Consider the following 56456-nt stretch of genomic DNA (forward strand, 5'->3'; position numbering starts at 1 on the left):
TTCCTTTGGAGGCGCCCGTAATCAGGGCCACTTTTCCGTCGAGCAGTTTTGTCATGCAGCGAAGGTAGCAATTACTACCTTCGCCTTCATCTCTATGCTCGAAACCGACATCTGCATCCTCGGCGCTGGTCCGGGTGGGGCCACGGCCGCCCTGCACCTCGCCAACGCCGGCCAGCCCTGCCTGCTGCTCGACCGTGCCACCTTCCCGCGCGACAAAATCTGCGGCGACGCGCTCAGTGGCAAGGTTATCAACGAGCTGCGCCGGATTGATGCGGCCCTACCCGCGCGGCTGGCGGCCTCGGCCGTGCAAGTGCCCTGCTGGGGCATTAGCTTTTTTGCGCCCAACGGCCGGCCCGTGGAAGTGCCCTTTCGGGCGCACTACAACCCCGCTGCCGAGCCCGCGCCCGGCCACGTAGCCAAGCGCCTCGATTTCGACAACCTACTGATCGAGCAAGTGCGCCAGCGTCCGGAAATCGACTTCCGCGAGGGCGTGGAGGTGGCCCGACACGAGCGCCTACCCGATGGTCGCTGGCAGCTCTTCGCGGCCGATGGCACCGTGGTGGCTACCCCGCGGCTGCTGCTGATTGCCAACGGCGCGCAGTCGGCGCAGGCCCGGCAGATTGGTGGGCACGTGCTGGAACCGGCGCACCACTCGGCGGGGCTGCGTACTTACTACCAGGGCGTAAACGGAATGCACCCGCACGGCTTCATCGAGCTACATTTCTTGAAAGAATTCCTACCTGGCTACCTCTGGATTTTCCCCCTACCCAATGGGCAAGCCAACGTGGGGGTAGGGATGCGCACCGATAAGGTTTCGGCCAAAAAAATCAATCTGCGCGCCCGCCTCGACGAAATCCTTACCACTCACCCCAGCTTCAAAGACCGCTTTGCCCAGGCCCAGCGACTAGGACCCGTGCGCGGCATGGGCCTGCCGCTGGGTTCCAAACGGCGCTCCTTATCGGGAGCCGGCTACTTGCTACTTGGTGATGCGGGCTCCCTCATCGACCCCTTCACGGGTGAGGGTATCAGCCACGCCATGGTGTCGGGCCGCCACGCCGCCGACTGGGCCGCCCGTGCCGTGCAGGCGCAGAATTTCAGCGCCGACTTTTTGAAAGGCTACGATGCCGCCGTGTACAACCGCCTCTGGCAGGAGCTACGCCTGAGCCGCGCCATGCAGCGCCTGCTGGCCTACCCCTGGCTGTTCAATTTTGTAGCCAACCGCGCCGTGCGCAACCCTACCCTGGCCCAAACCCTCACCAACATGTTCCTCGACCTGGACCTACGCGAACAGCTTCGCCGGCCGGGGTTTTATCTGAAGATGATGCTGGGTAAGTAGAGAAGCATCTTTGCGTCTCGGCGTTGAACGACTGACGGAAGCATTATCTAAAAACAACCTCAGCACCGACGAGACGCAAAAGATTGTGTCTCTACCTCATACCTACGCCCTGTCGCAAGCATACACAACAAATGATGCGAAATAATGACTCCTATCTTGTGCGACTGTTCAGCTGCTTAGGACAAACGAAATAACAGAGCAGCGACGCAATTAGTGGTAGTCAAGTAGTAAATATAAGGCTGATTATGAGATTCTTATTGTCGATACCCGGCTATACGCGCACCATTCCGATGGGCCGTTTCGTGGAAAAGGCCTTGCAGGAGCTGGGGCACGAAGTGGTGGTGTTCAACTACGAGCGCAACAGCCAGCTGGAGCGAGCCCGCGAAAAAATGGGCTTTAAACGGTTTCTGAAGTATAAAAATCGGCAGCTGCTGGAGTTGGTAGAAGCCACCAAGCCTGACGTTTTCTTTACGCTCTACGGCAAAAACCATGACGCTGATACCGTGCGCGAGCTGAAGCGGCGCGGCCTGCCCACCATCTGCTGGTGGCTCGACGACCCCATCTCCTTGGCGCACAAATACATTGAGCCAAGTCTCTACGACTTTTTCTTCTCCAACAGCCGTGGTACGGCGGCCGTCTACCGCCACTACGAGGTGAAGGAGCCGCACTACCTGCCCGTGGGCATCGACCCCGCCATTCATCGGCCCGTAGAGGGCGCCGAGCAGCTCTACGACATCGTATTTGCCGGCGACTGGCACCCTACCCGCGAGCGGGTACTGCTGGAGCTGACCCGTCACCACCGGCTCACCATCATTGGTCCCTGGAAGCGTCGGATTCCGGAAGACTCGCCTCTGCGGCCGTTTTTTTTGCAGGTTGGCTACTTCACGCCCACCGAAATGGCCCTGCTGTTCAACCAAGCTCGCATTGTGCTCAACGTGCACCAGTGGTACCAGCGCTGGTCTTACGGCATTAATCCGCGCTTGTTTGAGGCCAGCGGCTGCCGGGCTTTCCAAATCAGCGATGCGAAGGAGGAAATCCCGGCCCTATACACGCCCAACGAGGAAATCGTGTTGTACGAAGATGCACGGCAACTGTCGGAGCTGTGCACCCACTACCTGGCTCGCCCTGAGGAGCGCGCTCGTATTGCTGAGCAAGCCTACGCCCGCACCCTGCGCGAACACACCTACCAGCATCGCATGCAGGAGCTGCTGCGCGTGTGCGGGCTGGACGGCTAGCGGCGGGCAGTGGGCTTCAGCGCGGCCGCTTTTTCCAGGTCGGCGCGGGCGGCAGTGGGCTGATTGACGGAGGAATAGCTGGTGCCGCGGGCTTCGTAGGCAGCGGCATAGGTAGAGTCAAGGGCAATGGCCTGGGTGAAATCATTGATGGCGGCCTTGAAGTTAAGCTTCTTCAGTTGCGCCTGTCCGCGCTGGTAATAGGCTTCTTTGTCCTGAGAGTTGTATTTCAGGGCTTTCGAGAAGTCGGAAATAGCGGCGGAGTACTGTTGCAGACCGGCATGTGCTAGCCCCCGGCCGCGGTAGGCATTGGCATCGGTAGATTTCAGGCGCAGCGCGGCCGCGTAGTCGGGGAGGGCTTCTGCGTAGTGGCCGAGCTGGGTGTGGGCCTTGGCGCGGGTGAGCAGCAAGTCGAAGTTGCGCGGGTGCTGCTTCAGGCCCGCATCGGCTGTGCGAATGGCCTGACGGTAGTCGGCTGGGGTAGTGGGCAGGGTAGGGGCGTTCGGCACCGGAGCCGTAGCCGCCGCCGAAAGGCTGGCATCGGGGGCGGTAGCAGCGGCACCCAACGTATCCAAGTTAGGGGTGGCCGCCTCTTCCATGGCTACGGCCCGGCGGGCCGCGTCCGATTGGGTGTAGGCCGGGCTATCAGGTTCAGTGGTGCGGGCGCACTGCGTGGTGAGCAGCAGCGTGGCCCCGCAAATCAAAAAGGTAGGTAGGATTGTTCGCATGAGAAGCAAGAGGCAAAAGACCCGGCGGCAACCGCCAGGCTATGGCGCCTTTGTACGGACGAGCGCGGCAACCGGCTGCTCTTCACCGAAAAAAATGGCCAGCGCAGCCCTTGCGAGTGGCGCTGGCAGGGCGGTTGGGGCGAGTGCGCCCGGCTGCCTATCTTTGTCCTGGCCGGCGGCACCGTTGCCGGGTAGTCTTTTCCTTTCTAGTTTATTTAGCAACACAACAGTATGGCATTGCAATACGACCTGGTCGTTATCGGCAGCGGCCCCGGGGGCTACGTAGCCGCCATTCGGGCCTCGCAGCTCGGACTGAAAGTAGGCGTGGTAGAGCGCGAGTCGCTGGGCGGCATCTGCCTCAACTGGGGCTGTATCCCCACCAAAGCCCTGCTGAAAAGCGCCCAGGTATTTGAATACCTCAACCACGCCGCCGACTACGGCCTGAGCGCCACTGGCGTAGGCCAAGATTTCACAGCCGTGGTGAAGCGCAGCCGCGGTGTGGCCGACGGCATGAGCAAGGGCATCAACTTCTTGTTCAAGAAGAATAAAATTGAAACCATCATGGGCACTGGCAAGCTGCTGGCGCCCGGCAAGATTGAGGTAACCAAGGCCGACGGCGGCAAGGAAACGGTAGAGGCCAAGAGCATCATCCTGGCTACCGGCGCCCGTTCGCGCCAGCTACCTAACCTGCCCATCGACGACAAAAAAATCATTGGCTACCGCAAGGCCATGTCGCTGGAGCAGCTGCCCAAGAAGTTGGTAGTAGTAGGCTCGGGCGCTATCGGCGTCGAGTTTGCCTACTTCTACCGCACCATGGGCTCGGAGGTAACCATTGTGGAGTACCTACCCCGCATTGTGCCAGTAGAGGACGAGGAAGTGTCGAAGCAGATGGAGCGTTCCTTCTCCAAAATCGGCATTAAGGTGCTCACCGAGGCCGAAGTGACCAAGGTAGATACCAGCGGCCAGGGCTGCAAAGTGACCGTGAAAACGGCTAAAGGCGAGCAGCAACTCGACTGCGACGTGGTGCTGTCGGCGGTAGGTATTGCTACCAACATCGAGAACATTGGTCTGGAAGAGCTGGGCATCAAGACCGACCGCGGCCGTGTTATCGTAGACGACTACTATAAAACCAACGTAGACGGCATCTACGCCATTGGCGACATTGTGCCTGGTCCGGCGCTGGCGCACGTGGCCTCGGCCGAGGGTATTATCTGCGTAGAGAAGATTGCCGGGCACCACCCCGAGCCGCTCAACTACCAGAACATTCCCGGCTGCACCTACGCTCAGCCCGAAATTGCCTCCGTGGGCCTCACCGAAGCCGAAGCCCGCAAGCGCGGCCTCGACATCAAGGTAGGCAAGTTCCCCTTCTCGGCCTCCGGCAAAGCCTCGGCCGCCGGCGCCAAGGATGGCTTCGTGAAGGTGATTTTCGACGCCAAATACGGCGAGTGGCTGGGCGCGCACATGGTGGGCGCCAACGTGACCGAGATGATTGCCGAAGTGGTAGTGGCTCGCAAGCTCGAAACCACCGGCCACGAAATCATTAAGTCGGTGCACCCGCACCCCACCATGAGCGAGGCGGTGATGGAAGCTGCCGCCGCCGCCTACGACGAGGTAATTCACCTATAAAACCTGCGCCGCTGCGCACCTGAACCAGAGCCCCGGCCGCCACTGCGCGTGCCGGGGCTTTGTATTGTTTCCTACCCTCCTAGGGCTTCGGCAAGCACTGGGAGGGGCAGCAATTCAGCCGTAAGATGTGTCGGCTGCAGAGCTACTCAGACCTATAATGGTGTACCTTGGGGTACTTTTCGTTTGATAGATTTCGTATGCCTTCCTCCCCAGATTCACCAACCCTACCTATTTCTGAGCCGGAAAGTTTGCTAGATGTTCTATTGAATGTTTCGCTGACGGGAGTTATCCTTTTTCGGCCCATAATAGCAGCCGACGGCGAAACAATACTGGACCTGGCCTATGTGCACCTGAACCCGGCCGCCCAGCAGCTGCTCCAGCAACCGGCCCAACCAGCCGAAACGTTTCTGACGCTGTACCCCAATGCGCAGCCTGTGGGCGTGTTTGCTTTTTACTGCGCGGCTTTTCGCTCGGGTAGGGTAGAGCGCCACCAGGTGCTATACCAGCACGATGGGCTCGATGGCTACTTTCACCTGGTGGCCCAGCGCCACGGCGAGCTGCTGGTCGTTAGCTTTACGGACACCAACGAGCACCCGCGCACGGCTGTGGAAGAGGCGTTGCGCATTAGCCAGGCGCACGAGCAGGAAGCCTACGCAGCGTTGGAAAAGGAGCGTAATCTGTTGCAGGCGGTACTAACCCAGTCGCCAGTGGCTATTGGCTTGTTTCAGGGCGACGACTGCACGGTGGTAGCGGCCAACGACCAGTTGTGCGCTATGTGGGGCTACGCTCCGGCAGAAGTGGTAGGCCGACCCTTGCTAGAGGGCGTGCCCGAGCTGCGGGGGCAGGGCTTCACGGAGCTGATGCGGGAGGTAGCCGCCACGCGTACCCCTTTTGTGGGTACGGAGGAGCCTGCTGATCTGCTACACCATGGGCGGGTAGAAAAGCATTACTTTAATTTCGTCTATCAGCCCATATACGGTCCCGATGCCAGGGTGCTGGGGGTTATTGATATTGCCATCAATGTAACCGAGCAGGTGCTGGCCCGCCAGCATGTGCAGGCGCTGAATGAAGAACTACGCGCCAGCAACGAAGAATACTTGGCCACCAACATGGCCTTGGATCAGGCACAGCAGGAGTTACAATTTCTCAACGAAGAATTAGAAGCGCGGGTAAACCAGCGCACGCAGGAAGCACAGGCAGCACTGCGTGAAACTGAATATCAGCGCGAGCGGCTGCAAGTACAGCAACGTCTTTTGCAACAGATTCTGGGGCAGGTACCGGCGGCCATTGCTACGCTCAATGGCCCTGAGCACCGCTACTCCTTTTTCAACGACCAATACCAGCAGCTTTCCGCCCACCGAACTCAGCTGGGGCATACCGTGGCCGAAACATTTCCCGAGGTACTAACGCAGGGTTTCATAGAGCTGCTTGATGAGGTGTATGCCACTGGCAGACCATTCATCGGCACCGAAATGCCAGCCTTACTGCTGAACGCTACCACCAGCCAGGAAGAGCAGTGCTACGTTGATTTTATCTATCAACCGCTTTTCGACAGCAAGCAGCAAATTCAGGGAATACTGGCCTTCGTGCTGGACGTAACTGAGCGGGTACTGGCCCATCGGCAAGTGGATGCGCTGCAAGCTGAGATGCTGGCGGTGGCGCAGCGGCAAGCCCGGGAGCGAGAAAACCTGTACCAGGTTTTTGAGCAAACGCCGGCCGTTATCTGCCTGTTGCGCGGGGCCGAGCACCGGTTTGAGTATTTCAATCCGGCCTACCAAAAGCTGTTTCCGGGCCGCAGTATGCGCGGCCGCACGGTGGCTGAAACCCAGCCAGAAGCGGTGGCCCAGGGCTTTGTGGAGCTGCTGGACCAGGTATACCAAACCGGCGAAACCTTCTTTGGGCACGCCGTGCCTTTGACGATTGAAGACGTAGAAACGCAGGAGCTACAGACCATCTACCTCAACTTCACCTACCAGGCCTACCGCGAGGAGGATCAGGTGGTGGGTATTTCCGTCTTTGCCTACGATGTGACCAACCAGGTGCTGGCCCGCCAGCAGCGCGACGCGCAGCAGGCCGAGCTACAACGCATTTTCGAGCAGGCACCAGTAGCCATTGCCATTCTGCGCGGCTCGGAGCTGCGGGTAGAGCTGGCCAATACGGCAGTGGGGGCCATCTGGGGTCGCTTGCCAGCGCAGGTGGTAGGCCAGCTCTACTTCGAGGCCATGCCCGAAACAGCAGGGCAGGGCTTCGAGGAAATTCTGGCCGAAGTACTGCGGACGGGCGAGCCATACTTCATCACGGAAGCGCCCGTGCAGCTGGCCCGCCAGCAGCTTGATGGTCAGCCGCTGACAAGCTACGTCAATTTTGTTTTTCAACCGCTCTACAACGCGCAGCGGCAAGCTACCGGGCTGGTGGCCGTGGGTATAGAGGTGACCGAGCAGGTGCTGGCCCGCCAGCAGGTGCTGGCGCTGAACAGCGAGCTGCAGACAGCCAACAAAACGCTGGGCCAGACCAACCAGCGGCTTGCCCGCATCAACACCGACCTCGATACGTTTGTGTACACCGCCTCACACGATTTGAAGGCGCCCATTGCCAACCTCGAAGGGCTCCTGCTGGCCCTGCGCGAGCAGTTGCCCCCCGAGGCCCTACAGGCCAGTCTGGTACAGCGCCTGCTAGATATGATGGACGATGCCGTTCGGCGCTTCCAGCAAACCCTGGCGCACCTCACCGATGTATCGCAACTGCAGCCCAATGAGGCCACGGCCGAGCTGGTAGAGCTGCCTGCCTTAGTGGAGGCGGTGCGCCTGGATCTGGCCCCTGCGCTGGCCGCTGCCAATGCCACGCTCACCGTAGACGTGGCCGGTTGCCCTGCAATACATTTCTCGTCTAAGAACCTGCGCAGTATCTTCTACAACCTGCTCAGCAACGCCATCAAATACCACGCGCCCGACCGGCCCGCCACCGTGCACCTAACGTGCCACCGCGCGGCAGATAAAGTAATAATGCGAGTGGAGGACAATGGGTTGGGCCTAACGGAAGCGCAGCAGGGGCAATTGTTTCGGATGTTCCGGCGTCTGCACACGCACGTACCGGGCTCGGGCGTGGGCTTGTACATGGTTAAGAAAATTGTGGAAAACGCCGGCGGCACCATCACCGTGAAGAGCCAGCCCAACGTAGGTACTACCTTTACTATCTCTCTGCCCGACTGACAGTCGGCGTATCGTGCCTTATGGGGTACTTTTTTACTTGCTGATGGAAAAACTGGCCAGCGTGTTGCTCGTGGATGATGACTCAACCAATAACTTTTTGAACGAGTTGCTGATTAAGCGTTTGGGCGTAACCGACCACCTGCAGGTGGCCGAAAGTGGTGCGGAGGCGCTAAACTTATTAAAGGAAACCAAGCCCACCGATGGCCCGGCGCTGATTCTGCTCGACGTGAGTATGCCGGGTATGAACGGTATTGAGTTTCTGGAAAACTACGTGCAGCTGCCTGCGGCGCAGCGTCATGCCACCGTCGTGATTATGCTCACGACCACCATGGACGCCAGTGACCTGAGCCGCCTCAACGACTTGCCAATTGCGGGCCTGGTCAGTAAGCCACTCACGCAGGAAAAATTGGCTACCATTCTGCAGTTGCATTTTCGGCGCACATTGCCAGAGCAGTAAGCCACCACACTGTAACCCAGAACACGGTATTTTCTAGAAGCTATGAACGAGTTGCCTTCCTACCCCCGCTTATTTACATTTTTCTTCGCCGGCGTTGCCTTCGTGCTGTTGGGTGCGTTGCTGAAGATACAGCATGCGCAAGCTGCCAGCTGGCTGATGTTGGTGGGGTTGTCTGTGCAGGCCGTGGCCGGGACGTTGCTGGTGTATCGGTTTGCCAAGAGTAGGCAGCCGGAGGAGTAGGAAGTGTGGGTTACTGAGCCTGTTTTAGCGGGTAAATATCTATAAATAAGTGAATAGTGAGGGTAGTAGGTAGATGCTATAGTTAACTCAGATATTACTCAGCGGTAGGCGTAAGCGGCACAGGCGTAGCTTTCGGCTTCTTGCTGACCAGGAACACGCCCGCGAAAATCAGGGAAGCCTGCAGGGCTTTTTCCACCGTGAAGGTGTCTTTGCCCAGGGCCACGGCAATGAGCACGGCCAGGACCGGTTGCAGGTAGAGGTACACACCGGTGAGGGTAGGGGAGGCATACTTCAGCGCCCAGTTGTTGAGCAGGTAGGCCACAATGGTGAGGAACACCACCATATATAGTATCTCGGCCCAGATAACCAGCGGCAGATGCGCAAAGTCGATGGCCAGGGCCTGCCGCCAGCCAAAGGGTAGGGCCGCCACAGCCCCCACCAGAAAAATGCGCGCCAGCACTGTGAAGGGATTGTACTTGCGCATCAGCGGCATCACGATAACCAAGTATACGCCGAAGGCTGAAGCATTGCACAAGATCAGAATATTGCCCAGCACCGGGTTGGCGGCGTGGGCTACGGTAGGTGCTTCGCGGCCCAGCACAATCAGCGCGGCCCCTACGCCGGCCACCAGAATGCCCACAATGCGCGTAGGTCGTATTTTCTCGCCCAGCAGCACCGCCGAGGCCAGCACCACCACAATCGGCGACACGGTTTGCACCAAAGAGGCGTTGATGGGCGTGGTCAGGTTCAATCCGCCGAAAAACAACAATTGGTTGGCCCCAATACCAATCAGGCCGCTCAAGATGGCGCGCACGTTGTCGGCGCGGCCCATGATGCGGTCCTGGCTGACGATGCGGCTGAGCACCCCAAAAAACAGTGCTGCACCCAGCGTGCGCAGCACCACCAGCCCATACGGCCCGGCATACACGGGCATCACGTCTTTCGACAGGCTATAGTTAGCCGCATAAATCAGAGCAACTAGAAACAGAGCGGCGTGCAGCAGGATGGGGTTTTTCATGGCCGGCAAAGGTACGGAGCCTGCGTACCTTTGCACCATGTCTACTGGTTCTCTCTTCGACTCCGAAACGCCTTCCCGTCCTACCCCCGCCAGCCCCGATGCCCCTCTGCCGGAGCGCCGCCGCCCACGCACCCTGGCCGAGTATGCCGGGCAGCAGCACCTCATCGGGCCGGAGGGCGTGCTGCGGCGCTACCTCAATGCCGGCCGCCTACCCTCTCTGATCTTATGGGGGCCGCCCGGCGTGGGCAAAACCACCCTGGCCCACCTGCTGGCTCAGGAGCTGGGTAGGCCGTTTGCGGCGCTGTCGGCCATCAATGCGGGGGTGAAGGACGTGCGCGACGTGATTGAGCGTGCCAAGCGCCAGCCGGGTACCCTGTTGTTTATCGACGAGATTCACCGCTTTAGCAAGGCCCAGCAGGATGCGCTGCTGGGCGCGGTGGAGCACGGCACCATCACGCTGATTGGCGCCACCACCGAGAACCCATCGTTTGAGGTGATTCCGGCCTTGCTGAGCCGGGCGCAAGTGTATACGCTGGAGGCACTCGATAAAGACGTGCTCATCGACCTCATCAACAAAGCCCTGGCCGAAGATGAAGTGTTGAAGCGCAAGAAAGTACGAGTAGACGAATACAATGCCCTGCTTACCATCTCGGGCGGCGATGCGCGCAAGCTGCTCAACCTGCTCGAAATTGTGGTGCAAGCCGCCTCGCCCGCACCCATTACCGGCGAAATCGTCATCACCGATGCCGTGGTGCAGCAGCTAGCCCAGCAGCACCTCGCGCGCTACGACAAAGGTGGTGAGATGCATTATGACGTGATTTCGGCTTTCATCAAGAGTATCCGCGGCTCTGATCCTAACGCGGCGCTCTACTACCTGGCCGTGATGCTGGAAGGTGGCGAGGACGTGAAGTTCATTGCCCGCCGCCTGCTCATCCTGGCTTCCGAAGACGTAGGCAATGCTAATCCCAATGCCCTTCTGCTGGCCCAGAGCTGCTTCCAGGCCGTGACGGTCATCGGCCTACCCGAATCGGATATTATTCTGGGCCAGACGGTGGTATACCTCGCTACCTCTCCCAAGAGCAACACCTCCTACAAAGCTATTCGAGAGGCGCGGGCGCTGGTGCGGCAGCAGGGCGTGCAGCCGGTGCCCATTCCGCTACGCAACGCGCCCACCAAGCTTATGAAGCAGCTCGGCTACGGCCAGGAGTACCAGTATGCGCACGACTACCCCGGCAACTTCGTGCAGCAGGAGTTCCTACCCGAGCAACTCAGCGGCACCACCTTCTACCACCCCGGCGACAACCCCGCCGAGCACAAAATCCGCGAACGGCTCCGCCAGCAGTGGGGCGAGAAATATGGATATTGATCAAAGTAGAAAAAAAGTGTTTGTCATCCTGAGCGTAGCGAAGGAACTTTTCACGTAAGCTCGACAAGCGTTACAACGACTCGTGCCAACGTGAGAAGCTCCTTCGCAAGCTCAGGATGACAGTCGTCTTAATTTACTACTCACCATTTTTCTTACGCCGATAATCTCCCTGCCCGTTCCAGCAGTCGATCCACTGGATGGTCAAAACGCAGCGTGAAATGCTGCTTGGGCTGATTGGGCCGGAAAAACACGAGGCCTACGTAAAACAAATCAATGGTGAGCGACACGGCGGGGTGCTGTTGCACGGCCGCCCAGGCGCGCTCCATTTCCGCCGACCAATGAATATCGTCGAGCACAAACAGGCTGTCGTCAGTGCGGTGAGCCAGGCACTGCTCAAAGTAGCGCAGGGTAGGCTCGTAGCGGTGGTTCCCATCGAAAAAAGCCACATCAATGGGCGCTTGTAGCCGACGAAGGGTAGGGACGAGGGTGGAGTCGAGGTTGCCCAGCACTAGTTCAACGTTGGACAGCTGCATTGCTGCAAACGTCTCGTGGGCCACGCGGGCGGTTTCGGGGCAGCCCTCAAACGTGACGACGCGAGCTCGCGAATCGGCCGCGGCTAGGTAGGCAGTAGTCAGTCCCAGCGACGTGCCCAGTTCTAGTACCGTACGCGGCTGCCGCCAGTTCACCAACCGAAACAGCAACTGTGCCAACGCGGGCGGTTTGGCAGCCGTGCGGGCCACGTCGCGCAGGCGCCGCTGCCGCCCGGCACCCGTGTGCGAGCCGGCTCCAAAATCCGTGACCGTGATGCTAGTGTCGCTATCGAGCAAATACTGCCGGCGCTCCTCAATGGCTGCAAAGGCTTGGTATGCGCCCGTGTGCTGAATGACGTCGTTATACAACCCAAAAACAAACGGGGAATGCAGCCCATGTGCATTCCCCGAGCGGGTCAAAAATCGTAAGTAGCTGAGTGCCTGTTGAAGCAAAAGAAATTATGTATTGCTTAGTTGTTAGAAGGGGGGTGTCAGGATTTCATTGTTTCCTGACAGCTTCCTTCTAACAACTAAAAAGTTAATTCAGGCGGAATGGCACGATGAGAGTGAATTCGGGGATATCGACGGTAAACTCGCGGCCGTCGGCGAGACGCTCCATCTGGTAGGTGCCGCGCATCTTGCCCAGGCCCGTCTTCAGATTACAGCCCGATACGTACTGGTGCGCTTCACCGGGTTCCAACACGGGTTGCTGACCTACCACGCCGTCGCCCTCCACTTCGCGCACTACCCCATTGGCATCGTAGATGTGCCAGTGACGGCGCAACAGCTTCACTGTATACTCGCTGTTGTTGCGAATATCAATTTTATAGGCAAATACGTAGTGTTCCTGGCTCGGGCTCGAGTAATCGGGTAGGTAGTTGGTCGTAACACTCACCGTTACTCCCTGCGTAGTGGTAGTATTCATGGCTGCTGCTGTGCTGTGTAGAATAGGACTAACGCTAGTCTGCAAGATTTGGTTTATCTACGCAGTTGGCATCATCCAGGGCTTACCCACTTCGCAAAATAAACTATTTCCGCATGAATGTAAAGATAGATGAGAGCTGGCGCAAGGTGTTGCACGAAGAATTCGAGAAACCGTACTTCCAGCACCTGACCACCTTCTTGCGCGGCGAATATGCCACTACGGCCGTCTACCCACCCGGTCCACAGATTTTTCATGCGTTTCAGGCCTGCCCGTTTGATCGGCTGAAGGTGGTGATTCTGGGCCAGGACCCCTACCACGGCAAGGGGCAGGCACACGGCCTGTCGTTTTCGGTGGCGCACGGCGTCCGCACGCCCCCTTCGCTGCAAAACATCTTCAAGGAGCTGTACGATGACATTCCCGGCACCGCTCCCGCGCCTGACGGCAACCTCGACCGCTGGGCCGAGCAGGGTGTACTGCTGCTGAACGCGACCCTCACCGTGCGGGCCAGTACGCCCGGCTCTCACCAAAAGAAAGGCTGGGAGCAGTTCACAGATGCCGTTATTCAGAAAATATCGGAGCAAAAAGAGCACGTGGTGTTCATTCTGTGGGGTGCCTACGCACAGAAAAAAGGTGAAATCATAGACACGAAAAAGCACCTCGTGCTGAAAGCCGCACATCCCTCGCCTTACGCCGCCGATCGGGGCTTCTTCGGCTCCCGCCCGTTCAGCAAAACTAACGCTTACCTCGAGCAACACGGTGAACAGCCAATAAACTGGTGAGTCTGGACCACGGATTCGCTCGGATTTATTGGATGACGCGGATTTCGTAAGCAGTTTTTACAAAGTCCGCAACGAAAAAGAGCTTGCCATTTGGCAAGCTCTTTTGGTTTGAATCGCTCACGAAATCCGCGTCATCCAATAAATCCGAGCGAATCCGTGGTGCAGACTAATCAATTAGGTTGAACAAACGGCTCCAGCGGATCTTGTGGAAGAAATCGGCGTAGGGGTCTACCGACATCCAGATTAGCACAGCCTTGCCCACGATGTGGTCTTCAGGTACGAAGCCCCAGAAGCGCGAGTCCTCTGAGTTATGACGGTTGTCGCCCATCATGAAGTAGTAATTCTGCTTGACGGTATAGCTGGTCAGCGGCTTACCATTTTGGTAAATCATGCCATTCTGCCACGTAATGCCCTCGTTGTGCTCATAGCGAGCTACTATCTTATAGTAGATACCCGCGTTTTCGGGAGTCAACGTAACCGTCTGGCCAGCCTTTGGGATGGGTAGGGGGCCATAATTATCCACGTTCCAGGGGCGCTCGGTGGCGCTGGTCATGGTCAACGAAGGGTAGTCTACGCGGCTGGGGAACAAGGTAGGGTTGGCCACGCCGGGTGCGGCTTGGGTGGGTACCACATTCTTCACATAGGGCTGCTGGCGGAAATAGCTAACAGCTGCGTTGGTCATGTGCAAGCTTTGGTAGATGTAGGTGCCGGCCGGCGTCTGGCCGCTGGGGTAGGGGAGGCCGTTGCCGCCGGCCATACCGCTGCCGTCAATCTGATAATCGAGCACGCTTTGCTCCTGAAAAAACTTGTCGCGCACAGGCGCGGTGGTTTCCATATCGTAGGTGGTCTGCGACTCTACGGGCGTTTTGAGTGGCTGTCCGTTGATGTACACCTGCCCTTCCTTGATAGAAAGCAAGTCGCCGGGCATTCCAATGCAGCGCTTGATATAGTTGGTGCGCAAATCGGCCGGAAACTGGCTTTCAAACGGCACGTTAAATACCACCACATCGTTGCGCTTCACCTCCGAAAAACCTGGCAGGCGGTACGATGGCAGCTGGATAGCATCGGAATAGCTTGGAATCGTTGTGCCCCAGATGGTTTGGTGCGTAAGCGGCACCTGCAATGGCGTTTGCGGCGTGCGCGGGCCGTAGTGCAGCTTGCTTACAAACAGATAATCGCCTACCAGCAAGGAGTGCTCCATGGAGGGGGTAGGGATGGTATACGCCTCAAACGTGGCCCAGCGAATGAGCGTAGCGGCCACTACGGCAAACAAAATAGCATCGCCCCATTCGCGCCACACGCTTTTGGGTTTTTTGTGTTGCGTGGGTTTGGGTTTTGCTTGCTGTGCCTTGAGGCGGTCTTCCCAAGATTGTACGGCCATAATACAAAAGGCAGAAATACAGAATAATGCCGGCTACTTGGCCGGCTCACTACCCAAAGAACGGGTTAATTTTGCTTAGTAGGCTAGGCTATCATTTCGAACGCAGTAAGAAATCTTGTGTGCTACGGTAATTTCTGCTGATTGAATTACTCAAGCACACAAGATTCCTCACTGCGTTGGAAATGACGACTACTTTGAATAGATTTTATAGCCCCAACAAGTCTTTCATCCCAAACACGCCCTGCCGGCCCGGCAGCCATTCTGCGGCTAGCAACGCGCCCTGCACAAACCCATCGCGGGTGTGGGCTTCGTGCTTGAGTTCGATGGTGTCGGCGGTGGAGTTATACGTGACGATGTGGGTGCCTACTACCGCGCCTGTGCGCTCCGATAGGACCGCCAGCTCGTTAGGAACATCGGTAGGCTCGTTGCGCCACGTGGTTTTGGCCGGAAAGTGGCGCAGAATACCTTCGGCGGCCGTGAGGGCCGTGCCACTGGGCTGGTCCACCTTCTGGGTGTGGTGAATCTCGCGTACCTGCACATCATAGCCGCCAAACTGGTGCATTTTGGCCGCGATGTATTCGTTGAAGTGGAAGAACAGATTCACGCCTACGCTGTAGTTGGAAGCATAGAACAGCGGCGTACCGGTCTGCTGGCTTAGCGCCTGCGCCTCCGCGAAATGATGTAGCCAGCCCGTAGAGCCGCACACCACCGGAATACCCTGCTGCAGGCACGACCGCACATTGCTAAAAGCCGCGTCGGGGTGCGTAAATTCAATAGCGACGTCGGCAGTTGCGGCGGTGAAATCAGTGATATGTACGCCGGGGTGGGTAGGGTCTACGATGCCAGCAATCTGGTGGCCGCGGGCCGTGGCTTGGGCCGCAATGGCCTGGCCCATTTTGCCGTAGCCAATAAGAAGCAACTTCATTTTCGGGAAGATCGGGTAGAGGTAAGCGAAAAAGTAAGCGATACGCCCGGCGCTGCCGCTACCATAGGTGTGCGCAGCATAGTCGGCTCGATGTTCAAGCTGAGGTCGTCGCTGATGTCAAAGTCTTTTAGGTGAGCATCCACCAAAGCATCAAGCACTGTAAGGCCGTAGGCAATGGCTGAATAAGCAAGGAACTGGTCACGGTAGCGACGGTAGAAAATAACACCTCGCTGTGCCCCTGCCACTGTATTTCCGGCATTTAAATTAGGGTAAGGAGATCTTGGTAGCGCTGCTACACCGCTGTCTGACAAAAAGTTGTATTGCTCAACGTACCGTTTGTAACGGATTTGGTAGAATACTTCCGCCGCTACTACCCCCCCAATTAGCCCTACCGCCAGTGGTACTTTCCAGTACTTTTTGTTGTAAAACTGTCCGCCACCAGGAATAATAGCCCATACTGCCGCCTTCGTCGGGCGCGTCACGCGGCGGCCAAACAGGATTTCGGTTTTGCGGGCCGAGTCGGCGGCGGTTTCCTGGCGGGGCTCCGCTACCTGCGACGAGTCGGCCCCGGCCGTAACGGCTATTTGGGCGTATGCCTGCTGCAAAGAGCCTAAGAAGGCCAGTAATAATAAAAGTAGCCAGCAGCGGAAGGAAAACAGCATAACTATTTGCGAATACTAGTAGGAAGTGTAATAACGACAGCCATACCCGGAGCTATTACTGTATTCTGACAAATAAAAGTAGGTGAACAGCGCCATGTCAGATTGTCGTCAACATTGAAATCACGCAAATGTGCATCCACTAAAGCATCCAAGATAACCAAACCATAAGCAGCAGCTACACCACTGATTAGCACGTCGCGGCGCGGCCGAAATCTATTAAGGTAAAATTCAATGCTGTTATTGCTCAGGCTAGCTGTGCGCTTTCCTTTGTCAATAGTAAGCGGGTCATTATCTTTTCGTATCTGCTTTGCGTCCTTGAACTCTCGATAGAGTTGCTGATAATGTACCTGACCGGCAACAGCACTGCCTAGTACAGTATATACTAATGGTAGCTTCCAGTATTTCTTATTATACACCTGACCAGCACCGGGTAGTATAGCGCTGAAAAACGCGGCTTTGGTGGGACGTGTCACGCGGCGACCAAACAGGATTTCAGTTTTGCGGGCTGAGTCAGCAGCTGTTCCCTGGCGGGGCTTCGCTACCTGCGACGACTCTGATCTGGCTGTAACAGTTACTTGCGCTTGGGTTTGGTGAGTGATAACGAGGAACGCCAGCAGCAAGACTAGCACGCAACAACGGAATGCAACAGACATAGAGATAGGAAAAAAGAGCGTCGAAATAGCTAGGAACTATATAGCGCCCAACCAACGATGCCCGGGGCGCCGGTAGTATAGCACACTACCGGCTACCTACTCTACGCCGGCTGCAGAATGTGCAGAATGCGCTGCATGTCCTCCACCGAGTCAAAGGCAATCTTGATTTCGCCCCTACCCTGGGGGCCCGGCTTTACTTGCACGCGGCTGCCAAACCGGTCGGAGAGGTGGCGCTCGGTGCGGCGTAGCTCGGCTACGGGTACCTGTGGCTCAGTGGGTTCTGGGGTAGGCGCATCAGCCTTGGCAGGAGGCGTGAGGCCGTTGCGCACCAACTGCTCTACCTTGCGTACCGACAGTTCCTCATCCACGATGCGGTGAAACAATGCCAGCTGCTGCTCCACGCTGTCGATGTTGACTAGTGCCCGGGCGTGGCCCATCGAAATCACGTTGTCACGCAGGCCAATCTGGATGTCGGGTGGCAGTTTGAGCAGACGCAGGTAGTTGGTGACGGTCGAGCGGTTTTTGCCTACCCGGTCGCCCAACTCTTCCTGCTTCAGGTTACACTCGCTCACGAGGCGCTGGTAGCTGAGGGCAATTTCAATGGCGTTGAGGTTCTCGCGCTGGATGTTCTCAATGAGCGCCATTTCCAGCATCTGCTGGTCGTCGGCCTTGCGGATGTAGGCTGGAATGGTCTCCAAACCCGCCAAGCGCGAGGCCTGCAAACGCCGTTCTCCCGAAATCAACTGGTAGGAGTTGGTGCCCATCTGGCGCACCGTCACGGGCTGGATGATGCCCTGGATCTTGATGGATTCGGCCAGTTCCTGCAGCGCGGTCTGGTCGAAGTGGGTGCGGGGCTGGTAGGGGTTGGCCTCGATGTGGCCCACCGGAATCAGCCCAACGGAGTTGACGGGATGCGGGACCAAGCCAGCGGAGCCTACCCGGTCGCTTTTCTTTTCGTAGCTGCCCTCAATCAGTGCGTTCAGGCCACGGCCCAGGCCGCCTACTTTGCGCTTGGGTAGCGACGGAATATTCTTCTCTTCGTTTTTCTCTGACATACCTGCGAGCGGCTGTTATTCATCAGCGGATAAAAGCCGGATTCAAAAATACACAAACCGTTCGGAAGGGTAGGAAATTTTCGTGGGGTAGGGTAACCGAAAGCTACTACTTAATAACGTTTGTCATCCTGAGCGGAGCGAAGGACCTTCCCCAGTAGAATAAGTCAGTGTTTTCTCCTGTCATCCTAATTGATACGCGTCAGCTGAGTCTTTATAAGTTAAGGGCTCTCATGAAGCCCTAGTATTTCTATGACTTCACATACAGCTATTCGCTTACCCTCCATAAAATAACCTCTCACTCCTACCCGAATGTGCTGGTAATGAAAGGCACGCATATCCCGATTGATAATATACATATCTGCTATTCCGTGAAGAGGAACTGGACCAGCAGGTAGAACTTCACCTGTTGGTTTAACAAATTCCGGCCATATCATGAAGTGCCCCGTTGAGATAGCTGGATCATCATATCGAAAATCCCAACGAATATGCTGATGAGGTGGCGAATAGCGTCCGCCTTCTTCTTGTGTATAGAAACGATAAGTTACTTTGAAATCTGGTAGATAACCAGCTTCTCTATATGAATTCATGATTAGCAGTTGCGTAAGATATATCTGTTCAAAGGGTATAATCTATCCTTTGTATATAAAAGATGAAAGGGTAAGCGATGCACGCTTACCCTTTCATCTTTAAAAGCTAATAAGCTGTTAGGCAGCCTCGTCGCTGGCTTCTTCCTGCTCGGCTTCGGGGGCTGCGGCCTCCACGTTTTTCTCCACAATCTCGCGGGCTAGGTTCAGGTAGCTGATGCTGCCTTTGCTCTCGGCATCATGCATAATCACGGGAATGCCGAAGCTCGGCGACTCCGACAGCTTCACGTTGCGCGGGATAATGGTATCGAATACCAACTGCTGGAAGTGCAGCTTCACTTCCTCTACCACTTGGTTGGAGAGGCGCAGACGCACGTCATACATGGTGAGTAGGATGCCCTCGATTTCCAGCGTCTCGTTGAGGCGGCCCTGAATGATTTTCACCGTGTTCAGGAGCTTGCCCAAGCCTTCCAACGCGAAGTACTCGCACTGCACCGGAATGATAACCGAATGCGCGGCCGTGAGAGCATTCACCGTAATCAAGCCTAGCGAGGGTGAGCAGTCGATGATGATGAAGTCGTACTGATCGGCCAAGGGGCGCAGCGCGTCCTTCATCTTCTCCTCCCGGTTGGGAAGGTTAATCATCTCTACCTCAGCGCCTACCAGGTCGATGTGAGAGGGCATCAGGTCGAGGTGGGGGAGGATGTTGGTTTGCAGAATGGTATCCTCGGCACTTACACCGTCCACCATGCACTCATACACGCTGTTCTCGATATCCTTGGGGTCGAACCCTACCCCCGATGTAGCATTGGCCTGCGGGTCGGCATCGACCAGCAGCGTCCGATATTCCAGCGCCGCCAGGCTGGCTGCCAGGTTAATGGCCGAGGTGGTTTTGCCTACGCCGCCCTTCTGGTTGGCTACCGCAATGATTTTGCCCATGTGTTTTAAAGCTGTTGGCTGTTAGCTGTTAGCTGTTAGCTTTTCTATAAAGTATACTTGTGCTGTAAAGAAGGTGGCTAGCAGCCAACAGCTTCTGTTACAGGTCAATCGTTTCGCCGATTTGCAGCAGCGTCAGCTCTTTACCGGCTTGCTGCGCTTTGGTTTTAGCGGCTTCCTGATCGATTTTGATGGCCGGGAAGGTATCGTAGTGCATACCGATGAGCTTGGTAGCGCCTACCCAGTTGGCTGCAATCAGCGCATCGTCGATGCCCATGGTGTAGTTGTCGCCGATGGGCAGCAGGGCAAAGTCCAGCTTATAGTACTCACCGATGATTTTCATGTCGTAGGTGAGGGCCGTGTCGCCGGCGAAGTAGAAGGTTTTGCCTTCGGCTTCCACGATAAACCCAGCCGCCAGGCCGCCGTAGGTGCCATCGGGTAGGGAGCTGGAGTGTGTGGCAGCCACCATCTTCACGGTGCCGAAGGGTAGGGTAACCTTACCGCCAATGTTCATGGGGTAGGCGGCTTTCAGACCTTTCTGCCCGAACCAGCCAGCTATTTCGGCAATGGCTACCAGCTCCGCACCGGTGCGGTTGCCGATTTCCTCCACGTCGGCCACATGGTCGCCGTGGCCGTGGCTGAGCAGGATGTAATCGGCCTCAATCTTCTCCACCTCCACGTCCTTAGCGAGAGGGTTGGGGCGAATGAACGGGTCAAAAAGCACTTTCTGGCTGCCGGTTTCGAGCAGGAAGCACGCGTGGCCGAAGTAGGTCAATTTCATGTTAGAGCGATTAGCGGCTGATGCTTAGCAGGTAACGGCTGGAAGAGGGGTAGGCCGACTGCTTGGTAAGTCATCAGAAATCAAAGAAAGAAAGCGGTTCGCTAACCGCGAACAGCTTAGTTTAGCACAAAGATACACTGTTTCGCCTTTCTCATGAGTTCGTTTTTGCGTCGTTTTGCCGGTTTTTCCTTTGTCTGCACGGGGCTGCTGAGCGGCTGCGGCGGCCCGGCGCAGCCCACCGACGACCGACGCGTGTTTCGCTACAACCAGCCCGAGGCGCTCACCTCGCTGGACCCGGCCTTTGCCAACAAGCAGGCGAATATCTGGGCTGTGACGCAGCTCTACAATGGCCTACTGGAGCTGGACGATAGTCTGAAGCCTGGCCCGGCCCTGGCGCGCCGCTACCAGATTTCGCCCGATGGCAAAACCTACACCTTCACCCTGCGCCCCGGCGTGCGCTTCCACGACTCGGAGGTGTTTGCCGGCGGCAAGGGTAGGTCCATCACGGCGCAGGACTTCGTGTACAGCTTTCGACGCCTGTTCGACCCGGCTACGGCCAGCCCCGGCGGCTGGATTTTTCGGGGCAAGGTGCTGGAAAACAGCAAGGGCGAAATCAGCGACACGGCCTTCGTAGCCGCCAACGACTCTACCCTGCGCATCTACCTGAAAGAGCCGTTTATCCCGTTCTTGGGCATTCTGACAATGTCCTATGCCTACGTGGTGCCGCGCGAAGCCGTGCAGCGCTACGGCAAGGACTTCCGGGAGCACCCGGTAGGTACGGGGCCGTTCCGGTTCAAGGTGTGGGATGAAAGCAACGCCATCATCTACCACCGCAACCCGAGCTACTGGCGCCGCGATGCCCAGGGCCGCGCGCTACCCTACCTTGATGCGGTGCAGATCAGCTTTATCACGGACCGCAAAACAGAGTTCCTGACCTTTCAACAAGGAAAGCTGGATTTTCTGTCGGGCATTCGGGAAGGCTCGCGCGACCTGATTATGCACCCCGATGGCACCGTACGCGAGGAGTTTCGCAATAAATTCAGGGTAGAGAAGGTGCCTTACCTCAACACCGAGTACCTGGGCTTTCAGCTTGACCCCAAAAACCTACCCACCGATGACGACACGCCCGCCCTGCGCGACCGGCGCGTGCGCCAGGCCTTGAGTTACGCCCTGAATAAGCCCGAGATGGTGGCCTACTTCCTCAATAATGTGGGTGTGCCGGGCGTGTCGGGCTTCGTGCCGTCGTCGCTACCCTCGTACAGCGCTACCCTGGTGCCCGGCTACGACTACCAGCCGCAAAAGGCGCGGGCGCTGTTACGGGAAGCGGGTTTCGGGCCCGGCAAACCGTTGCGGTTGCGCCTGAGTACGGTGCAAGAACGTAAGGAAATCTGCGAGTATATGCAGAAGAAATGGGCCGAGGTAGGCGCACAGGTGCAGATCGACGTCAATCAGGCTGCTGCCCACCAGGAGCTAGTGGACAACGGCCGCGCTGCCTTTTTCACCAAGAGCTGGCTGGGCGACTACCCCGACGCCGAGAATTACCTGGCCCTGTTCTACAGCCCCAACTTCGCGCCGGCCGGTCCCAACAAAACGCATTACAAAAGCGCGGCCTACGACCAACTATATGAACAGGCCAACCGCGAGCAAAACACCGAAAAGCGCTACGACCTCTACCGCCGAATGGACCGCCTGATGATGGTCGATGCGCCCGTGGTGCCACTTTATTATGATGAAGTAGTGCGCCTGACCCAGAACAACGTACGCGGCCTACGTCCCAACCCCATGAACCAGCTCACGCTGGAGCGCGTTCGGAAGGAATAATGTCATTCCGAGCGCAGCGAGGAATCTTAATAGACCGTTATGCTTCGACAAGCTCAGCAGGACGGTCTTAGTGGTAATGCTCGATAGTGTCGTTTTGCCTACCTTACCCGTATCCCTACCCTGCCCTCCATGAAGTCCCTCCACACCCAGCAACACCCGCTCGCCGACTTACGCTATCAGCTGAATGTGCTTACTCACGCGGAAGCTGCCGGTAGTCACTTGCCGCCGTTTGCTGCCAAATTGCGCGAAACGGACTTGCTTCCCCTGCGCCCCACGGGCCTCACGGTGATGCAGATCAACGTGGGCAAGATGTGTAACCAGACCTGTCACCACTGCCACGTAGACGCCGGCCCCGACCGCACGGAAATCATGACGCGCGCCACCATGCAACAGTGCCTCAATGCGCTGGCGCAGACCGATATTCCGGTGGTAGACCTGACGGGCGGTGCGCCGGAGATGAACCCGGATTTTCGGTGGTTTGTGGAGCAAATTTCGGCGCTGGGACGCAGCATTATCGTGCGCTGCAACCTCACCATCATCGTGGCCAACAAGAAATACCACGATCTACCCGAGTTCTTTGCCCAGCACCGGGTGCGGGTGGTGTCATCGCTGCCGTGCTACACGGCCGCCAACACCAACAAGCAGCGCGGCGAGGGTGTATTTGAGCGTTCTATCCGAGCTTTACAAATGCTGAATGCCGTGGGCTACGGCGTGGCCGATACGGGCTTGGTGCTGGATTTGGTGTTCAATCCCGGTGGCGCTTCCCTACCCGGCCCGCAGGCGGCGCTGGAAGTGGATTATAAGCGCCAACTGATGCAGGACTATGGTATTGTATTCAATAACCTGCTCACCATCACTAACCTGCCCATCAACCGCTTCCTGGAATTTTTGCTGGAAAGCGGCAAGTACGAGCTGTACATGGAGAAGCTGGTGACGGCCTACAACCCGGCTGCCGCCGCCAACGTGATGTGCCGCAGCACGCTCTCCGTGGGCTGGGACGGCCAACTCTACGACTGCGACTTCAACCAACAGCTCGATTTGCTGGTAGAAGCATCGGCCCCGCGCCACATTCAGGATTTCAACCAAGTGGCGCTGGAAAGCCGGGCTGTGGTCATCAACCAGCACTGCTACGGCTGCACGGCCGGGGCGGGCTCTAGCTGCGGCGGCGCCACAGTATAATCACGTATTGCAAATCGATGGAGACTACCACGCAAGCCCAAGTGCGCGACTATTACGGCACGCAACTAACGACCAACCAGGACCTGAAAACCAACGCCTGTTGTACCACCGATATTCCGGCAGCGCACCGCCAAATTCTGGCCACGCTGGAATCTGAAGTGCTGGATAAATACTACGGCTGCGGCGTGTGCGTGCCTCCGGCCGTGGCGGGTTGCACCGTGCTGGACCTGGGCAGCGGCAGTGGCCGCGACGCTTTCCTGCTCTCGAAGCTGGTGGGCGAAGACGGCCACGTGATTGGCGTAGATATGACGGATGAGCAGCTGGACGTGGCCCGGCGGCACGTGGCCACGCACACCGAGCGGTTCGGCTACAGCCAACCCAACGTGGAGTTTCGTAAGGGCTACATCGAAGACCTGCGCACCGCCGACCTAGCCGACAACAGCGTGGATGTGGTGGTGAGTAATTGCGTGCTGAACTTGAGCACCGACAAAGCCGCCACTTACCGCGAAATATTCCGGGTACTGAAACCGGGTGGAGAGCTATTTATCTCGGATGTATTTGCCGACCGACGCGTGCCCGAAGCCCTGCGCCAGGACCCCATACTGTATGGCGAATGCCTGAGCGGCGCGCTGTACGAGCAGGATTTCCGCCGTCTGCTGCATGAGCTGGGCGTACGCGACTACCGCCTCACGGCCCGTCGCCGCCTGACGATTGAGAATGCGGAAATTGAGCAGAAAGTAGGCAACATCAAGTTCTACTCGCTCACGGTGCGTGCCTTCAAGCTCGACTTAGAAGACCAGTGCGAGGACTATGGCCAGGTGGCTACCTACCTGGGTTCCCTACCCGATGAGCCCCACGGCTTTACCCTCGACGACCACCACTACTTTGAAACTGGCCGCCCCATGCTGGTGTGCGGCAATACCGCCGACATGCTCAGCCAGACGCGCTACGCCCCGTATTTCGCTGTAGCAGGCAATAAAGACCGGCACTTCGGCTTGTTTCCGTGCGGCCCGGCGGCCGCTGCCGGTCCTGACGAAGCAGCAGCGTCGTCCTGCGGTTGCTGATGCCCGTGCCTACCCCCGCTACGTTCGTCAGCATCATCATCCCTACCTTCAACGAGGCCGATTCTATTGCGGACCTAGTGCGCTACCTGCGCGCCGCTACGGCTGGGGAAGGGGTAGAAATTGTGGTAGCCGATGGGCAAAGCCCTGACGCCACGGCAACCCTGGCGCAAGCGGCCGGAGCGCGGGTAGTAGTGTGCCCGCGCAAAGGACGCGCGGCCCAGATGAACCATGGTGCCCACGTAGCCACCGGTGAGGTGCTGTATTTTCTGCACGCCGACACCTATCCACCCATGGGCTTCCTCACCGACATCCGGCAGGCGTTGGCCCAGGGCTACCGGAGCGGCTGCTACCGCCTAGCCTTCGACCATCCGCACTGGTTTCTAGGGGCCAATGCTTGGTTCACGCGCTTTCGGTGGACGGTGGTGCGTTTTGGCGACCAGAGCCTCTTTGTGCCGAAAGTGCTGTTCGAGCAGGTAGGCGGCTTTCGGGAAGATTTGCTGGTGATGGAAGACCAGGAAATTATTGTACGCTTAAAGGCTCAGGGGACTTTTCGGGTGGTGCCGCGCACCGTCACTACCTCCGCCCGCAAGTACCTCGACAACGGCGTATATCGTTTGCAAGGGCTGTTTACCAGCATTGCGGTGCTTTATTGGCTGGGCGTCTCGCAAGCGAATCTGGTGCGTTTCTACCGGTTTTTCATCCGCAAAAGCAAATTATAGCCATTGGATACGCACCAAAGTAGAGTATGACAACTAATAAACAGGACCAGACGCACCTGCTAATTTTTGCCCGCGAGCCGATGCTAGGTCGCGTCAAGACCCGGCTGGCGGCTGGTATTGGGGCCGAAGCGGCCTTAGCTGTGTATCGCGAGTTGCTGACGCACACGGCCCAGGCGGTAGCCAAGGCCCAAATACCCGCCACCGTGTGGCTGGCCGAAGCGCTTACCCTGCCGCTTGCTTCCAACGAAGCGCTACCCGAGTGGCCCGGCCTACCCTGGCGTGTGCAACCTGCGGCCGACTCGTTGGGTGCGCGTATGGCCCACGCTTTTGCCGAAGCTTTTGCTGCGGGTGCTACCCACGTCGCCATCATCGGCACCGACTGCCCTGGCCTCACGTGTGCGCATATCGCCCAGGCTTTTAGCTTATTGACAGACCATGATGCAGTGCTCGGTCCCGCCGACGATGGAGGCTATTATCTGCTAGGCCTGCGCCAACTCCAGCCAGCGCTGTTCGAAAACAAAACCTGGAGTACCCCCACTGTGCTGGCCGACACTCTCGCCGATGCCCAACGCCTGAACCTGCGTACAGCCCTACTCCCTACCCTTCACGACATAGACTCGGTCGAGGACCTGGCCCGCTGGCGGGCAGGGTAGGGCTACACGCAGATGCCTGCCTAAGCGGCACGAGCATCAGCAACGATAACCGGCTGGATGCCGTGAGATCGGACCGGCTCAATTCAGCGTTATTTCTTCGTTTCGTTGCCTGCTATTTTGCTGAACTGCTCCGTGAGGTAAGCGAGCAACTCTTTCAGCTCAGCGGGCGTGTTGTTGGTAAGCTCGGTTTGCACGGTTTTTGGCGTGCCATCGGCCAGCGTGAGGGTGAGGTAGGTAGAGGGCAAGTCGCTGACGCCTGAGAGGTACTGGTTTTGCAGTTGGCTGAAATGCAGCTTGTTGGCCCTTTGCAGCGCCTGGTTGATAACGGCGGTAGGGAGGCGAAGCTCGTGCTTCCCCTTTAAGTTTACAAAGTCCTGGCCGTCGTAGGCTACGCGGCCGTCGGCGTACACGGTGGCGGTGTAGGCGGGGCAGGTGCCAAAGCAGCGCGTTTTCCGAAACACCATCACGGGAGCATCTTTTGCGGCTGGTTTTATTACGGGTTGATCCTTCTGCGGAGCCTGCGGCTGATTCATGGCGGGGTCCTGCGTAGGATCATACTGCACCGGCAGGTTCCTTTGGGTAGGAGCAGGCGTTTGCGACGTGGTAGGCTGCTGGGCACTGGTCGAGCAAGCCGTCAGACTTCCAAAAACAACAAGCATAGGCAGGCAAGAGAGGCGCATAGAAAGTAGGAGTAGGAGAATGTACAGAATGAGTAGGCCAAAAACCAGGCCCAAGTAGGGTGTCGTAGAACACGAAGCACAAAAAAGACCCGCGCCGGGTAGGCGCGGGTCTTTGCGTATTCAATATGTAAACCAGCCTTACTTCTTGCCAGCCTGGCGCTTGGCGGCGGCCTCGCGCTCCTGGGTGGCCTTCATAGCTTCGGCCAGGCGGGCCTGGAAGCCACTGGGCTTTTTGTCCTTGTTTTTCACTTGGTTGGCTTCCAGCTTGGCCCGAATCTTTGTGTCGTCCACGAAGCTGCGCGTGATGGCCTGCTGGGCAAACGTAACCATGTTCGATACGAAGTAATACCACGTGAGGCCCGCTGCAAAGCTGTTCAGCACAAACATGAAAATCAGGGGCATCAGGTAGCTATAGAACTTCATCGGGCCCTGCATGGCCGTGTTCATCTGCTGGCTCTGCCAGGTCATGAGTAGGGTAGAAGCCGTCATGAGCAGGGTGAACAGGCTCACGTGGTCGCCGTACCATTTCACGTAAAACGGCAGCTTGATGAACACGTCGTAGCTACTCAAGTCCTTGGCCCACAAGAAGCTCTGCTGCCGCAGTTCAATAGCGTTAGGGAAGAACTGGAACATGGCAAACAGAATCGGGATGGTAAGCAGGGTAGGCACGCAGCCACTCAGCGGGCTCACCCCGAAGGTCTGGTACAGCTTCATCGTTTCCTGCTGCTGCTTCATCTGGTCATCGGGGTACTTCTCCTTAATCTCGTCGATTTCGGGTTTCAGCACCTTCATGCGCGCCTGCGACTCGTAGGTTTTGTAGGTTAGTGGCCACGTCACCAGCTTAATAATCACTACCAGGATGGCGATGATAATGCCGTAGGAGCTAACGAATTGCTCCAGAAAATGGAAGATGGGGATGATGACGAATTGGTTTACCCACCGGAATAAGCCCCAGCCCAGGTACACGTTACGGTCAAACTCGGGTGCTACTTCTTTCAGTAGGCTAAACGAGTTAGGACCGAAGAAATACCGCATGCCCGCCTTGCCACTCTGTGCATCGGCTACCGGGATAGTCAACGACGACGTGAGCGTTTTGATGAACGTGGAATCGTTCAGGTCAACCGTCGAGTTGAATTTGCCGGTCGAGAAGTTGTTGTCAGCAATTAGGCCCGCCACGAAGAAATCGTGCTTGTGCGCAGCCCACTTCACTGGCTCGCTGAAGGTCTGCTCCTCGGGGTTTTCGCTGGCTTCAGTCAGAGCGCCCTGGTCGTCCTTCAAATAATAGTTGATCGTGCTGTGGTTGCGGTTCTGCTGGGCGTCTTGCTCGGTCTGGCGCACGTTATCCACGAAGGTGAGCGTGAGCGGCTCCTGCGCCACCACACGGTCTAGGCCCTGCATCCGCAGGTTGTAGCCTACCTCGTAGCTGCCGGGCAGCAGCGTATACACCTGCTCGATACTACCACCAGCCACCTGGGCCGTAAAGGTCAGCCGCTGACCCGTTTTGCCCTCAACTGCAAACGGCTGCGGCCCGCTTGACTCAAAATACAGATCGGAGAAGCGTACGGTACGGCCATCCAAGGTGCGGAAGCGAGTGTCCAGCTGGGCACTCTGCGCGTCCAGCAGGAAAAGCGGCTTGCCGAAAAATGTCTTGTAGTTGTTCAGGCGTACTGCTTCAATACGCCCGCCTTTGCTGGTGAAGGTCAGCGTAATGTTATCGTTTTGCAGCTGTGCTTGTTGGGCCGTTCCCTGCGCGGCGCCGGCAAAAGCGCCCAGCTGGCGCACCATCATCGCCGAGTCGGGGGCGGCGGCCACGGCGGTATCGCGAACAACAGCCGTGGTAGCGGCCGGTTTGGTGGCATTTTTGGCTTCTTCCTCTACCTTGGGGGCAAAAAAGAAAAGATACACCAGAAGCATAGCCGCCATCAAGAACAGGCCCGTTGCTGAATTTCTATCCATGAAAAATGGGTACTGAAAAAATAAAAAGTAGGAGTCGCGCCACAAAAATCCGGCGCGACTCCTACAAAGGTCGTGGTTGTCAGGCGATTTTTCCTAGCCCGGTAGTTTTGGCAGGGTAGGGGTCCAAATTCATCTGTCATCCTAAGCAGAGCGAAGGACCTTATGCCCGCAGAATGGTAAGCGTCACAATGACTTGCTCTCACGTGAGAAGGTCCTTCGCTCCGCTCAGGATGACAGAGGTTATTGATGACAGGCGAGTAGTAATGCCCTACCCTACAACTCGTTCTTATGCCGCTGAATAGCAGCTTTCACGAAGCGCACAAACAGCGGGTGAGGGTTCTGCACGGTGCTTTTCAGCTCCGGGTGAAACTGCCCGGCCACAAACCATGGGTGGTTCGGGATTTCCACTACCTCTACCAGACCCGTATCGGGGTTGGTGCCCGAGGCCACCATGCCGCCGTTTTCGAACTGTTGGAGGTAGTCGTTGTTGAACTCGTAGCGGTGACGGTGCCGCTCGCTGATGTGGTTGCGGCCATAAGCCTTGGCCGCCTTGGAGTTGCGGCGCAGCTCGCAGTCGTAGGCGCCTAGGCGCATGGTGCCGCCTTTCTGCGTGATGGCCTTTTGCGCCTCCATCATTGAAATCACCGGGTTCGGCGACATCGGGTCCATTTCCGTGGAGTTGGCACCTTCCAGGCCTAATACGTGGCGGGCAAACTCCACCACAGCCACCTGCATACCCAGGCAGATACCAAAGAACGGAATCTTGTTCTCGCGCACGTATTTCACAGCGGCAATCTTGCCCTCGAAACCCCGCTCGCCAAATCCCGGCGCTACCAGCACGCCATCCACACCGTGCAGCAGCTGAGCTACGTTCTCGGCTGTGATGTGCTCTGATTGAATGCTGCGCAGGTGCACTTTGCACTCGTTTTGCGCGCCAGCGTGCACAAAGGCCTCGTTGATGGATTTGTAAGCGTCAGGCAGCTCCACGTACTTGCCTACCAGCGCAATCGTCACCTCCTCCGTTGGGTTTTTCAGGCGGCCCAGGAAATCTTTCCAGCCTTCTAGATCGGGGTGGGTGCCACCGTTCAGGCGCAGCTTCTTAATCACGCGCTCATCCAGGTGTTCTTTCAGCATCAGCAGCGGCACCGAGTAGATGGTGTCGGCGTCGAGGCTCTCGATAACGGAGTTGATGTTGACGTTGCAGAACAGCGCAATTTTGCGGCGCATTTCCGGCGGAATAGGATGCTCAGAGCGGCACACCAGAATGTCGGGTTGCAGGCCGGCGCTGCGCAGGTCGCGCACCGAGTGCTGGGTAGGCTTGGTTTTCAGTTCGCCGGCCGCCTTCAGGTAGGGCAGCAGCGTGAGGTGAATGACCAAGGAGCTGCTTTCGGGCAATTCCCAGCGCAACTGTCGCACCGACTCCACGAAGGGTAGGCTCTCGATGTCGCCGATGGAGCCGCCGATTTCGGTAATCACCACGTCGAACTGGCCGGTTTCGCCCAGCAGCAGCATACGGCGCTTAATCTCGTCGGTGATGTGAGGCACCACCTGCACCGTTTTGCCGAGGTAGGCGCCCTCGCGCTCCTTGGTAATCACGTGGTCGTAGATGCGGCCCGTGGTCACGTTGTTGGCCTGGGAGGTAGGCGTGTTCAGGAAACGCTCGTAATGGCCCAGGTCGAGGTCGGTTTCAGCGCCGTCGTCGGTCACGAAGCACTCGCCGTGCTCGTATGGGTTCAGCGTGCCGGGGTCGATGTTGATGTAGGGGTCGAACTTCTGGATGGTGACCCGGAAGCCCCGCGCTTGCAGCAGCTTGGCAAGCGACGCGGAAATGATTCCTTTTCCGAGGGAGGATGTCACCCCGCCGGTGACAAAGATATACTTGGCCGTTGGAGCCGCGGACGTTGGGTTTCGGTCTGGCATAACGGGAAACAAAGGTACGAAAAGAACCGGGCGGGCGAGTGTTGCTTTTCGGGTATTTCTGGTGTAGGGGGAGGGTAGAAGGCAGATCGATACTATAGAACAAGAGGAAATTGCCGTAATTCACTCACTTCTCTGACAATCGACTCTGTCGAATTACCTTTTAGTATCGTAATCTTCTAAAATCGGCTATGAGTAAATACATGAAATTTATTATATTATTATTTGGGTTACATTCTTGTGACAACCAAAAAATAAAACATGAGCCTTTACGTATAGTTGATAATAAGATATTTTCTGACACTCAAACGATTGATGGTTATACTAAAAAGGCAGTATTTATAGAAACTATTGATAGAGGTGATTACTTTTATATTCCTAAATCGTCATTTTTAGATACTGTAGATGCGGTCATATTTCAAGATAAGAATTTTGAAAAGGTAAGTCCAGACAAGAGGTCGATAAAGTTGTTTTGGAATACAATATGTAACGATGGGTCTTATATTATAACAATCACTCCCGAACAAATTTTCCTTTCTAGCGGGCACAATAATCCAAACCCCAATGGGTTGTATTGGGTATTAGAAATAGATAAAAGTCAATTTCAGGCTATTAATAGTGGCATACGTAAAAACCCGCCTGCAAACTTTTACAATCTTTCAATCCCACGTAATGACAGCTTGTTTCAAGCACAAAACGTCTATCAATATCTCGAAAATAAAGACTATGACTCCTGCTTAATTCCATCGGATTGGAATGAGCAGACAGAAAAAGTTTTTAATACTTGTTGTAATAAAATGTTTGATAGACAATTGATTGCATATTCTGCTATATTGAATTCTTATATTCCAAAAAATATAAATAGAATAAAATTTCCTGATAGAAATAGTTATAAGGTAAAAACTTTTGGTATGTCGAAAAATATGATATTCGATTGGATGTCAACAGTTTATATTAAAAAGGAAAATTAAAAACAACTTTTAACCTCTCATGAATCTGAAAATAAACCACCTGCAACACGTTGGTATTCCAGTGACGGATATTGAATCGTCGGAAAAATTCTACCAACGCCTAGGTTTCGAAAACGTGATGACCTCTACGTTTGCGCACGAGGGAGGCGAGGGTAGGGTGATGATGATGCAACACGGAACAATTATCGTGGAACTGTATCAGATGCCCGAGCCCACGCTGACGGAAATCAGGAACCGCGCAAATGGTAAAATCGACCACATTGCGTTTGATGTGGATGATATTGATGAAACCTTCGCCACGCTGAAAGCAAACGGTTTTCGTGTTGTAGAAGAAGCGCCGGTGTATCTGGGCTTCTGGAAAAATGGCTGCAAATACATCAATATCTTAGGTCCCAATGATGAACGTTTGGAGTTTTGTCAGATACTGTAAGCCTTACGTGCGCAGTATCTACATGCTCGGCTGAATTTGTGATTCGGCTGGCAGAGTAGCAGATTTGTAATCTGCATGTAGAACCAGACCAGCGCCTTGCAAAAAGCCTAACGCATTTTGTTCTCCTGGTCAGCTTCCGCATCTTGCGCGTCTATGCTGATTGCTCTTTGTCGCCGCGTCGCGTTACTGGCGTTTCTGTTGTTGCCTGCCCTGGCGGCTGTTGCCACAACCCCACCTACCCCGCGCCCTCCCGATGTGGCGTGGCTCATTAAGTTGCTCACAGAGTCGGCAGTGTTGCGGCAACATCACGTGGGCGTGAGCCTGGTAGATGTAGCGACCGGTGAGAAACTCTACGAGCAGCAGGCCGACCGCTACTTTCTGCCGGCCAGCACCATGAAGATGTTTTCGCTCTACGCGGGCCTGCACCTGCTGGGCGACTCCCTACCCAGCCTGCGCTATGTGCGCCACCAGGACTCGCTGATTTTCTGGGGCTCCGGCGACCCTACCCTGCTGCACGGTGATGTGCCCTCGCGCCGCGCCTTCGATTTTCTGGCCAGCCGACCCGAGAAATTATACTATGCCTCCGTGCCCTGCGTCACGGCGTTTGGGCCTAGCTGGAGTTGGGACGATTACAATTATTACTACCAGCCCGAGCGCGGGCCATTTCCGTTGTACGGCCACACCGTGCGCTTCTACGCCCGCACTAGCCCTACCCCGCATCTGCGCTTGGTACCGCGCTACTTCGCGCCGGTAGTAGAACCCATGCCCACTGACTACCCCGCCGCCTCCGACGACCACGTGCGTCGGGCCGTACTAGAAAACAAGTTTTTCGTATTGCCGTGGGCTAAAAACTGGATTGACGAAACGCCTTTTCGGGTAGGGCCGGAGCTGACGCGGCTGCTGTTGCAAGACACTCTGCACCGACCCGTGACGGCGGTGCCCTTCCGCGCGCACGCCACCGAAACCGTATATACCCTGCGCGGCCTACCCGCCGACTCGCTGTACCGGCGCATGTTGCAGGTTTCTGACAACTTCTTGGCCGAGCAGCTGCTGCTGATGTGCGCCGGCCAGCTCCGCCCTGATTCGCTTAACTCGGCCCTACCCATCAAGGTCACGCTGGCCAACTACCTCCCCGACCTGCCCGACGTGCCGCATTGGGTAGACGGCTCGGGCCTTTCCCGCCAGAACCTCGTCACGCCCCGCGACCTAACGGCCCTACTGCTTAAGCTGCACCAAGAGGTAGCCGAAGCGCGTCTGCTCAGCCTGCTGGCGGCTGGCGGTGGCCACGGCACCCTGCGCCGCGTGTACCGCGACCCGAAAGGTCCTTGGCTCTGGGGCAAAACCGGCACCCTCAGCAACACGCACAACCTATGCGGTTACTTGCGCACAAAGTCGGGTAGGCTGATAGCGTTCAGCTTCTTGAACAACAACCACGTAGCCTCCACCAGCGCCGTGCGCGCCGAGATGGAGCGCGTGCTCACGCAAGTGCGGGCACGGTGGTAGGGTAGGGGATACACAAAAAGCGCCCTCCCAGGTGAGGAAGGCGCTTTTCAGAACGTCCTGCTGAGCGGAGTCGAAACATCTCTACTGTGAGTAATTATTTACTATCAGTAGAGATGCTTCGACTCCGTTCAGCAGGACAAGTACTATCGGACGATATTCTACTTAATGTACTTGGCCAGCGTTTCGCGGAGGTCGTCGCCGCGCAGGTTGGTGGCTACGATTTTGCCGGTAGGATCTACCAGGAAGTTCTGCGGAATAGCCTGCACATGGTACTGCACAGCCACTTCGTTCTGCCAGCCTTTCAGGTCCGATACCTGGGTCCAGGTGAGCTGGTCATCCTGAATGGCTTTCAGCCATTTCTCGCGGGCTTTTTCGTTGTCGAGCGACACGCCCAGGATATCGAAGTTCTTGGCTTTGTAGTCGTTGTATACTTTCGTGACGTTGGGGTTTTCCTGGCGGCAGGGGCCGCACCAGCTGGCCCAGAAATCCACCAGCACGTACTTGCCACGGTAGTCAGCCAAGGACACCTTTTTGCCTTCGGGAGTTTGCTGCGTGAAGTTGGGGGCCACTGCGCCGATGGAAACCGCTTTGATGGCTTGCAGCATCTCACCGTACTTCTTGCCCTCAGGGCTGTTCCGTACGGCCGGTGCCAACGACTCGTATAGTGGGGCTACCTCAGCATAGCTAGGTACAGATCCTCCAACTTGCTTTACCGCGCCCAGGCTTACGGGCGAACCGGGATGCGCTTTCACAAAAGCCAGATAATGCTGCTTGCTTTCAGCGGAAATGGCTTCCTCCCGCGCATCCAGCTGCTTCATAAACTCCGGCGACTTGCGCTGCTCTTCTGAGGCGGCGCGGTAGTCGGCCATCAGCGCCTTCATCTTGTCGTTGGCAGGTTTCAGGGTAGTCTGCAGCTGCTGGTGCTCCGTCGTCAGCTTGGAGCCGGTAATTTTGGCGGTGGTCAGCGAGTCGGCGCTGGTGAGCATTACAGGGCCTTTTTCCAAGAAGGTAGTGGTGCGGTCGGCCTTCTGGAAATTGGAAAGCGCCTGCTTCAGCTTGCCGTCGCGGGCCAGCACCAGCATCACTTGCTGCGGCGCTTCTACGGTGCCTTTAAACTCAAACGCGCCGTTGGTGAGGGCCGTGGAGTCAGAAAACTTGCCGTCGCGCAGCATATACACTTTGGCTGGTGCACTGAGCTTGCCGATTTTGCCCTTCAGTGTGTAGGGGGTAGGGGCTTGCGCCTGCGCCAACCAAGGCGCCAGTAGTAGAAAACCGAGCAGGTGTTTTTTCATGATGTGTAGTAGAATAGAGGTGAAAGGAGAGAAGTTACTTGATGTATTTCGCCAAGGTCGTTTGCAGATCGGCGCCGCGCAAGTTCACAGCTACGATTTTGCCAGTAGGGTCTATCAAGAAGTTCTGCGGAATGGCATTGATATGGTAGCGGGTGGCTATAGCACCTTGCATACCTTGGAGGTCCGAAACCTGCGTCCAGGCCAGCTTGTCTTCCTGCACAGCCTTCACCCAATTCTCCTTCGTATCATCCATCGACACAGCCAGGATGTCGAAGTTCTTGCCTTTGTAAGCCGTATAGGCCTTCGTCACGTTGGGATTCTCCTGGCGGCAAGGGCCGCACCAACTGGCCCAGAAATCGACTAGCACGTACTTGCCGCGGTAATCGGCCAACGACACCTGTTTGCCTTCGGGCGTCTGCTGCGTGAAATTGGGCGCTTGCGCACCAATGGCTATAGCTTTCAACCCTGGCAACATGGCCTTGTATCGTTGCCCTTCGGAGGTATTCTGGAGGGTAGGCGACAACGCGTTGTAGAGTGGTGCCAGTTCTGCGTACTGCGGTACAGGTCCAACAGCACTTGGCATGGCATCTAGGCTCACCCAGGAGGCAGGATTGGCTTTTATGAAGTTTGCAGTTGCCTGCTGATACTCTTTGTTGGTCGTATTAAAATACTCCTGCATACGCTCGCGGAACTCCGGAGCCTGTTGTTCTTGCGGTGAGGCTTTTTGTGCTGCTGCGATGAAAGCTTTTGCTTTGGTCGCAATGGGTACAAAGGAAGCCTTCATCTTGTTGTAATCCGCTGTTAGTTGCGTACCCGCAAGCGTAGCATTCGGCAGCGAGTCGGGGGTAGTTACAACCACAGGGCCGGGCTCCAGAAATATTTTAGTGCGATTAGCGGAGCGAGAAAAACCGTTTTTTAGACCTCCATTGCGTTCTACAATAAGATCTACCGCTTTCGGTTTGTCAACGGTACCTGTGAATTTAAACACACCATTTTTCAGCGTGGTGGAATCTAATAGCTCACTACCTCGCACCAGATAGATTTTTGCCGGTGCATTGAGCTTGCCAACGGTGCCTCTTACGGTGTAAGGAAAGGACGTTTGCGCCTGCGCCAACAAGGGCGTTGCGACAAGCAACGTAAGCAGATACTTTTTCATTGAAATAGAGCTATAAGTGAAAGAACAGGTAATACATATATAATCTGCTTGGCCCAAATGCCAAGCGCCGCGCAAAACCCGGGCGGCGTCTCCCTGGGTTCTGCGCGGCGCTTGCTGCGGCAGGTGGCTGAAAGACAGCCTAATATAGTACTCGGAACTTAATCGTGTGCTCTACCTGCTTCAGGTCGTCAATCAGCTCAGGCTCGTACTGCTTGTCGATGTCGGTAATCACGTAGCCGATGTGCTCGTTGGTCTTCAAATACTGCCCCAAGATGTTCACGTGGCGGGTAGCCAGCACGTTGTTGATGCGGGCCAGTACGCCGGGCACGTTGGCGTGAATATGGATGAGGCGGTGCGCCTGCTGCTCGGGCAACTGGATGTTGGGGAAGTTGACGCTCTGCTGGGTGTTACCGCTGTTCACATAGTCCATGATGCGCTCGGGCACGAAGTGCGCAATGTTGCGCTGGGCCTCGGCTGTGCTGCCACCAATGTGGGGTGTGAGCAGCACGTTGGGTAGGCCGCGCAGCTCGCTCTCAAACGACTCGTCGTTGGTTTTGGGCTCGTGCGGGAATACGTCGATGGCCGCGCCACCTAGGTGGCCCGAGCGCAGAGCGTCGGCCAAGGCGGGCACGTCCACCACGTGGCCGCGGGCGTTGTTGATGAACAGCGTGCCGGGCTTCATCTGGGCAAAATGTTCAGCGCCGATGAAGTTCTTGTTTTCCGGGCGGCCGTCGATGTGCAGAGTCACGATGTCAGCCTGTTGCAGCAGCTCGTCCAGGGTGCGGCACTTGGTGGCGTTGCCCAGTTGCAGCTTCTCGGCCACATCGTAGTAATATACTTGTAGGCCCACCGCTTCAGCTACCACCGAGAGCTGCGCCCCGATGTTGCCGTAGCCTATAATACCCAGCTTCTTGCCCCGAATCTCAAACGCGCCGTTCGCCGACTTGTCCCACTCGCCTTGGTGCATCTTAGGGTTTTTCTCCGGAATGCGGCGGGCCAGCATAATGATTTCGGCCAGCGTCAGCTCCACCACCGAGCGGGTGTTGCTGAAGGGGGCGTTGAACACGGCCACGCCCTTTTTCATGCAGCCCGTCAGGTCAATCTGGTTGGTGCCGATGCAGAAGGCGCCTACCGCAATGAGGCGGTTAGCGGCATCTAACACGCGCTGCGTCACGTTGGTTTTGGAGCGAATACCCAGGATGCTCACACCCTGAATGCGCTCCACCAGCTCGTCTTCGTCCAGCCCGCCGGCTATCTTTTCCACCTGGTAGCCTTCCTCGCGGAACAGCTTTTCGGCCGAGGCTTCAACGTTTTCGAGTAGGAGGACGCGGATGCGATTTTTGGGGTAAGAAAGCGACATGGGTAGTTTGTTCTGGTACAAAAACTCGTCGAAAGAAGGCAGAATTTCGTCGGCGCGGGCTACGACAGCCTCGCGCGCCACGTTCTCGGTGAAGGCGTAGAAGCGGTTGGCTAGGCCCGCCTCGCGGATCTGGTAGTCAGTGTAGCCGTCGCCAAGGGCGTACACGTCGCCGGTGAGGTCGAGGCGGCGCAGCTGCTCTATCTTACCGCCGTCGCGGCTAAGTACGTTTTCCGGGTCAAAGCCGGTAATGCGGCCTTCCGGGTCATAGGTGAAGGTGTTGGCCAGCACGTAGTCGGCGGTGATACCGAAATCGGCTACCACGGGCTCAATAAACTCCCGAAAGCCGCTGCTGACGATGTACACCCGTCCTGGAAACTGCCGGAAAAAGTCGCCGTTGCGCCGGATGCTGTCCGATACTTTGCCTTTCAGGCGCTCCACCAGCAGCGGCAGGTGCTCGCGCCGGGCCGGCAGCAGGGTCAGTCGCCGCCGCAATGATTCTGAAAAGTTGATGCTGCCGCTCATGCCTAAGTCGGTGAGGGCGCGGATTTCGCCCACGATTCTTTCGCGGCTGGGGTCGCCGGTGAGGGCAATGTCGGCTAGCTCATCGAGGCCTTCCACCTGCGTGAAAGTGCTATCGAAGTCGATGATGAGGTAGGGGAGGGTAGCGGTAGGAGGAGAGGCCATACGAAAAGCAAGGTAGGGCAGAATGACGGAACCGGCACACTCATTACTAGAAATAGACGACTTATGAGTCATTTTCGTGGTTCAGCAACAGAACTTTACGGCCCTCATCTGCACAGGCGGACTGCACAAATAACGTGCGTTGTGCAAGGAAATGCATGCAACGGGCTGTTTCCGTCGGATTCATCAGGGCATAATAAAGCCCACTGCCAGCATGTGGCAGTGGGCTTGTGCGTGGGGCTCTGGGAAATTACTGTTTCACCACTCTGGTTTGATATGCTACGCCGTTTGCCTTGCGTAGCACTAGAAAATATATCCCAGTAGGGTAGGAGCGCAGATCGACCACGAGGTTGTTCTGGCCGTATTCTTCGGTTAGCGTACGCTGGGTTACGGCGTGGCCTTGTGCATCATACACGTGCACTACGGCTGCGGCGGGGGCGGTAGTGGCCCAGGCGAGGCGCGCTTCTTCCGTGGTAGGGTTGGGATAGAGACTATAGGTAATGGCCTCAACGGCTTCCTGGCGAAGCGTCTGCGTGGCTACCACGGGGCTGTACGTGGTGGTGCCATCGGTGTCGGTTTGCAGTAGGCGGTAGTACACGAGGCCCGATGGGGCGTTGGCATCTAGGTATTGGTAGGAGCGCGCGCTGGTGCTGGTGCCAGCCCCGCGCTGGTAGGCAATACGCTCGAAGGCAGTACCGTCCAGGGAGCGTTGCAGCTGAAAGCCCTGATTGTCTTTCTCAGAAGCTGTAGCCCAGCGCAATTGCACGCCGCTAGTGCCGGCCGTGGCCGTAAATGACGTCAGCGTGACGGGTAGGGGAACCAAGGGAGTACCCGTGCCAGCGCCATATACCGCAAACTCGTAGAGCGAATAGCCATACTGGGTGGTGCGGGCGGTGCCGTACATGCGTACATAGCGGCCCTGCACGCTCAAACCAGCGTAATCGTTAACAAGGCTCGTATTGCCGACCACTTTTCGTACGGTGGTCCAGGTGGTGGCGTCGTTGGATACCTGCACTAGAAAATCCTTGCCGGCAGCAGTTTCCCATGTCAGTTTGATTTCATTGATGGTATAGTCCTGGCCTAAATCCACATACAGCCAGCCGGGGTCAACACCGTGCGTGCTCTCCCAGCGCGTATTGTCTTTTTCATCAAACGCATTGGCGGTGGTATTACCACCAAGGGTAGAGGAGGCAGTGCCGGGTTTGCCAAAGGCCAGATTGGATACGTTGTATACACCAATCTCAAACAACGAATAGCCATACAATTCCTGGCTGCGGGCCGTGCCATATACCCGTACGTAGCGAGCCATGGCATGTAACGCCGAAAAGTCGTTTACCAGCTCCGTATTTCCAGTAATGGAACGAATGGTTGTCCAATTTGTCGCATTATTGGAAATTTGAAGAAGATAGTCTTTGGCGTATGCATTTTCCCAATTCAGCTTCACCCGGTCAAACGAAATGACTGAACCCAGGTCCACGTAAATCCATTCCGGATCGTGCTTAAACTGGCTCGACCACCGCGTGTTTAGTTTGCCGTCTGTGACAGCCTCAGCGGGGTAAGCTGCCGCGTCTTGAAAGGATGAAGCCGTAGCAGGTTGATTCAGAGCCAGATTAACAATGTTTTGAGCTTGGGCGGCTCCAGCTAACGTAACAAAGAATAATAACGACAGGATGCGGTAAGCGAGATGATGCATAATAACTGGTACAAAAGAGTACTGATTGAATGCATCAAAAGTAGAGTAGGCATTAATGTATATACACGCATTTCGGCGAACGTTCGGTTGTGCACGATGAAATGGGTTATACTCTATTTAACGAGTTTTATTCCTAAATAGGGAAAATGACAGGTTGGGACGCACGAAAGCCGCTAAACCTTGCTCCAGCTGCCAATGCATAGCAAAATCCCTTTCTAAAGGCCACACCCGTGCACCAACAAGCGCAAGGCTGTTAGTGTACGGGTGTGGTCTTAGAAAGAGATTCTACTCTTCGTACAATTCTAGGGGTAAACCGTCGGGGTCGGCGAAGAAGGTGAAGCGCCGCCCGGTGAACTCGTCTACCCGAATGGGCTCTGTCTCGACGTGGTGCTGTGCCAAATGCGCTACGGCTGCATCCAGATCGGCCACGGCAAAGGCTAGGTGGCGCAGGCCCGTGGCCTCAGGCCGGCTAGGGCGGGGCGGCGGGGTAGGAAACGAGAACAACTCGATGATGTACTGTCCATCCAGCAGCAAATCCAGCTTCCACGAGTCGCGCGCTTCGCGGTACACTTCGCGCTCTATCTGCAAGCCCAGTACCTGCGTGTAGAAGTGCTTGGAAACCGGGTAGTTGGTGCAGATAATGGCAATGTGGTGGACGCGTTGCAACGCGAGCATAGGCTGTGGCTTTTAAGAAGTAGGTCTGAAGAGGGATTGCTAGGCAGATGTTGTGCTACCCACGCCGCCGCACTGGCGCGTGGTTAGCCCAGTCGGGGTCGTAGCTGATGCCGCCAAACAGGTAGAGCATGAAGGTGCGGGAGTATCGCAGGCTGAGCGGGGCCAGCAGCACCGTGGCCACCGCCACGGCCGATACATACACCCACGTATCAGGGTCGCCGGCGAAGTAGTAAAGCAGCACGCCCACCACTAGCATAATCCCCGTGCTGAAGGCAAAGCTGATGTACATGGCTCCCCAATAAAAACCAGTTTCCGGCTCGTAGGCTTGCCCGCACACGGGGCAGTGCTCAGGCATATCAGTGAAGTGGGCGAGGTTGTAGGCGCCATGGGTAAACAATGGCCCCTGGTGGCAGCGCGGGCAGCGCTGAGCGAGCGAGGCAAGAGCAGACGATTGGATAGGTTGCATAGAGCAGAAGAAAAGGACGCGCAATAGTCATTCTACGCGCAAGAAGAAGCGGTGGCTGGTTCCCGACGGGATATGTGCCACATAGTAGGTGCAAAAGTAGCCAGCGCGGCCTACCCCCGCACGGACTACATGCGGGCAAATACAGGACAAATCAACGGGCGCGCCGGAAGGCTTCGGGCGTTTGGCCGCTGTACTTGCGAAAATACCGGCTGAAGTACGAAGCATCTTCGAAGCCCAGCGCCACGGCTACTTGTGCTACCGACTGCGCGGAGTGCGTGAGTAGGCGTTGGGCCTCCATCACCACGCGCTCGTGAATGAGTGAGCTAGCGGTTTTGTTGAGCCGCTGCCGGCAGATGGCATTCAGGTGGTTGGCCGTGAGGTGCAGCAGTTGGGCGTAGGCGTGCACCGTGCGGTGCGTCCGAAAATGCTGATTGAGCAGGCGACCAAACTCCCTGATTTGTGCCTCGCTGTGGGTCGGGGTAGGCGCGGCAGCATCGGGGAGGGTGTAGTGGCGGGCAGCCAGCTCCAGCAGCAGGTGCAGGTAGGAGCGCACTACTTCGGCCTGGTTGGGATGCACCGTGGTATACTCTGCCAGCAGCCGCGCAAACAAGGGATACAGTTCCGTTTCGTGCGGCGCCAGGTAGAGCACGGGTACCTGTGCAGGAGTGAAAAAGGGATAGTCGAAAAATTGATTCTCCGGATAGCGAAACAGGTAGAAATCAGCGTCGAAGAAGACGATAATTCCCTGCGCATCGGCCGATAACTGCCAGCAGTGCACCTGGCCAGGCGCTATAAAAAATAGGTTTCCCGGTTGCAAGTCGTACGTAATCAGATCAATCGTATGCGTGCCGTGGCCGGCCGTTACGTAGAGCAGCAGGTAGAAATCGTGGGCGTGAGCCGTGGCAACGTGAGGGAAATTGGCGGCGTGGGTTTGCAGATACTCCACGTAATAGGGCCGCTGCGCAGGTATCCCCGGGAAAGAGGCCAACCCCAGCACCGGAGGCGTTGTCGACGGTTTCATGGGTGCAAGGTAGACCAGCGGCGCCAGTAGTACTGCCAGTCTATTGCCTAGGCTTCGCGCTGGCGTGTGCAAGCTGGTACCCAGCAATGCTCATGGCAGCCTTCGCAGATAGAGGTAGCAGCTGGCAGCTCCGCCACGCGGCCACACTCGGTACAGGCATAGGTGCCAGGCTCTGTTACGTGGGCTTGTGCCGATTTCAATATCTCGGGCCAGATGGGTAGGCCGGGGCGCACGGGTTCGTCCTTGGGATAAAAGAAAACGCTGACTTCGCCCGTAGCCTCCATGTACATCTTACGCACCTGCCCCAGGTGCTCTACTTGCCGTTGGCGCAGCTCCCCGAATAGCTCTTTGTAGGTGAGATTCTGTCGGCGAAATTCTTTTAAATCAATCACGCCGTCCTCTATCATGCAAATGGTGGCACCTTCCAGCCAGTTACTGAACCGTACCGACTTCTCAGTTATTTTGTTGAACAGCAAATACAGACTCGGTACCACCACAAACACAACCAGCACGTGCAACAGTGGCACATCGTTGTAAAACATGGCGTCGCCGCCGGCCGAACCTAGGGCCAGAATAATGCTCAGCTCGAAGATAGAGAGCTGCCGCACCCCGCGCCGACCAGTTACGCGCAAGGCGCCCAGCACCAGCAGGTAAGTGATGACGCAGCGCAGCGCTATTTCCCACAGAAAAGCGGGCGGCGCATTTTCGGACCACAACATGCGGTGCCAATCGAAAGGTGTTACCTTATCCATACTACTCTACCTGATTGTCGGAATTGACAACGGCCCGAACCACGCCGGGGCGGATTCGGGCCGTTGGGTAGAGCTACTACGTAAACTCCTCAGTAAGCGCTGGCGTCAGTCAGCGTTTTCACGTCGTTGGGGCTGAGGGTGAGGATGGTTGCCTTCATGATGTCGCGCACCTGCTCCACGGTGGTTGCGCTGGCAATGGGCGCCGTGAGGCCGGGCTGAGCCATAATCCAGGCCAAGGCCACCTGTGCCTGGGTGGCGTGGTGACGGTCGGCTACCTCATCTAATGCTGCCAAAATCTTGAAACCTCGGTCGTTGAGGTACTTCTTGCCGATGCCGCCGCCGCGCTGGCTTTTCCGCAAGTCCTCTTCGGAGCGGTACTTACCCGTGAGGAAGCCCGACGCTAGGCCGTAATACGGAATCACGCCGATGCCAAACTCCTGCACCACCGGCAGCAGTTGCTTCTCAAAGTCCGTCCGGTCGTAGAGGTTGTACTCGGGCTGTAGCGATTCGTAGCGGGGTAGGCCCTGGTCGGTGCTGGCTTGCAAGGCGGCGCGCAGGCGCTCAGCCGAGAAGTTGCTGGCCCCAATGGCCCGGATTTTTCCTTCCTGAATCAGCTCAGCATACGCTTGCAGCGGCTCCTCTACGGGTAGGGTCTCGTCGTCTTGGTGCGACTGGTAGAGGTCGATGTAGTCGGTTTGCAGGCGGCGCAACGAGCCCTCCACCGATTTCTTGATATAGTCTTTGGCTAGGCCCTTGGAGCCGTCGCCCATCTGCATGCCTACCTTGGTGGCAATGATAACGTCGTCGCGGCGGTGGCGCTGCTGCAACCACTTGCCAATGATGGTTTCCGACTCGCCGCCCTGGTGGCCGGGCACCCACGCCGAGTACACGTTGGCCGTGTCGATGGCGTTGCCGCCCTCGCCCACAAAGGCGTCGAGTACACGGAAAGAAGTCTGTTCGTCGGCAGTCCAGCCGAATACGTTGCTGCCCAGTACCAACGGGGCGATATACAGGCCGGAGCGGCCTAGTTCACGTTTTTCCATGAGAAAGATTGAAAGAATAGTTCGGTCGGAGCCGGGTGGGGCTCCGGGTAGTAGTACCAGGTAGGCGGGCAATAGGTTTACGCCGGTGGGTCCAGCTCGATGCGCTTGCTGGGCACGTAGTCGTTGTAATCAGCAATTACCTCCCGCAGAATTTTCATGTCGCGGGGACAGGCTGCGGCAAAGTCCTGCCAGTGCTGCAACGTGAGTACGACAGGCATATCGGCAATGGCCACGATACTGTCCCAGAAGGCATCCCAACTGACGCCGTACCAGTCCTCAAACGCTAGCTCCCGCTTGAAGAACATGTGCAAATCGGCTTTGGTCGTGAGGCCGCTAAGGTCGAGGGTGAGGTGTGGAACGGACATAGGTAGGGTAAGTTAGGCCACGTACTCCAGCACCCGCCAGCCGTGGGCCTCCACGGCCAGCGCCCGGCCCGGCAGCAGCTCTTCCGTGAGGCCGCTGAATACGTCGTACCAGGCATCGGTTATAGTATCGGGTAGTTCCCACTCGAGCGGGGTAGGGCCGCTGTTGACGACCACCAACACGGCCGCATTGCCATGACGGCGCACAAAGGCATAAGCCGAATCCGGCGCCGGCAGCCGCTCAAAGACACTCTCGCGGACGCCGTTGTGCAAGGCCGGATGGCGCTTTTTGAGTTGAAGCAGTGAGGTATAGAAAGCCTGCAACGGGTAGTCGTTCCAGTCGATGGGGTCTTTGTCGAAGAAGGCAAGGCGCTTGTTCAGGGCGGCCTCTTGGCCAGTATACACCAACGGCATGCCCGGCAGCAGGGCGCAAAGCACGGCAAAGGGTAGGGCGTTTTCGCCCAGGCGTTCGTACTCGGTGCCGTCCCAGCTGTTCACGTCGTGGTTGCTGGTGAAGTGCATCAGGTATACGCTACGGGGGTATTTGGCGCGTTCGGCGGCTAGGTAAGCATCCACTTGGCACAGCGGCTGTTTACCCTCGGCTACATGGTCAAGGAAGTAGTGCAGGCGCAAGCCAAAGGTCATATCAAAGGCGCGCTCCAGCAGGCGAGTGTTGCCGTTAAAGTTCTCCCATGTTTGCCCGCCCGACGGATACAGCTCGTCCCACTCGGCCAGCATAAACACGGGCTTCACCTGATCCAACTCTTGGCGGGCATCATCCCAGAAATCGGTGGGCACTAGGCCTGCCACGTCGCAGCGGTACCCATCGATGTCGGCCTCGCGCACCCAGTAAAGCAGGGCATCGGTCATGTAGCGGCGCAACTCCTGGCTGTTGTAGTCGAGGTCTACCACGTCTTCCCAATCGGGAATAGGCGGCACCATCTGGCCGTTTTGGTCTTTCGTGAACCACTCGGGGTGCTCGGTCACTAGCGGGTTGTCCCAACTGGTGTGGTTGGCCACCCAGTCCAGAATCACGCGCATGTCGAGGCGGTGCGCTTCCTCCACCACGTGGCGCAAGTCGTCCAGGGTGCCGAATTCCGGATTCACCGCAAAGTAGTCGCGCACGGCGTACTGGCTGCCCAGCGTGCCCTTGCGGTGCAGCTCCCCAATGGGGTGAACCGGCATCAGCCACACAATGCCGATGCCCATAGCGGCCAGGCGTGGTAGGTGCTCGGCAAACGCCCGGAACGTACCCTCGGGCGTGTATTGGCGCACGTTTACTTCGTAGATGCTGGCGTGTGCAGCCCACGCGGGGTGCTGCACTTGGAATAAATGCTCGTGCGGATGCGGTGCGTAATCGGACATGAAAACAGCGTTGACGGAAATAAAACCTACCGTCCTATACGCAAGAGCAGCCTAGAGGTCCGTCTTCGTGCAACTGTCTACTGTGCGGCTTCTTCCACCAACTCGTACACTTGGTAGCCGTGGGGCGTGAGCGAAACGCGGCTGCGGGCACCCAAGCGCAGAGTCCGTTCGCTGAAGATTTCGCGGTAGGTACCGGCCGGTACGGTGGGTAGGGCAACAGTCTGCTCCTGATTGGCGGTATTCACGCACACCACTACGGTAGCGGTGCTTGGCGCCCGGCCACCGGGCCGGCGCGCAGTGGCGGGTGTGTCGGGCACGCTAGTGGCTGAGTCGGTGGACGAAGCGGTGCCTTGGCGGTAGAAGGCATACACACCGGCCGGTGTGGATAGGCGCTCGAAGGTGGCACACGCGTCGCCGTTGGTGAGGGCGGGGTTGCGCTTTTTCAGTTGCAGCAGCTTGGTGTAGAAGTCGCCCAGGGGGTAGGCGTTCCAGTCGATCTGGTCCTTGTCGAAGAATTTCAGGCGCCGCTCAAAAGCCGCTTCCTGCCCGCTATACACCATCGGGATGCCGGATAGGGTAGCAGTGAGCACGGCCATAGCCAGCGCGTTTTCGCCCAGGCGCTCGTACTCGGTGCCGTCCCAGCTGTTCACATCGTGGCTGCTGGTGAAGTTCATCAGGTAGATGCCCGCCGGGTACTTAGCGCGCTCCGCTTTCAGGTAGGCATCGATGGCCGCTACGGGCTGCTTGCCTTGCGCGATGCTGTCGAGCAGGTAGTGCAGGCGCAGGGCATAGGTGGCATCAAAAGCTTTTTCCAGCAAATGCGTGTTGGGCGTAAACTCGCTGGCTTTTAGGAATGGCGGGTGATGCAACTCGTCCCACTCGGCCAGCATAAACACGGGTTGAATTTTCTCTAATTCCCGGCGCGTATCGTTCCAGAACTCGGTGGGCACTAGCCCAGCCACATCGCAACGGAAGCCATCGAACCCAGCGGTTTTCACCCAATAGGCCATGGTTTCAGTCATGTACTGACGCAGCGCCGGCTTGCTATAGTCGAGGTCGATAACGTCTTGCCAATCGGCTACGGGCGCTACAAACTGGCCCTGGGCGTCTTTGGTGAACCACTCGGGATGCTGCCGGGCCAACTCGCTGTCCCAGCTGGTGTGGTTGGCCACCCAGTCCAGAATCACGTGCATGCCCAGTCGGTGCGCTTCCGCTATCAAGTGCTGCAAGTCGGCTAGGGTGCCCAGGTCAGGGTTCACAGCGCGGTAGTCCCGAATGGAGTAGGGGCTGCCCAGCTTGCCCTTACGCTTTTCTACCCCGATGGGCTGCACCGGCATCAGCCACAAAATCCCTACCCCCATCTGCTGCAAGCGCGGCAAGTGCGCCTCAAACGCCCGAAACGTGCCCTCACGGGTGTACTGCCGCACGTTCACCTGGTAGATGCTGGCGTGGGCTACCCAAGCCGGGTGCCGAACGGTATAGGGTGCCGGCAGCGGCGGGCAGGTAGGGTTGGACTGACAGGCTGTGAGAAACAGGCTTACCAACAGCAGAAGGCGGAAATACATGCCGAAAAATAGTGCTTTTCTGATATTGTATGGGAATAGATAGACGCGTAGCTAAAACTTTTATGCTTCCTGTGCAATCTGCTGGCCGGATATGAGTCGTTCACGAAGAAAACATACCGCTGGCGCATCTTGCTGGCATTTGCTCGAGTACCACCCGTTTACTACCCTACATTTCCATCTTTCGTTGCATGCGTAAACTCCGTTTTTTAGCAGCCGCGGCCATTAGCCTCACAGCCGCTACTGCCCAGGCCCAGCTGCCAGCTCCTAATTCGGGCACCTACGATGCCCATACCCTGTTTTCGCCCCTGTTTCTGAACGAACCCGGTACGGCCTACCGCACTGGGGGCGGGGCACCGGACGCCGCCTACTGGCAAAACGCCGCCAGCTATAAAATAGACGCAACGCTGGACGAAAAGCAGGAAATGGTGCGTGGCTCTGTCACCATCACCTACACCAACAACAGCCCCAACGCCCTACCCTTCGTGTGGGTGCAGCTCGACCAAAACCTGTTCAAGCGCACCTCCCGCGGGGCGCTGACGACGCCCGTGCGCGGGGCGCGCAACGGGGCGCGCTTCGGCAATGCGGCCAACGAGCCCGCCGGCGGCGACAGTCTGCAAGCCGTGCGCATTGAATTGCACGGCAAGAAAAGCACTGCTAAGTATGTCGTCACGGACACGCGCATGCAGATTCAATTGCCTGAGGTGCTGAAGCCCAACGGCGACAAGCTGCGCATCAGCATCGATTACTCTTTCTACATACCCGAATACGGCTCCGACCGCCTAGGCCGCAAGCAGACGCCCAATGGGCAGATCTATGAAATAGCGCAGTGGTATCCGCGCATGGCCGTGTACGACGACGTGGAGGGCTGGAATACGCTGCCCTACCTTGGCGCGGGCGAGTTTTATCTCGAATACGGCGACTTCGACTACACCATCAACGTGCCCGCCAACTACATCGTGGGCGGCTCGGGTGAGCTGGTGAACCCCAAGGAGGTACTGACCTCGACCCAGCAGCAGCGCCTGCAACAAGCAGCCGGCTCCGACAAAACCGTGATGGTGCGCACACCTGCCGAGGTAACGCAACCCAGCTCACGCCCGGCCGGCAAAAATGGCCGCCTGACGTGGCACTTCCGCTGCCAGCAGGCCCGCGACGTTGCCTGGGCCGCCTCGCCGGCCTTTGTGTGGGACGCGGCCCGCATGAACCTACCCAGCGGTAAAAAATCCATGGCCATGTCGCTGTACCCGCCCGAAGTGGCTGCTGATTCGGCCTGGGGGCGCTCTACGGAGTACGTAAAGCACAGCATCGAATACAACTCCAAGCAGTGGTTTGAGTACACCTACCCCGTGGCTACCAACGTGGCGGGCATTGTGGGCGGCATGGAGTATCCGGGCATCGTGTTTTGCAGCGTCAACTCCACCCGCGGGCGGCTGTGGAGCGTGACCGACCACGAGTTTGGCCACAACTGGTTCCCTATGATTGTGGGCTCCAACGAGCGTAAGTATCCGTGGATGGACGAAGGTTTCAATACTTTTATCAACATCCACAGCACCCGCAACTTCAACAACGGCGAGTACAAGCCCAACAGCGACAGTGCCAAGTATATCTTGCCCTACCTGCTACGGGTACCCGATGCCGACGTGCCCTACACCGCGCCCGATGTCACGCAGTCGCAATACCTGGGTTTTGCGGCCTACTCCAAGCCGGCCTTTGGGCTGGTGCTGCTGCGGGAGGCTATTCTGGGACCCGAGCGGTTCGACTACGCGTTTCGCACCTACATCAAGCGCTGGGCCTTCAAGCACCCTACCCCCAAAGACTTCTTCCGAACAATGGAAGATGCAGGCGGCGAAGACCTGGGCTGGTTCTGGAAAGAGTGGTTCCTAGAGAACTGGCTGCTCGACCAAGCCATCACCAACGTCAGCTACGTAAACCAGAATCCTGCTCAAGGCACCCTCATCACCATCGAAAACAAGGACCGCGCCGCCATGCCAGTCTTCGTGGCCGTGCGCGAAAGCAACGGCAAAATAGGCCGCATGAAGCTGCCTGTGGAAGTGTGGCAGCGCGGCGGCACCTGGACATTCCGCTACCCCTCCACTTCACCCCTGGCCCTAGTGCTCCTCAACCCCGACAACCTGCTCCCCGACGTGAACCCTAATAACAACTACTGGCTCCCGATGGAATTAGGGAAATAGGTAGACCTCCCCCTCTCATTCAAGAGAGGGGGAGATCTACCGAAAGCGCCTTTTGCTCAGCTCATAGCCAATAATAGCCGGTACATAGAACGTGATGTCAGCGGCGAATTTGGCCAGGAGCACACCCCCAGCAAAATTGCCTACCCACAGCGGCATGTAGTATAGCAGGGTAGGGCGAATCAGAAAGCTATCCAGTACTTCGGCTACGCCAAACTCCACGACCAGGGCCCGCAGGTTGCGCAGCAAATCGGGTAGGGCGTAGGGGCGGCCGGCGGCTTGCAGCCGGCGCCGGGTGGTGTGCACATCGCGGGCTAGGATCAGGCCGAAGTAGGCCACATTGCCTGCCCAAGTGCCTGCCAGCGCTGCCGTAATGCGCTGGTGGGTGGCGGCGTAGGCTAGGGCTGCACCCGCCAGCGTAGCCACCACCGAGGCCAACTCGGCCGGCAGGTAGCGCCGCAACCACTCACGTACTTTCTGCCGCATAGGGTAGGGGTAGGCCGGGGCCCAAGAAGGCTATCCGGCAGGTCAGAATTGGTGGTCGAAGATAATGCCCCTATCTTGCCGGCTCATTTGGCGGCCCGCAACAGCCGCGGAAACCGTCCGTAGAAAAACTGTTCTTCCTTCTTCAATTTACCTGCTCATGTCTGTTACCTCCGATATCGAAAGCACCATTGCCGCCCTGGATGCCGACCTGCACCGCGTAGACGCCACCGGCCTGCTCGACCAGTGGATTAACCGTTTGCAAGGCTTTGATGGTCAAATCAGCGCGGCAATTGTAGACGAATTGCGCCACCTGCGTGGTATGATTGGCGGCTCTACCAGCAGCGACATCACCAAAGTGGCCGACTCACTGCAAAAGCTGTCCAACCTCTCGGCCCAGGCGGCTTATGATGGCCACAGCTTCGCCTACGATGCCCTGCGTCACCTCAACCAAAAGCTAGCTTCCGCCGCTGGCCAAATCCGCGCCGGGTTGTAAGCAGGTGTAGCGTTAAGTAAGCATAAACCCGTCTGTCATCCTTCGCAGCGAAGGATGACAGACGGGTTTTCTCGTTTATTTTCTGTTTGCCTGGAACGGCGAGGCGGGCAGGCCGGCTTTATTGTAGAGGTTGGGGGTAGGGCTGTTGCTCCAATCGTAGCGCACGGCCTGGGGCTGGGATACTTCTTTGCTGCTGAGCACCAGGGTATTGCCTTCCAGGCGGCCTTGGGCCCAGTGAAACTTACGGTCGGCTCCGGCTACGGCAAAGCCTTTCAGGTAAGGGCCGCTGGCATCTTTCAGCACCAGGCCGCCGCCAAGGTTGGAGAACGTGAGGCGGACGGTAGTGCCTCTAGGTTCCATTTTCTCGAAGGTAGGGCCGCTGTACACCACATTCTTGTCGTTGTAGGCCACGCGGCGGGCGGCCAGGGCCAGGCGGCGGCCCACTTCCTGCTTGTTGCGTGGGTGAATGTCGTTGGTATTGCCAATATCGATGGCCACGGCCATGCCGGTGTTGGGTAGGCTAAGGGTCTGGCGCTGGGCCTCGCGCAGCTCCGCCCACTCGTAGTCGGCGGGTTGGTCTTGGTCGGGCTGAAAATTGGCCAGCTGCACAAACAAAAACGGAAAATCACCCTCCTGCCAGCGCCCGCGCCAGTCCCGAATCATGGTTGGAAACAGCTTTTGGTACTGCGCCGCGCGGCTCGCGTTGCTCTCGCCCTGGTACCAGATAACGCCTTTGATGGCGTACGGAATCAGTGGGGCAATCATGGCGTTGAATAGCAATGTGGGCTCGTTTTGCGCGCCACCGGGGAAGGGATTGGGCGGCGCCAGCCGATTGTCTACTCCGATGTGGTAGCGCCAGTCGCCGGAGAGGGGTAGGGTGCGGGTAGCGGTGGTGAGGTGCAAGTCTTCGGGCTTTCCCCAAATGCCGCCGCCCTGCCCAAGATCGAGCACGCGCACAGCAATGGTGTTGCGCCCCGGCTTCACTAGGGCGGCGGGCACGGTATACGCACGGGGCGTAGCGTAGCCATTAGTAGTGCCTACAAACGTACCGTTGAACCACGTAGAATCGGCGTCGTCTATCACGCTCAAGTGTAGCGTCAGCGGCTTACCGGCCTCGGCAGCCGTCAGGTCTACCTCCTTGCGAAACCACACCACGCCATCGAGCGCGGCCAGGTTGGCGTGCTGTTCCCACGGGCCGGGTAGGGGCATGGTGGGCCAGTCGGGGGTTGCTACCCCAGCCGCCGACCACGGCGCGTGCCCGGCAGCGCGGCCCTGGTCGTGGGCGGCGGGGGTGCGCTGCCACTGCGCCAGCTGCGCCGCGTATGCCTGCTGACGTTGCTCAATATCGCCAGTAGAGGCAGCTACCTTTCCTTTGAAGTCGGGTAGGGTGCCCAGGGCCTCGGTGCTGGTCCAGGCCTCGGCCGGCGTACCACCCCACTCCGACGAAATCAGCCCAATGGGCACGTTGTACTGCTTCTGCAAATCGCGCCCAAAAAAGTAGGCTACAGCCGAGAAGCCCGCCACTGTTTCGGGCGTGCACGGGTGCCAACCGGTACCGCCAAAATCGGTCTTGGGGGTGCTGGCTACGGCGTTAGGCACATCCAGCAGCCGGATATTGGGAAAGTTGGCAGCCGCAACTTCCTGAGCGCCGTTGTTGGCCTCGCGCAGCGGCCACTCCATGTTCGACTGTCCCGAAGCCAGCCACACGTCACCCATCAGCACATCGTGCACCGTGATGGTGTTCTGGCCCTTCACTACCAACGCATAGGGCCCACCGGCCGGCGTGGCGGGCAGCTGCACCATCCATTTGCCCGCGTCACCAGTGGGGGTAGCTTTATAGGTTTTGCCTTTAAACATGACCGTCACTGCTTCCCCGGCATCGGCCCAGCCCCAGATGGGTAGGGGCTTGTCGCGCTGCAACACCATGTGGTCGCCCACTAGCTTAGGCAGGCGCACGGCGGCGTGGGTGGTAGTAGCGGCCAGGGTGGCTGCCAAAAGCGGGAGAACACAGCGCATGGGGAGGTGAGAAAAATGACGGAATAGATGAGAATGCAATGTCGTATAGGTATTCAGAAAGTCGTTAGGCTATCCTGCTTCGACAAGCTCAACAGGATAGCCTAACGACTTTCTAAGCAGCTTCATCAACTATATTATTGTCTCAGCACCACCCGCATCTTAAACTCCTTTGTCAAAGCTGCTTCCGTACGCAGATTGTGGGTGATGCGCAGCGTATACGTCCCATCCTGCGGGGTAGGGATGGAAACCGTGGTGCCGAACGGCCCCTCCGCCTCGCCGTCCGGCCGAATCACCTGCGCAAAGCGGATATTGGGCAGAGAATCCGGAGCAAACAGCGTAGCCGACAGCCGGCGCTTGCCTTGCACTAGCACCCGCACCAGCATTTCCTGATTGGTGGTTCTCAGCTCGCCCAGCATGGTCACGGCGCTGTCGCCTGCCGGGAAGGTAAGCGTGGTGGTGCTGTCGGCGCGGGCATCAATGGGTGCCGGGGCGGCTGCCGGTAGAGGGGGAGCCATGGTGATTGCGGCCGGCGTGCTGCCGGTTTCGGGGTTGCTACTGCACGCTACAGTGCAGAGCGCGAGACCTAGACAGAGCCAGTTGCGTAGTGTCGTTGCCACGGTGGAAGGAAATGAGCGAGTGAAAAAGTGCTTTCGCGTAGGTGAGTGACCGTCGGCGAATGGTAGGGCAAACCCATTTGCTCGCACCGCACCGCCAGCGAATGCGGGTACCAGCGCGAGCCATATAGTCTGCGTTAATACCCCGCCGCCGTATCATCTCCCCGTGGGTCGGCGCCCCCTTCCAGGCGGCCGTCGGGCAGTACCCGGATGGCCTCTACGCGCCCCCAGGCAGCGCGGGGTGCCAGCTTGTAACCGTGGGCACGAAGCGTATCGGCGGCAGCCGGAAGCAAGGCGTTTTGTTCCACGTCTATCTGGTCGGGCAGCCACTGGTGGTGCAGGCGCGGCGCGGCTACGGCCTGCTGCGGGTTGAAGCCAAAGTCCACCACGTTCAGGATAGTTTGCAACACGCTGGTAATAATAGTGCTGCCGCCCGGCGTGCCTACCACCAGCTTCAGCTGTCCATTCTGCGTGAGAATAGCGGGTGTCATGCTGGACAACATGCGCTTACCGGGCCGGATGGCATTGGCCGTGCCGCCTACTAGGCCGTAGGCGTTAGGCGTGCCAGGCTTGCTGCTGAAGTCGTCCATCTCATTGTTCAAGATAAAGCCCGCGCCGGCCACCACTACCTTGCTGCCATAGGCCCCATTGAGGGTAGTAGTGCACGACACCGCATTGCCCTGGGCATCCACAATGTTGTAGTGTGTGGTCTGATCCGACTCGTAGCTGGGGAGGCCCGTGCTGGCCTGCACCTGGGCACTGGGCGTAGCCCGCGCGGGTAGGGTAGTAGCCATGCGCTGCCGGTTGTAGGCCGAGTCGAGGAGCTGCGGCACCGGCACACGGCCAAAATCAGGGTCGCCGAGGTAGGTGGCGCGGTCGGCGTACACGCGCCGTTCGGCCTCCGTCACCACGTGCACCTGCTGGGGCGTGTGCCAGCCCATGCGGCCCAGGTCGTAGGGTTGGAGCATTTGCAGCATCTGCAATAGCGCCACGCCACCGCTGCTAGGCGGCGGAAACGTCAGCACATCGTAGCCGCGGTACCGGCCGTGCAAAGGCGTGCGCCACTTGGGCTGGTAATCAGCCAGGTCCTGCTTCGTGATAATTCCCTTGCCGCGCTGCATTTCGGCTACCAGCAGCTCGGCCGTCTGACCCTGGTAGAAGCCAGCGCGGCCCTGGTCCCGGATGCGAGTAAGCGTTTGGGCTAGGTCGGGATATTTGATGATGTCACCTTCTGCCCAATTGCCACCGGGTTTGATATAGGCCGTGTTGGGGGTAAACTTCGCAAACTCGGTGCGGGTACGGTTCAGGCCGGCCGCTTCTTTGGTGGTCAGGCGCAGGCCATTGGCGGCCAAGTCAACTGCCGGCTGCACCACGTCGCGCCAGGGTAGCTTGCCCAGCTTTTGATGCAGGGCCTCCATGCCGGCCACTGTGCCGGGTACCCCCACGGCCAGGTGGCCCAGGGTGCTGCGGTTGGGCACCACGTTGCCTTGGGCATCGAGGTACATGTCGCGAGTAGCGGCAGCGGGGGCAGTTTCTCGGAAATCGAGGGCGCCTTCCTGGCCGTCGGCTCCCCGGTATAGCAAAAAGCCACCTCCACCAATGTTGCCGGCCACAGGCAGGGCCACGGCCAGCGCAAACTGCACCGCCACGGCGGCATCGTAAGCATTGCCGCCTTTCTGCAGAATCTCAACCCCGATGCGTGTGGCCTCCGGGTGCGCCGATACCACCATGGCCTTGTCTGCCACCACCGGCGAAACAGCAGGCGGGCGGGCCGCCAACGACAGTGGCGCAACAGCCACAGTTGGGGCGGTGAACGGGGTAGTACGGCTGGTAGAACAGGCCGTTAGCACGACCAGCGCCAACGGCAACAAACGAACTTTCATGTGGGCAAGGTAAGAGATGGTCAGGGGTTGTCCTACCCCGTAGGTGCGAAAAGGTAAATTGCTGCAAATACAGCTTGGTAGAGGAATAGTTTGCCACTTATATTTAGTGCGTCAAATAGGATGAAGCCCTGTTGGCTAGCTATATGTGTTTCGATGAATTAGAATATGTCCGGGAGGTGCCGGGCCTAATCATAAGTTATGACCGTACGAATCAGTGGATTTATGCTGACTGGCACGGTGAACATACACCCGAGTCGTCTACGGTAGCGTGTCAGGCGCTGCTGGAAGTAGCACAGGAAAAGCACTACGCCAAAATCCTGAACGACAACTCCAACATCACGCACAGTACTGCCCGAATTACGGACGTGGGGTGGCAATGGATGCGTGATATATACGCGGCAGGCGTGCTCTTTTTTGTGTGGGTGAGCCCAACGACAGCTATGGACGAACAGATGCGCGAAAATGCCCTGCGTTCCAGCGGGCGCCCCTTCGTAGTAACGTTCCCGGACCTCGCCTCGGCGTGTAGTTGGCTACTGCGGCAAGCGGTGCCCAACGACTGAGGGAAGTGGTGCCGCTCGAGGGTAGGAAAGGCACCCGGTCAACCGTATTCGCCGCAATCCGTTGCTAGTTGTAGTTTTGCCACTCAACCTTTCCTGCCTGCTGCCATGACCATCACCCCCGAAGCCACGGAGCCTATCCCCGCTGCGCCTACCCTACCGCTTGTTGCGCAAGACCCTTGGCTAGCGCCCTACGAGCCGGTGCTGCTGGCCCGGCAAGCGCGCCTACAGCAGCGCTTGCGCGAGATTGAGGCGCAGCATGAGTCGCTCAGCAAATTTGCGCTGGCGCACGAGCGCCTGGGCCTCAACTACGATGGCCGCCGGCGCGGCTATTGGTACCGCGAGTGGGCGCCGGCCGCCGATGCCCTCTACCTCATTGGCGACTTCAACGGCTGGGACCGGCAGGCTACGCCCCTCGAAAAAGGACCCGACGGCGTGTGGGAACGGTTTTTTCCTGACCGTGAGTACCGCGACCGGCTCACCCACGGCAGCCGCTACAAGGTGCACGTGGTAACTTGGCGCGAAGCCAAAGACCGCCTGCCTGCCTACCTGCGCCGCGCCGTGCAGGACGAGGAAACCAAGGACTTTGCCGCTCAGGTGTGGTACCCCGAACAGCCCTTCCGTTGGACCGATCAGAAGTTCCGGGTGTCCAACTACGTACGCGAGCCGTTCATCTATGAGTGCCACGTGGGCATGGCCACTGAGGAAGGGCGCATTGGCACCTACCTGGAGTTTGCCGACACGGTGCTACCCCGCGTGCAGGCATTGGGTTACAACTGCATTCAGTTGATGGCCGTGATGGAGCACCCTTATTACGGCTCGTTTGGCTACCACGTGGCCAACTTTTTCGGGGTGTCGTCGCGGTTCGGCACACCCGAGGAGCTGAAGCACTTGGTGAATGAAGCGCACCGCCGCGGCATTGCCGTGCTGCTGGACGTGGTGCACTCTCACGCCGTGAAAAACGAAGCCGAGGGCCTCGCCAATTTCGATGGTTCCGGCGGACAGTATTTTCACCAAGGCGGCCGGGGCGAGCACCCGGGCTGGGATTCCCGCCTGTTCGACTACGGCAAGCCCGAGGTGCAGCAGTTCCTGCTTAGCAACCTGCGCTACTGGCTTGAGGAGTTTCACTTCGATGGTTTCCGGTTCGATGGCGTCACCAGCATGCTCTACCACCACCACGGTGAGGGGGTAGGGTTCGGCGACTACAGTCAGTATTTCGGGCCGGAGGTAGACGACGATGCCGTGCTCTACCTGCAACTGGCCGCTACCTTGGTGCGGGAACTAAAGCGCAGTGCCCTTCTCATTGCCGAGGACATGAGCGGTATGCCTGGTCTGTGCCGCCCTATTAGCGAGGGTGGTATTGGGTTCGACTACCGCCTGGCCATGGGCATTCCCGACTACTGGATCAAGCTGCTCAAGCACACCCGCGATGAGGACTGGAACCTGCATGACCTGTGGTATACGCTTACTAACC

The 56456-nt window shown here is 57.7% G+C and carries 52 protein-coding genes (2 of these 52 only partly in view); 20 read left to right on the top strand and 32 right to left on the bottom strand.

Annotation, left to right across the window (positions count from 1 at the left end; translation table 11 throughout):
* Positions 1–55 carry the 5' end (the start) of a 3-oxoacyl-[acyl-carrier-protein] reductase gene (fabG, locus tag MUN82_RS02140; protein ID WP_245094570.1) on the bottom strand. The gene continues 695 nt to the left of window position 1, outside the view, so the window shows 55 of its 750 coding nt (coding positions 1–55); the start codon lies at positions 53–55; its stop codon lies beyond the left edge, outside the window.
* Between the two features lie 39 nt (positions 56–94).
* Between fabG and MUN82_RS02145 the strand changes: the two genes are divergently transcribed.
* Positions 95–1336: an NAD(P)/FAD-dependent oxidoreductase gene (locus tag MUN82_RS02145; RefSeq protein WP_245094573.1), complete on the top strand. Its 1242-nt coding sequence runs from the start codon at positions 95–97 to the stop codon at positions 1334–1336.
* Positions 1337–1581: 245 nt separating this feature from the next.
* Positions 1582–2571 carry a CgeB family protein gene (locus MUN82_RS02150; protein WP_245094575.1) on the top strand — a complete coding sequence of 330 codons (990 nt, stop codon included), beginning with the start codon at positions 1582–1584 and terminating at the stop codon, positions 2569–2571.
* On the opposite strand, the gene MUN82_RS02155 is transcribed toward MUN82_RS02150, so the two are convergent.
* Entirely contained in the window at positions 2568–3296 is a 729-nt protein-coding gene (locus MUN82_RS02155) for a tetratricopeptide repeat protein (RefSeq protein ID WP_245094578.1), read from the bottom strand. The genes MUN82_RS02150 and MUN82_RS02155 overlap by 4 nt on opposite strands.
* Positions 3297–3527: 231 nt before the next feature.
* Here MUN82_RS02155 and lpdA point away from each other — a divergent pair, with 231 nt between their 5' ends.
* From lpdA to MUN82_RS02175, 4 genes are all read left to right on the top strand, one after another.
* Positions 3528–4922: a dihydrolipoyl dehydrogenase gene (lpdA, locus tag MUN82_RS02160; protein WP_245094581.1), complete on the top strand. Its 1395-nt coding sequence runs from the start codon at positions 3528–3530 to the stop codon at positions 4920–4922.
* 197 nt (positions 4923–5119) lie between these two features.
* Positions 5120–8131 carry a PAS domain-containing protein gene (locus tag MUN82_RS02165; RefSeq protein ID WP_245094584.1) on the top strand — a complete coding sequence of 1004 codons (3012 nt, stop codon included), beginning with the start codon at positions 5120–5122 and terminating at the stop codon, positions 8129–8131.
* 43 nt (positions 8132–8174) lie between these two features.
* Positions 8175–8588: a response regulator gene (locus MUN82_RS02170; protein ID WP_245094587.1), complete on the top strand. Its 414-nt coding sequence runs from the start codon at positions 8175–8177 to the stop codon at positions 8586–8588.
* A 42-nt stretch (positions 8589–8630) separates the two neighbouring features.
* Positions 8631–8828, top strand: coding sequence for a GldL-related protein (locus MUN82_RS02175; RefSeq protein WP_245094590.1), 198 nt, complete (start codon positions 8631–8633; stop codon positions 8826–8828).
* 94 nt (positions 8829–8922) lie between these two features.
* Here the strand turns inward: MUN82_RS02175 and MUN82_RS02180 are convergent, their stop codons facing one another.
* Entirely contained in the window at positions 8923–9846 is a 924-nt protein-coding gene (locus MUN82_RS02180) for a DMT family transporter (RefSeq protein ID WP_245094593.1), read from the bottom strand.
* A 37-nt stretch (positions 9847–9883) separates the two neighbouring features.
* Between MUN82_RS02180 and MUN82_RS02185 the strand changes: the two genes are divergently transcribed.
* Positions 9884–11212: a replication-associated recombination protein A gene (locus tag MUN82_RS02185; RefSeq protein ID WP_245094595.1), complete on the top strand. Its 1329-nt coding sequence runs from the start codon at positions 9884–9886 to the stop codon at positions 11210–11212.
* A gap of 152 nt (positions 11213–11364) precedes the next feature.
* Here MUN82_RS02185 and MUN82_RS02190 read toward each other — a convergent pair whose 3' ends face one another.
* Complete coding sequence (locus MUN82_RS02190; protein WP_311136418.1) at positions 11365–12111, bottom strand: O-methyltransferase; 747 nt, start codon at positions 12109–12111, stop codon at positions 11365–11367.
* Positions 12112–12280: 169 nt separating this feature from the next.
* Positions 12281–12667 (bottom strand): Co2+/Mg2+ efflux facilitator ApaG/CorD, encoded by a 387-nt coding sequence (gene apaG, locus MUN82_RS02195; RefSeq protein WP_245094598.1) that lies wholly within the window; start codon positions 12665–12667, stop codon positions 12281–12283.
* A 113-nt stretch (positions 12668–12780) separates the two neighbouring features.
* On the opposite strand from apaG, the gene MUN82_RS02200 reads away from it, so the two are divergent.
* Positions 12781–13446, top strand: coding sequence for a uracil-DNA glycosylase (locus tag MUN82_RS02200; protein WP_245094600.1), 666 nt, complete (start codon positions 12781–12783; stop codon positions 13444–13446).
* Between the two features lie 166 nt (positions 13447–13612).
* Here the strand turns inward: MUN82_RS02200 and lepB are convergent, their stop codons facing one another.
* The 8 genes from lepB to MUN82_RS02240 all read right to left on the bottom strand — a co-directional run bounded on the left by lepB (position 13613) and on the right by MUN82_RS02240 (position 20423).
* Positions 13613–14827, bottom strand: a complete 1215-nt coding sequence (gene lepB, locus MUN82_RS02205) for a signal peptidase I (protein ID WP_245094602.1) — start codon at positions 14825–14827, stop codon at positions 13613–13615.
* A gap of 205 nt (positions 14828–15032) precedes the next feature.
* Positions 15033–15752 carry a 4-hydroxy-tetrahydrodipicolinate reductase gene (dapB, locus tag MUN82_RS02210; protein WP_245094604.1) on the bottom strand — a complete coding sequence of 240 codons (720 nt, stop codon included), beginning with the start codon at positions 15750–15752 and terminating at the stop codon, positions 15033–15035.
* Positions 15749–16414: a DUF5683 domain-containing protein gene (locus tag MUN82_RS02215; RefSeq protein WP_245094606.1), complete on the bottom strand. Its 666-nt coding sequence runs from the start codon at positions 16412–16414 to the stop codon at positions 15749–15751. Before MUN82_RS02215 ends, dapB begins: the two co-directional genes overlap by 4 nt.
* Before the next feature lie 2 nt (positions 16415–16416).
* Positions 16417–17067 carry a DUF5683 domain-containing protein gene (locus tag MUN82_RS02220; RefSeq protein ID WP_245094608.1) on the bottom strand — a complete coding sequence of 217 codons (651 nt, stop codon included), beginning with the start codon at positions 17065–17067 and terminating at the stop codon, positions 16417–16419.
* A 101-nt stretch (positions 17068–17168) separates the two neighbouring features.
* Positions 17169–18122: a ParB/RepB/Spo0J family partition protein gene (locus tag MUN82_RS02225; protein WP_245094609.1), complete on the bottom strand. Its 954-nt coding sequence runs from the start codon at positions 18120–18122 to the stop codon at positions 17169–17171.
* A 218-nt stretch (positions 18123–18340) separates the two neighbouring features.
* Positions 18341–18709, bottom strand: a complete 369-nt coding sequence (locus MUN82_RS02230; RefSeq protein WP_245094612.1) for a hypothetical protein — start codon at positions 18707–18709, stop codon at positions 18341–18343.
* 117 nt (positions 18710–18826) lie between these two features.
* Complete coding sequence (locus MUN82_RS02235) at positions 18827–19645, bottom strand: ParA family protein (RefSeq protein WP_245094614.1); 819 nt, start codon at positions 19643–19645, stop codon at positions 18827–18829.
* 97 nt (positions 19646–19742) lie between these two features.
* The gene (locus MUN82_RS02240; RefSeq protein WP_245094617.1) at positions 19743–20423 is read right to left on the bottom strand and encodes a metal-dependent hydrolase; all 681 of its coding nucleotides are present in this window, start codon (positions 20421–20423) and stop codon (positions 19743–19745) included.
* 153 nt (positions 20424–20576) lie between these two features.
* Here MUN82_RS02240 and MUN82_RS02245 point away from each other — a divergent pair, with 153 nt between their 5' ends.
* The 5 genes from MUN82_RS02245 (at position 20577) to MUN82_RS02265 (ending at position 25859) form a co-directional block, all read left to right on the top strand.
* A complete protein-coding gene (locus MUN82_RS02245; RefSeq protein ID WP_245094620.1) occupies positions 20577–22244 on the top strand; it encodes an ABC transporter substrate-binding protein in 1668 nt (555 codons plus the stop codon).
* A gap of 129 nt (positions 22245–22373) precedes the next feature.
* A complete protein-coding gene (gene arsS / locus MUN82_RS02250; RefSeq protein ID WP_245094623.1) occupies positions 22374–23423 on the top strand; it encodes an arsenosugar biosynthesis radical SAM (seleno)protein ArsS in 1050 nt (349 codons plus the stop codon).
* A gap of 17 nt (positions 23424–23440) precedes the next feature.
* On the top strand, positions 23441–24487 hold the full coding sequence (locus MUN82_RS02255) for a methyltransferase domain-containing protein (RefSeq protein ID WP_245094626.1): 1047 nt from the start codon (positions 23441–23443) through the stop codon (positions 24485–24487).
* Complete coding sequence (locus tag MUN82_RS02260) at positions 24487–25206, top strand: TIGR04283 family arsenosugar biosynthesis glycosyltransferase (protein WP_245094628.1); 720 nt, start codon at positions 24487–24489, stop codon at positions 25204–25206. The genes MUN82_RS02255 and MUN82_RS02260 overlap by 1 nt, the downstream gene beginning before the upstream one ends.
* 26 nt (positions 25207–25232) lie before the next feature.
* Positions 25233–25859 (top strand): TIGR04282 family arsenosugar biosynthesis glycosyltransferase, encoded by a 627-nt coding sequence (locus MUN82_RS02265; protein ID WP_245094631.1) that lies wholly within the window; start codon positions 25233–25235, stop codon positions 25857–25859.
* An 89-nt stretch (positions 25860–25948) separates the two neighbouring features.
* Here the strand turns inward: MUN82_RS02265 and MUN82_RS02270 are convergent, their stop codons facing one another.
* From MUN82_RS02270 to pyrG, 3 genes are all read right to left on the bottom strand, one after another.
* Complete coding sequence (locus MUN82_RS02270) at positions 25949–26518, bottom strand: DUF6438 domain-containing protein (RefSeq protein WP_245094634.1); 570 nt, start codon at positions 26516–26518, stop codon at positions 25949–25951.
* A gap of 159 nt (positions 26519–26677) precedes the next feature.
* Entirely contained in the window at positions 26678–28495 is a 1818-nt protein-coding gene (yidC, locus tag MUN82_RS02275) for a membrane protein insertase YidC (protein WP_245094636.1), read from the bottom strand.
* 273 nt (positions 28496–28768) lie between these two features.
* Complete coding sequence (pyrG, locus tag MUN82_RS02280; protein WP_245094638.1) at positions 28769–30415, bottom strand: CTP synthase; 1647 nt, start codon at positions 30413–30415, stop codon at positions 28769–28771.
* 200 nt (positions 30416–30615) lie between these two features.
* On the opposite strand from pyrG, the gene MUN82_RS02285 reads away from it, so the two are divergent.
* From MUN82_RS02285 to MUN82_RS02295, 3 genes are all read left to right on the top strand, one after another.
* Positions 30616–31383, top strand: coding sequence for a hypothetical protein (locus tag MUN82_RS02285; protein ID WP_245094639.1), 768 nt, complete (start codon positions 30616–30618; stop codon positions 31381–31383).
* A gap of 19 nt (positions 31384–31402) precedes the next feature.
* Positions 31403–31813 carry a VOC family protein gene (locus MUN82_RS02290; protein WP_245094641.1) on the top strand — a complete coding sequence of 137 codons (411 nt, stop codon included), beginning with the start codon at positions 31403–31405 and terminating at the stop codon, positions 31811–31813.
* A 153-nt stretch (positions 31814–31966) separates the two neighbouring features.
* Positions 31967–33316 (top strand): D-alanyl-D-alanine carboxypeptidase/D-alanyl-D-alanine-endopeptidase, encoded by a 1350-nt coding sequence (locus MUN82_RS02295; protein WP_245094642.1) that lies wholly within the window; start codon positions 31967–31969, stop codon positions 33314–33316.
* A 158-nt stretch (positions 33317–33474) separates the two neighbouring features.
* Here MUN82_RS02295 and MUN82_RS02300 read toward each other — a convergent pair whose 3' ends face one another.
* The 12 genes from MUN82_RS02300 to MUN82_RS02355 all read right to left on the bottom strand — a co-directional run bounded on the left by MUN82_RS02300 (position 33475) and on the right by MUN82_RS02355 (position 46747).
* A complete protein-coding gene (locus MUN82_RS02300) occupies positions 33475–34608 on the bottom strand; it encodes an AhpC/TSA family protein (protein WP_245094644.1) in 1134 nt (377 codons plus the stop codon).
* A 34-nt stretch (positions 34609–34642) separates the two neighbouring features.
* Positions 34643–35764, bottom strand: coding sequence for a TlpA disulfide reductase family protein (locus MUN82_RS02305; protein ID WP_245094646.1), 1122 nt, complete (start codon positions 35762–35764; stop codon positions 34643–34645).
* Positions 35765–35903: 139 nt separating this feature from the next.
* Complete coding sequence (serA, locus tag MUN82_RS02310) at positions 35904–37808, bottom strand: phosphoglycerate dehydrogenase (protein ID WP_245094647.1); 1905 nt, start codon at positions 37806–37808, stop codon at positions 35904–35906.
* A gap of 247 nt (positions 37809–38055) precedes the next feature.
* The gene (locus MUN82_RS02315) at positions 38056–39498 is read right to left on the bottom strand and encodes a discoidin domain-containing protein (RefSeq protein ID WP_245094648.1); all 1443 of its coding nucleotides are present in this window, start codon (positions 39496–39498) and stop codon (positions 38056–38058) included.
* Between the two features lie 285 nt (positions 39499–39783).
* Positions 39784–40173, bottom strand: coding sequence for a VOC family protein (locus MUN82_RS02320; RefSeq protein ID WP_245094650.1), 390 nt, complete (start codon positions 40171–40173; stop codon positions 39784–39786).
* Positions 40174–40228: 55 nt separating this feature from the next.
* Positions 40229–40639: a DUF983 domain-containing protein gene (locus tag MUN82_RS02325; RefSeq protein ID WP_245094653.1), complete on the bottom strand. Its 411-nt coding sequence runs from the start codon at positions 40637–40639 to the stop codon at positions 40229–40231.
* A 151-nt stretch (positions 40640–40790) separates the two neighbouring features.
* On the bottom strand, positions 40791–41660 hold the full coding sequence (locus MUN82_RS02330; RefSeq protein WP_245094656.1) for an AraC family transcriptional regulator: 870 nt from the start codon (positions 41658–41660) through the stop codon (positions 40791–40793).
* 47 nt (positions 41661–41707) lie between these two features.
* Positions 41708–42379, bottom strand: a complete 672-nt coding sequence (locus tag MUN82_RS02335; protein ID WP_245094658.1) for a DUF421 domain-containing protein — start codon at positions 42377–42379, stop codon at positions 41708–41710.
* A gap of 122 nt (positions 42380–42501) precedes the next feature.
* Positions 42502–43455: an aldo/keto reductase gene (locus MUN82_RS02340; RefSeq protein WP_245094661.1), complete on the bottom strand. Its 954-nt coding sequence runs from the start codon at positions 43453–43455 to the stop codon at positions 42502–42504.
* A 77-nt stretch (positions 43456–43532) separates the two neighbouring features.
* Positions 43533–43820, bottom strand: coding sequence for a barstar family protein (locus tag MUN82_RS02345; protein WP_245094664.1), 288 nt, complete (start codon positions 43818–43820; stop codon positions 43533–43535).
* A 12-nt stretch (positions 43821–43832) separates the two neighbouring features.
* Complete coding sequence (locus MUN82_RS02350; RefSeq protein WP_245094667.1) at positions 43833–45182, bottom strand: alpha-amylase family glycosyl hydrolase; 1350 nt, start codon at positions 45180–45182, stop codon at positions 43833–43835.
* A gap of 77 nt (positions 45183–45259) precedes the next feature.
* Positions 45260–46747, bottom strand: coding sequence for an alpha-amylase family glycosyl hydrolase (locus MUN82_RS02355; RefSeq protein ID WP_245094670.1), 1488 nt, complete (start codon positions 46745–46747; stop codon positions 45260–45262).
* 188 nt (positions 46748–46935) lie between these two features.
* Here MUN82_RS02355 and MUN82_RS02360 point away from each other — a divergent pair, with 188 nt between their 5' ends.
* Entirely contained in the window at positions 46936–48936 is a 2001-nt protein-coding gene (locus MUN82_RS02360; RefSeq protein WP_245094673.1) for a M1 family metallopeptidase, read from the top strand.
* Positions 48937–48972: 36 nt separating this feature from the next.
* On the opposite strand, the gene MUN82_RS02365 is transcribed toward MUN82_RS02360, so the two are convergent.
* Complete coding sequence (locus tag MUN82_RS02365; protein ID WP_245094676.1) at positions 48973–49419, bottom strand: hypothetical protein; 447 nt, start codon at positions 49417–49419, stop codon at positions 48973–48975.
* 157 nt (positions 49420–49576) lie between these two features.
* Here MUN82_RS02365 and MUN82_RS02370 point away from each other — a divergent pair, with 157 nt between their 5' ends.
* Complete coding sequence (locus MUN82_RS02370) at positions 49577–49912, top strand: hypothetical protein (RefSeq protein WP_245094679.1); 336 nt, start codon at positions 49577–49579, stop codon at positions 49910–49912.
* A 75-nt stretch (positions 49913–49987) separates the two neighbouring features.
* Here the strand turns inward: MUN82_RS02370 and MUN82_RS02375 are convergent, their stop codons facing one another.
* From MUN82_RS02375 to ggt, 3 genes are all read right to left on the bottom strand, one after another.
* Complete coding sequence (locus tag MUN82_RS02375) at positions 49988–51928, bottom strand: sialate O-acetylesterase (RefSeq protein ID WP_245094681.1); 1941 nt, start codon at positions 51926–51928, stop codon at positions 49988–49990.
* Between the two features lie 134 nt (positions 51929–52062).
* Positions 52063–52443 carry a hypothetical protein gene (locus tag MUN82_RS02380; protein ID WP_245094683.1) on the bottom strand — a complete coding sequence of 127 codons (381 nt, stop codon included), beginning with the start codon at positions 52441–52443 and terminating at the stop codon, positions 52063–52065.
* A 236-nt stretch (positions 52444–52679) separates the two neighbouring features.
* A complete protein-coding gene (gene ggt, locus MUN82_RS02385) occupies positions 52680–54425 on the bottom strand; it encodes a gamma-glutamyltransferase (RefSeq protein WP_245094686.1) in 1746 nt (581 codons plus the stop codon).
* Between the two features lie 143 nt (positions 54426–54568).
* Between ggt and MUN82_RS02390 the strand changes: the two genes are divergently transcribed.
* Together MUN82_RS02390 and MUN82_RS02395 are read left to right on the top strand one after the other, a co-directional pair.
* Positions 54569–54985 carry a hypothetical protein gene (locus MUN82_RS02390; protein WP_245094688.1) on the top strand — a complete coding sequence of 139 codons (417 nt, stop codon included), beginning with the start codon at positions 54569–54571 and terminating at the stop codon, positions 54983–54985.
* Between the two features lie 105 nt (positions 54986–55090).
* Positions 55091–56456, top strand: the 5' portion of a protein-coding gene (locus MUN82_RS02395; protein WP_245094689.1) for an alpha amylase C-terminal domain-containing protein. 698 nt of this gene lie beyond the right edge of the window; the window shows 1366 of its 2064 coding nt (coding positions 1–1366); the start codon lies at positions 55091–55093; its stop codon lies beyond the right edge, outside the window.

It is taken from the genome of Hymenobacter aerilatus (assembly GCF_022921095.1).
GTDB classification, from domain to species: domain Bacteria; phylum Bacteroidota; class Bacteroidia; order Cytophagales; family Hymenobacteraceae; genus Hymenobacter; species Hymenobacter aerilatus.

What these genes read in the sequence shown, in the direction of transcription:
- MUN82_RS02145 (WP_245094573.1), top strand. Translation starts at nt 95, where the DNA reads ATGCTCGAAACCGACATCTGCATCCTCGGCGCTGGTCCGGGTGGGGCC.
- MUN82_RS02150 (WP_245094575.1), top strand. Translation starts at nt 1,582, where the DNA reads ATGAGATTCTTATTGTCGATACCCGGCTATACGCGCACCATTCCGATG.
- MUN82_RS02155 (WP_245094578.1), bottom strand. Translation starts at nt 3,296, where the DNA reads ATGCGAACAATCCTACCTACCTTTTTGATTTGCGGGGCCACGCTGCTG.
- lpdA (WP_245094581.1), top strand. Translation starts at nt 3,528, where the DNA reads ATGGCATTGCAATACGACCTGGTCGTTATCGGCAGCGGCCCCGGGGGC.
- MUN82_RS02165 (WP_245094584.1), top strand. Translation starts at nt 5,120, where the DNA reads ATGCCTTCCTCCCCAGATTCACCAACCCTACCTATTTCTGAGCCGGAA.
- MUN82_RS02170 (WP_245094587.1), top strand. Translation starts at nt 8,175, where the DNA reads ATGGAAAAACTGGCCAGCGTGTTGCTCGTGGATGATGACTCAACCAAT.
- MUN82_RS02175 (WP_245094590.1), top strand. Translation starts at nt 8,631, where the DNA reads ATGAACGAGTTGCCTTCCTACCCCCGCTTATTTACATTTTTCTTCGCC.
- MUN82_RS02180 (WP_245094593.1), bottom strand. Translation starts at nt 9,846, where the DNA reads ATGAAAAACCCCATCCTGCTGCACGCCGCTCTGTTTCTAGTTGCTCTG.
- MUN82_RS02185 (WP_245094595.1), top strand. Translation starts at nt 9,884, where the DNA reads ATGTCTACTGGTTCTCTCTTCGACTCCGAAACGCCTTCCCGTCCTACC.
- apaG (WP_245094598.1), bottom strand. Translation starts at nt 12,667, where the DNA reads ATGAATACTACCACTACGCAGGGAGTAACGGTGAGTGTTACGACCAAC.
- MUN82_RS02200 (WP_245094600.1), top strand. Translation starts at nt 12,781, where the DNA reads ATGAATGTAAAGATAGATGAGAGCTGGCGCAAGGTGTTGCACGAAGAA.
- lepB (WP_245094602.1), bottom strand. Translation starts at nt 14,827, where the DNA reads ATGGCCGTACAATCTTGGGAAGACCGCCTCAAGGCACAGCAAGCAAAA.
- dapB (WP_245094604.1), bottom strand. Translation starts at nt 15,752, where the DNA reads ATGAAGTTGCTTCTTATTGGCTACGGCAAAATGGGCCAGGCCATTGCG.
- MUN82_RS02215 (WP_245094606.1), bottom strand. Translation starts at nt 16,414, where the DNA reads ATGCTGTTTTCCTTCCGCTGCTGGCTACTTTTATTATTACTGGCCTTC.
- MUN82_RS02220 (WP_245094608.1), bottom strand. Translation starts at nt 17,067, where the DNA reads ATGTCTGTTGCATTCCGTTGTTGCGTGCTAGTCTTGCTGCTGGCGTTC.
- MUN82_RS02225 (WP_245094609.1), bottom strand. Translation starts at nt 18,122, where the DNA reads ATGTCAGAGAAAAACGAAGAGAAGAATATTCCGTCGCTACCCAAGCGC.
- MUN82_RS02230 (WP_245094612.1), bottom strand. Translation starts at nt 18,709, where the DNA reads ATGAATTCATATAGAGAAGCTGGTTATCTACCAGATTTCAAAGTAACT.
- MUN82_RS02235 (WP_245094614.1), bottom strand. Translation starts at nt 19,645, where the DNA reads ATGGGCAAAATCATTGCGGTAGCCAACCAGAAGGGCGGCGTAGGCAAA.
- MUN82_RS02240 (WP_245094617.1), bottom strand. Translation starts at nt 20,423, where the DNA reads ATGAAATTGACCTACTTCGGCCACGCGTGCTTCCTGCTCGAAACCGGC.
- MUN82_RS02245 (WP_245094620.1), top strand. Translation starts at nt 20,577, where the DNA reads ATGAGTTCGTTTTTGCGTCGTTTTGCCGGTTTTTCCTTTGTCTGCACG.
- arsS (WP_245094623.1), top strand. Translation starts at nt 22,374, where the DNA reads ATGAAGTCCCTCCACACCCAGCAACACCCGCTCGCCGACTTACGCTAT.
- MUN82_RS02255 (WP_245094626.1), top strand. Translation starts at nt 23,441, where the DNA reads ATGGAGACTACCACGCAAGCCCAAGTGCGCGACTATTACGGCACGCAA.
- MUN82_RS02260 (WP_245094628.1), top strand. Translation starts at nt 24,487, where the DNA reads ATGCCCGTGCCTACCCCCGCTACGTTCGTCAGCATCATCATCCCTACC.
- MUN82_RS02265 (WP_245094631.1), top strand. Translation starts at nt 25,233, where the DNA reads ATGACAACTAATAAACAGGACCAGACGCACCTGCTAATTTTTGCCCGC.
- MUN82_RS02270 (WP_245094634.1), bottom strand. Translation starts at nt 26,518, where the DNA reads ATGCTTGTTGTTTTTGGAAGTCTGACGGCTTGCTCGACCAGTGCCCAG.
- yidC (WP_245094636.1), bottom strand. Translation starts at nt 28,495, where the DNA reads ATGGATAGAAATTCAGCAACGGGCCTGTTCTTGATGGCGGCTATGCTT.
- pyrG (WP_245094638.1), bottom strand. Translation starts at nt 30,415, where the DNA reads ATGCCAGACCGAAACCCAACGTCCGCGGCTCCAACGGCCAAGTATATC.
- MUN82_RS02285 (WP_245094639.1), top strand. Translation starts at nt 30,616, where the DNA reads ATGAAATTTATTATATTATTATTTGGGTTACATTCTTGTGACAACCAA.
- MUN82_RS02290 (WP_245094641.1), top strand. Translation starts at nt 31,403, where the DNA reads ATGAATCTGAAAATAAACCACCTGCAACACGTTGGTATTCCAGTGACG.
- MUN82_RS02295 (WP_245094642.1), top strand. Translation starts at nt 31,967, where the DNA reads ATGCTGATTGCTCTTTGTCGCCGCGTCGCGTTACTGGCGTTTCTGTTG.
- MUN82_RS02300 (WP_245094644.1), bottom strand. Translation starts at nt 34,608, where the DNA reads ATGAAAAAACACCTGCTCGGTTTTCTACTACTGGCGCCTTGGTTGGCG.
- MUN82_RS02305 (WP_245094646.1), bottom strand. Translation starts at nt 35,764, where the DNA reads ATGAAAAAGTATCTGCTTACGTTGCTTGTCGCAACGCCCTTGTTGGCG.
- serA (WP_245094647.1), bottom strand. Translation starts at nt 37,808, where the DNA reads ATGGCCTCTCCTCCTACCGCTACCCTCCCCTACCTCATCATCGACTTC.
- MUN82_RS02315 (WP_245094648.1), bottom strand. Translation starts at nt 39,498, where the DNA reads ATGCATCATCTCGCTTACCGCATCCTGTCGTTATTATTCTTTGTTACG.
- MUN82_RS02320 (WP_245094650.1), bottom strand. Translation starts at nt 40,173, where the DNA reads ATGCTCGCGTTGCAACGCGTCCACCACATTGCCATTATCTGCACCAAC.
- MUN82_RS02325 (WP_245094653.1), bottom strand. Translation starts at nt 40,639, where the DNA reads ATGCAACCTATCCAATCGTCTGCTCTTGCCTCGCTCGCTCAGCGCTGC.
- MUN82_RS02330 (WP_245094656.1), bottom strand. Translation starts at nt 41,660, where the DNA reads ATGAAACCGTCGACAACGCCTCCGGTGCTGGGGTTGGCCTCTTTCCCG.
- MUN82_RS02335 (WP_245094658.1), bottom strand. Translation starts at nt 42,379, where the DNA reads ATGTTGTGGTCCGAAAATGCGCCGCCCGCTTTTCTGTGGGAAATAGCG.
- MUN82_RS02340 (WP_245094661.1), bottom strand. Translation starts at nt 43,455, where the DNA reads ATGGAAAAACGTGAACTAGGCCGCTCCGGCCTGTATATCGCCCCGTTG.
- MUN82_RS02345 (WP_245094664.1), bottom strand. Translation starts at nt 43,820, where the DNA reads ATGTCCGTTCCACACCTCACCCTCGACCTTAGCGGCCTCACGACCAAA.
- MUN82_RS02350 (WP_245094667.1), bottom strand. Translation starts at nt 45,182, where the DNA reads ATGTCCGATTACGCACCGCATCCGCACGAGCATTTATTCCAAGTGCAG.
- MUN82_RS02355 (WP_245094670.1), bottom strand. Translation starts at nt 46,747, where the DNA reads ATGTATTTCCGCCTTCTGCTGTTGGTAAGCCTGTTTCTCACAGCCTGT.
- MUN82_RS02360 (WP_245094673.1), top strand. Translation starts at nt 46,936, where the DNA reads ATGCGTAAACTCCGTTTTTTAGCAGCCGCGGCCATTAGCCTCACAGCC.
- MUN82_RS02365 (WP_245094676.1), bottom strand. Translation starts at nt 49,419, where the DNA reads ATGCGGCAGAAAGTACGTGAGTGGTTGCGGCGCTACCTGCCGGCCGAG.
- MUN82_RS02370 (WP_245094679.1), top strand. Translation starts at nt 49,577, where the DNA reads ATGTCTGTTACCTCCGATATCGAAAGCACCATTGCCGCCCTGGATGCC.
- MUN82_RS02375 (WP_245094681.1), bottom strand. Translation starts at nt 51,928, where the DNA reads ATGCGCTGTGTTCTCCCGCTTTTGGCAGCCACCCTGGCCGCTACTACC.
- MUN82_RS02380 (WP_245094683.1), bottom strand. Translation starts at nt 52,443, where the DNA reads ATGGCTCCCCCTCTACCGGCAGCCGCCCCGGCACCCATTGATGCCCGC.
- ggt (WP_245094686.1), bottom strand. Translation starts at nt 54,425, where the DNA reads ATGAAAGTTCGTTTGTTGCCGTTGGCGCTGGTCGTGCTAACGGCCTGT.
- MUN82_RS02390 (WP_245094688.1), top strand. Translation starts at nt 54,569, where the DNA reads ATGTGTTTCGATGAATTAGAATATGTCCGGGAGGTGCCGGGCCTAATC.